Raw genomic sequence first — 41,484 nt, 5'->3', positions numbered from 1 at the left:
CAGCGGGGTCGGCCTGCACGACGAACAGCGGGTCGCCGCGCTTGACCGGCTGGCCCGTCTGCACGCGCAGCTGCGTGACCCGCACGACGTAGGGCAGGTTGATCGACGTGAGATTAGCCGCCGATGCCGCGACGATCCCGTATGCACGCACCGGCTGTGCGATCAGCGCCCGCTGGACCGGGGCGGTGCTGACAGCGACCACGGCGTCGTCGGCGAGAGCGTTGCCCGCTTCGAACAAGGCGCTGAGGCAAAAACACATGGCGATGCGGGCCTGCATCGAAGGCCGTTTATTTTGCATGGATGTCGGCATGGGTTTCGGTCACGTTCAGGTCGGAAGAAAATGCGTCGGGAATCGCACTGCCCAGCAACGCTTGCAAGCCGACGCGCTGTTCGGCCCGCGACTCCCGGAGCGTGGCGATATCCACGCGTTTGGTAAGCGCCGCCGACATGGCGTCCGTGTACGCGCCGAGCGTCAGGTTGTGCTCGGCAAAAGCTGCGCTCGCGTCGCGTGCCGCACGCTCCGTGCCGGGCAGTGCCGATTCGGTCTGCTCGAGCTGGCGCGAGAGGATGGCGTCGTCGGCACGCAGATGCGCGACATCGGCGAACGCCTGGTTCAGGCGGTTCTGGTACTCGTCGCGCAGGCGCTGGCGCGTGCTTTGCTCGATCGCGACATTGCCGCGGTTGCGATTGAAGATGGGCAGACTCATGTTGATCACAAAGCCCGTGCTGTAGATGTTCGAGTTGTCGCGTTGACGATCGAATCCCACGGTCAGCGACGGAAACTGGCTCATGATCGCCGCGCGATACTTCTGTTCCTGCGCCTCGTAACCCGCTTGCAGGGCCAGCAGGTCGGGACGCCGGCGCGGCAGCGCGGCGACCGCGTCATTCACCGTGGCTGCATCGAGCGGCGTGTCTTCGGGCTCCCCGACAAGTTGCAGATGCACGTCGGGCGACAGGCCCAGCAACTGGTTCAGGTCGTGATGCGTCTGCTCGGCCGCGCGTTCGGCATCGGTATAAAGCTTGCGTGCATCGTTATAGGAAGTCAGGGCGGCGGTGAGCGTGTCTTCGGTCAGGTTGCCCTCGCGGCGGGCCTCGGCCATGCGTTCATAGCGCGTGCGCAAGAGGTCGCGTTGCTGCTGCAGCAAGGGCAGCGTGTCCTCCTGAAAGCGCGCCTTGATAAACAGCTGTTTCGCCTGTGCAACGACCTGCCACTCCTGCCAGAGCAGGCCGAGATCCGTCTTCGCAACGGTTGCATCGGCCGACTGCTTGTTCGCGCCGCGCGTGAAAATGGCCAGCACGTCCATGGTCAAGCCATAATTGAACGCGCGCGTGGCCCCTTCCATGCCCGCGTAATCGCTGGAAACCCCCAGTTGCGGATCGGGCAGGAGCCCCGCTGAAAACGCTTGCGCCCGTGCAATACCGAGGTCGTCGCGGGCCAGCTTCAGATCGGGATTGTTCGCGACGGCCAGCATGGCGACCTCTTCCATGTCGAGGCCGTCGGAGGGGTCGAAACGATGCGCGGCAAGCTCGGGCAAGGGCATGGTCGCCGGGTCGATCTGCACGCGCGACAGGGTGGAGAGGGACGTGGAGGTGTCCTGCGGGGCAAGCGGCTCGCGGTGATACATGGTGCAGCCGGCGAGCAACGCGAAGCACGTGCTGGCGCAAACTAGCTTGCAGAAGTGCAAACTTGGGGTGGCAGTCGATGCAGGCAAGCCTGGCTCCTGGGCGAAGAAGGGGACGAATAATGTCCATCGAAGGAGCGATTGATTCTAGGAAGCGGGAGCTTAAGGAACGCTTAAGCTCCTTCTGCGGACAATGCACGCTCGATAATTGTTAGTAACAATGGGGGAGCGCTCGCGATGCGGCTGTTATTGGTGGAAGACGACGAGATGATTGCCGAGACCGTGCTCGAGTCCATGCGCCGCCTGGGTTACGCGATCGACTGGGCCGCGGACGGGCGTGCCGCGGAACTGTCGCTCGCCAACGGCGTGTACGACCTCGTATTGCTCGACCTTGGCCTGCCAAAGCGCGACGGCATCCAGGTATTGAATACTTACCGCAAAGCGGGTGGTGCGGCTTCCGTGATCATCCTGACCGCGCGCGACGCCGTGGACGACCGCGTTCGCGGGCTGGATGCGGGCGCCGACGACTACCTCATGAAGCCCTTCGATCTCGACGAGCTCGCCGCACGCGTGCGCGCCGCGCTCAGGCGGCGCACCGGGCAGAAGCAGCCTATCTATACGCATGGCGAACTGACGCTTGATCCCGCCTCGCACGAAGCACGCAAGGACGGTGTGCCATTGCCGCTGGTGCCGCGCGAGTTCGCATTGCTGCAAGTGCTGATAGAGGAGCCTGCGCGTGTGTTCAGGCGGGCGGAGCTCGAGGAAAAGCTGTACGGATGGGGTGAGGAAGTCGGCAGCAATACCATTGAAGTGCACGTCCATAGCCTTAGACGTAAGATTGGCGCAGAGCAGATATTGACGATCCGGGGCGTTGGCTACCGGCTCAAGGGCCTCGAATGACATCCATACGCCGCTGGCTGCTCGGCTGGCTGATCTTCGGGCTGGCCGCGACGTCGCTGGCGGCGGGTTATGGAATCTTCCACACGGCGCGCAGGGAAGCGAGCGAGTTGTTCGATTACGAGTTGCGCACCGTCGCGCTGTCGTTGCCGGCGAATATTGCTACCGCCGCTGCTGACGAGCGGAGCCGCCACAACTTCAACGGCCTCGCCGACGATCGTATTGCCATCGACATCTGGGACGAGCAAGGCCAGCTCGTCTATCACTCGCTTAAAGAGCCTGCGCTGCCGCGCTTTTCCGAAGGCTTTCGGTCGATTGAACGCGACGAATATCGATGGCGCGTGTTCGGGCTGCAGCAGCCCGACCGTTTCATTCAGGTCGCGCAACCGTTTTCCGTACGCGAGGACCTTGCGCTGCGGCTGGCGTGGCGCACGTTATGGCCGCTGGCCCTGCTCGTGCCCGTGACGATTGCGCTGGTGTTGTTTGTCGTGGCTCGTGGGCTTGCACCGATTGGCGGATTGTCGCGCGCGTTATCGCGTCGGTCGATCGACACGCTTGAGCCATTGCAGGCCGGCGCGCAGATACCGGTGGAGATCCGGCCGCTGGTGGATGCGCTGAACGACTTGCTGCGGCGTTTGAGTGACGCTTCACAGGCGCAGCGAATCTTCGTTGCCGATGCCGCGCACGAGCTGCGCACGCCGCTTACCGCGTTGAAGTTGCAGCTTCAGGCTGCCCGGCGCGACGGCACGTTGCAGGGCGAGAGCCAGACGCTGGAGCGCCTGGAGGGGCGGCTTAACCGGATCATTCATCTTGCGCATCAACTGCTGACCATGGCGCGGGAGGACGCAAACCGGGCGGCGTCGATTGCGCCGATGAGTCTGCGGCGGTTGGCGGAGAGATCGGTGGGCGATCTGTCGTTGCTGGCGGAAGCCAAGCGCATTGACCTGGGGCTTGAGGAACGGATCGGCAGTGCGTCCGATGACTATGTGGTTCTTGGCGATGAACAGGCGCTCGGGATCCTGCTGAATAATCTTATCGATAACGCTATCCGCCATACACCGGAGGGCGGCAAGGTCGACGTAATCCTTACGCGCGATGCGCAGGGCGTGGGCATTGAAGTGGTGGATACGGGCACGGGGATTGCGCCCGATGAACTGGAACGCGTGTTCGACCGGTTTTATCGCGGCGCGGGTGCGCAGGGGTCGGGCAGTGGGCTGGGGCTCGCGATTGCATCGAGTATCGCGGGGCGACATGGGGCTACGCTCGATGTGCGTAATCGCGGGGAAGGGAGTGGTCTGATCGTGCGAGTGGGGGCGCTAGCGCCGGCAGGGTAATGGACCGGCGCGTTACCGGCCCTTGGGCGTGCAAGGTCCTTAGTCGACCAACTCCCCATCGTCATCGAAAAACGGATACGGCCCGTCGAACTGCTCGACATATTCGTGATGCGACACAAGGCCCACACCCGCCGTCCAATAGTGCAGAGCGAACGCCCCCGGCTCAAGCACAAACGCCGACGGTGCATCAACATGCAAATCCAGCACCACCTGATGCGCAGTCGATGGCGCGATAGAAGCAATCGTCCCCGCGAACCTCTTATGCACCGGCCGATGCACGTGCCCGCACAAAACCCGCTCCACATTCGGATACCGGGAAATCAGCGCCTCCAGCTTCGACGCTGCCTCCGCCTCAAGCGCCATGTCGTCCATATGCCCGATACCGGTCGCAAACGGCGGGTGATGCAAAGCGACAATCACCGGCCTGCCCTCCGCGGCGTCCAGTTGCTGCTCAAGCCACCTAAGACGCACATCGCATAACGTACCCGCGCTCTCTTTCGGCTTCTGCGAATCCAATGCAATGATCCGCGTATCGTGCAGATCGAACGCGTACTGCACGAAGTCGCTACCCGTCCCACCTTCGTGCAAATAGTGAGCATCGAAAACCTCGCGCAAGGCCGCGCGGTCGTCATGATTCCCCACCATCAAATACACCGGCATCTCCAGCGGCTTCAAACATGCCGCGAGATGCCGGTACTCGTCAGCGGTTCCAAAATCCGTCAGATCGCCGGTCACCAGCACGGCATCGGGACGCGGACTCAGCGCGTTGAGACGTTCGACACAAGCCCGCAGGCAAGCAGCGGTGTCGACTTTTCTATAGGCAAGCACACCGGGAAGCTTGATATGTAAATCGGTGATTTGAGCGAGCAGCATGGCATCTCCTTGTTTGGCCTGAAGCGAACGCGACGGAACACTACCGGGATCAGCGCAGTGCGACCCAGCCCTCGTCGCGCACCGAGATCCCCACGGCCGTTCCCTGCGCCAGTTCGACACGGCCCGGCACGTCGACAATCAACGCATCCGGCGCGGCATCCCTGATCCTCAAGCGGGTACGTTCACCCAAAAACAGCGCCGACTCCACCGCGCCACGCAATTGCGCGGACTGCGGATCGACGAGTTCAGCATCTTCCGGGCGGAAGAAAACTTCCGTCCGCGCACCGTCCCGAACACACAATTGCGCGACCAGTCCCGCTACGCTAATCGTACCGCCAAGCGTCACGAACGCGTCATCGCGGCACTCGCCCGCCACCCGGTTCAATGTCCCGATGAATTGCGCAACCGCCCGGGTCGCCGGCTGATAGTAAATCTCGCGCGGCGTGCCACATTGTTCTATCCGCCCAGCGCTCATCACTACGATCCGGTCGGCAAGCGCCATCGCTTCAGCCTGGTCGTGCGTGACGTAGATGCTGGTCACGCGAAGTTCGCGCAGCAACGCGTTCATCTCGGCACGCAAGGTTTCGCGCAGGCGGGCATCGAGTGCGGTCAGGGGTTCATCGAGCAACAATACACGCGGCCTCGGCGCCAGCGCGCGAGCCAGCGCGACACGTTGCCGCTGACCGCCGGACAACTCGGTGATCGGCTTGTCCGCATGCGCGGTCAGCTCGGTCATCTCCAGCAATTCATCTACCCGGCGACGCGCCGCCGACGCGTCGACTTTCTGGATCCGCAAGCCATAACCCACATTGCCACGCACCGTAAGATTGGGAAACAGCGCGTAGTTCTGGAACACCATGCCGACCTGACGGCGCTCGATGGGCAATGCCGTGACATCGTCGGCGCCGAAACTCACACGGCCGCCAGCATCGGGTTTTTCCAGCCCCGCGATCAGCCGCAGCGTGGTCGTCTTGCCGCAGCCGGACGGTCCGAGCAGCACCAGTGTTTCACCAGGTTCGATGCTGAGATCGACGGGTTCGAGCACACGCTGCCCGCGAAATGTTTTCGCGCAACGGCTGAGGGTGACGGGAACAGCTTCGAGTCTCATCGTGCAGTCTCTACAGGTTGGGGCGGTGTAAGGGACTGTCCCGGCGTCCCGGATCGCAGCAACGTCCGCTTGCGTTTTGCTGCGGCGCGAGAACTCTGCGCACCGGCTGGATCAACGCCTAGCCACTGCATCGCGATCAGCAAGGGCAGCGTCATCAGCAGGAAAAGTATGGTGTAGGCGCTGCCGACTTCAAGGCGCATCGACGCATACGCATCGGCAAGTCCGACCGGCAGTGTCTTGGTATCGGGCGTATGCAGCATCCATGTCAGGTTGAATTCGCCTATCGACAAAGTCAACACCGCGAGCGCACCGGCAACAATACCCGGCCGCGCGTTAGGCAACACGATCGTCAGGAAACGCTGCGTGAATGACGCGCCGAGACTCGCCGCGCCCTCTTCCATGGTCCGCAGGTCGGTGCCCGCGCAAACGGCCGCGACCGAACGCACCATGAACGGCAAGGTGAAGACCACATGCCCGGCGACGATGAACCACATGCTCGAGCGAAACGCGCTCCAGCCGCCGTACACGGACAACAAAGCCAGTGCCGTAGCGAGCCCCGGCAATGCAATAGGCATCACCAGCAACTCTTCGACAAAACGCGCCCAGCGCGTAGTGCTGCGTGCCAGCGCATACGCTGCCGGCACGCCGATCGCGAGCGTGATGACAAGCGTTGCAAGCGCGATCTCGATCGATAACCAGACCGAACCCTGATACATCGCCCACACCTGCCCGAGCCATTTGAGCGTCAGCCCGCTCGACACGCCGCGGAAATAGTTGACGGTCAATCCAGCCATCACCGACATCACCACGGGCACCACCATGAACGCAACCAGCGCAAGCGTCAGGAGCAATTGCCCCGCAACCAGCAGACGACGCGACTTCAGGAACTCGGGCATCGGCGTCCTCATGCGGTGGCGGCGACAGTCGCGCCGGTGAGGCTTCGAGCGACTGCCAGCACTGCCCAGGTGACCAGGCCGAGCACGATCGACAACGCTGCCGCAGTCGCAAGATTCGCGTTCAGCGTGAACTCGGTGTAGATGGTCATCGGCAATACGTCGAGGTCGGTGGCCAGCGTGAACGCGGTGCCGAAAGCGCCCATCGCGGTGGCGAAACACACTGCGCCTGCTGCGATCAGCGCGGGCATCAAGGCTGGCATGACGACATCGACGAAGATGCGCCACGGCGATGCCCCCAGCGAGCGCGCCGCTTCTTCCAGCGACGCATCAAGCTTCGTTGCAGCCGCCATGACGGTAACGATCACGCGTGGAATCGAGAAATACAGATAGCCAAGGAACAAGCCGCTGAGCGAATAAGCGAACACCCAGCGGTCGCCCGTGAGCCGCGTAGAAATGGCGCCGATCAAGCCTTGGCGCCCTGCCAGCATGATCACCATGAACCCCACCACTACGCCGGGAAACGCAAGCGGAAATGTCAGCAGCGCAATGAGCACGCGCTTGCCCGGCAACTCGCGGCGGGCGAGAAACAAACCCGCGATCGTCGACAACACCAGCGTCGCCGCTGTCACCGCCAGCGACAACGCAACGGTCGCGAGCAAGCTATGCAGATAGCGCGCATTGGTCAGGACCTCGCGATACGCAGTGAACGCGTCCGGCACCGCACTGGCCTGCAGCAACGCGACCAGCGGCAACAGCCAGAACGCGCAAAACACAGCAAGTGCCGGCGCCAGTAAAACGATCCGCGCGCGCGTGGAGAAGGTGGAATCTTGCATCGTTGGAAAGTTGGAAGATCAGTGCATGACGCGCAAATACTCTTCGCCGAACGCGCTCTGCTTGGCGGCCATCTTTGCGAAGTCGACATCCTTGGCGCGCGCATATTCCGACGCGGGCAAGAACTTGGCCGCTACGTCAGGCGGCAAGGTGCCGCCGCGCACCGGCCGCAAGAATGCGTTCGCCCACAGACGCTGACCTTCGTCCGACAACACGAAATCCAGCACCTTCTCGCCGTTCGCCTGATGCGGTGCGCCCTTCACGAGGCTCATCACATACGGCACGACGATCGTGCCTTCCTTCGGAATCACGAACTCCACGTTCGCGTGATCCTTGTATTTCGCGCGATATGCGTCGAAGTCATAGTCGAGCAGGATAGGAATCTCGCCCGACATCACGCGCGCATACGCGGTCTGCTTCGGCACGATCGGCGCGTTGGCCTTCATCTTCGCGAACCAGTCGAGGCCGGGTTTGAAGTTATCGAGCGAGCCGCCCAGCGCCTGATTCACGGCCACTGCGCCCGCATAACCTACGAACGCCGACGACGGATCGAGGTAACCGACCATGCCCTTGTATTCCGGCTTCAGCAAGTCCGCCCACGAGCGCGGGACGGGCTTGCCGTCAAGTGCGTCCTTGTTCACGAAGAAGCCCAGCGTGCCGGAATGAATCGCGAACCAGTAGCCGTTGGGATCCTTCATGCCCGCAGGGATGTCGTTCCAGTGCGCGGGTTTGTAGGGTTGCACCAGATCCTTGTCCTTCGCCTGGAACGCCGATGAAACGCCGAGATACACCACGTCGGCAATCGGGCTCTTTTGCTCGGCCATCATCTGCGCGATAGCCTGCCCCGAGTTCTTGTTGTCGAACGGCACGCGGATGCCAGTCTGCTTCTGGATCGCTTCGATCTGGCTCGCCCAGTCCGCCCATTCCGGCGGGCAGTTATAGCAGATCGCCGTGCCATCGGCATACGCCGCGCCGGCCGCGCAAAAGGTGGCCGTCGCTGCGAGCAGCGTGGCGAGGACATGACGGATTTTCATGCAGGATTCTCCGATACGAGAGAGGCCGTTCTGGCCGCAGGATCGATAAGGGGCGCGATGGTCGCGCCGGTTCGTACGCTATGAGGCAACTTGAACGGGATCGGGCCGGCGCTTGTGTCGCCGGGCAACCCAAGCCGGGTTGCCAGATGACGCCACGCACATCGCCCGATCTCGCGGTTCGGCGTGGCGACGCTGGAAAGTGCCGTCGACAGCCATTCGCCAAGCGGAATACCGTCGAAGCCGAGCACCGAGATGTCATGAGGCACGGACAAGCCCACATGCCGCAGACCGCGCATCACGATCATCGCCAGGCGGTCGTTGCTGCAGAAGAGCGCAGTAGGCCGGTGGGTGGGATCGGAGAGATGGGCGAGTAGCGACGGCGGCAAATCTTCCGCGTTGAAATCGAGTTCGAGCGGCGCCTGGGGCATGAGGCCGGCGTCGAGCATGGCGTCTTCGTAGCCGCGATATCGCAGGCGTGCCCGGTCCGATTCCGCGAACGAACCCGCCAGCATCAGGATGCGCCGGTGCCCGCGCTGCAACAACGCACACACGCCGTCGCGCGCTGCCCGCCGGTTATCCACGGATACCGCCGCGCGATACGCCGTGTCGTTATGCGCGAGCACATAAGGCAAGCCGATGCGATCGAGTTCGTCCAGCAAGGGGTTGGATTCGGCGTCGGCCACCGTCGCGATCAGACCGTCCACGCGTTGCTCGCGCAAGGTCTCGATGGCGCGGCGCTCACGCGCGCTGTCATACGCGGTCGTCATCAGCATCAGGCGGTAATCGCTGGCGGAGGCGGCTTCATCGATACCTTGCAGCGACTCGGCGAAAACGGGATTGGCCAGTGTCGGCACGATCACGCCGACAAGCCGCGTCGCTACGCCGCGAAGCTGCCGGCCCCGCGCGCTTGGCATGAAGTCGAGCGCCTCGATCGACTCACGCACCTTGGCGAGCGTCTCTGCGTTCAGCAATTGCGGTGCATTGAGCGCACGCGACACGGTGGCGATCGACACACCTGAATGCGCGGCAACGTCCTTGATGGTGGAGTGCATGGGCAGTGGCAAGAGTGAACTGAAACTGAGCTTAGAACCGAGCTGAAAACGTTTACAGCCTCGATTATCGAAGGGCTGTATGACGTGCGCGTGAAAGCACGCGACTCATTACCTGAGTGCAGTGTTGTGTGATCGGCGCGACTCTTTTAGGACGCTTGAAAAACGCTTCGCCATTAAGCGATCGGGCAATCAACTAAGGCGAACCCCTGTCGCAGGGTTAATCGACACCCTTCCTTACCAACTCTTTCTGCTCGTTATTTCCACGTAACCCCAGCGAAAGCAGACCGCCTTTTAGGGTTCATACGTAAGTGTTCCAATGCGGACGGATCAAAAGAAGGTCTTCAATAGTCCGCACCCGTCCCCCAAAAGGCCACGCGGCCACACAAGCACTGCCACAACGACATCGGGAGCTTCACACATGTTTCGTCGAGCCTTAATGGTTGGCGTACCCACTGCAGCAATGGCTATCGGCCTATACGCCTGCGGCGGTGGCAACACCAGCAGCAGCAGTTCGTCGCAATCTATCCAGAACCGGGCCGCGACGGCCACTCCCATCAAGCACGTAGTCGTGATCTATAACGAGAACGTCTCGTTCGATCACTACTTCGCCACCTACCCGAACGCAGCGAACCCGGCAGGCGAGCCGGCTTTCACGCCCGCAGCGGGCACGCCGTCGGTGAACGGTCTTAGCGGCACGTTGCTGACCGCCAACCCCAACTTCACGAACACGGCCAACGGTACTGGAGCCGCCAATCCGTTCCGCCTGGACCGGACGCAAGCCGCGACCGCCGACCAGAACCACGCGTACACGGCCGAACAACAAGCCTACGATAACGGCGCAGCCGACCTCTTCCCGAAGTACACGGGTAAGGGCACGTCAGGCGGCGCAGGTGCATTCGGTACCGCAGGCCAGGTCATGGGTTACTTCGACGGCAACACGGTCGGCGCCCTGTGGAACTATGCACAGAAGTTCGCAATGAGCGACAACGCGTACACGGATACATACGGTCCGTCGACGCCGGGCGCACTTGAAGCCGTGTCGGGCCAGACCAACGGCATGCTGGTGGTCAAGGCCAGCAAGGGCCCGGTCAGCGCGACGAACACGGGGTCGTACTACGTCAACGACGGCCAGGGCGGCTTCACGATGATCAACGACGTCGATCCGGCCAACGATACCTGCTCGAGCACGACGGACACTGCGTTGATGGCTGGCAAGAACATCGGCGACCTGCTGAACATAAGCGGCATCACGTGGGGCGGCTTCATGGGCGGCTTCAACCTCTCGACCACCAACAGCAACGGCACCACGGGTTGCAAGCGCAGCACGTTGTCGCCAGTGGTCGGCCAGTCGACAGCCGACTACATCCCGCACCACAACTGGTTCCAGTACTTCGCATCGACGGCCAATCCGACGCATGCGCGCCCGAGCTCCATCGCAGCCATCGGCTCGTCGCTCGAGACGGACGGCAAGACGGCGGAACCGGCGAACCATCAGTACGACACCGACGACTTCTTCGCGAGCGTCAAGGCGGGCAACTATCCGTCCGTCAGCTTCATCAAGGCGCCGGCGTTCCAGGATGGACACGCAGGTTATTCGGATCCGCTCGACGAACAAGCCTTCACGTCGAAGATCGTCAACTTCCTGCAGCAACAGCCGGACTGGAGCAGCACCGCTGTGATCGTGGCATGGGATGACTCGGACGGCTGGTACGACCATGCGTATGCAGCGCCGACCTCCGCTTCGTTCGACGCCATCGCCGACCAGGTGAACGGTGCCGGCAAGTGCGGCACGGGTACCGCGCCGGTGGGCGTGAACGGTGCGCCGGTGAATGGACGCTGCGGTCCGGGTACGCGCCTTCCGTTCGTCGTGATCTCGCCGTGGGCGAAGGTCAACTACGTCGATCACACCGCCATCAGCCAGGCATCGATTGCGCGCTTCATTGAAGATAACTGGCTCGCCAGCCATCGCCTCGGCGGTGGTTCGTTCGATGCCACGGCAGGCAGCATCATGAACATGTTCAACTTCAGCGGCGCGGGTAACAACCCGACGTTGTTCATCGATCCGAATCTGGGTACGCCGGTCGCATCGGTTCCTACCATCTAATTGTTGCCTGAACGTTCGCGTCGGATCACTGACGCGAACGGAAGTGTTCTTGTCGCGTCGCCGCCAAGCAATTGGCCGGCGACGTTTTTTCAATATTGCTTCGTTCCCGGTCTCCATGTCGCACACCGTCACCCCCTCGGCACCGCCCACCGCCGGCCAGAAGCCGCGCCTCCCTCGCCCGAAAACCATCCTACTCGGATGCCTCGCCGCGCTGCTCATTGCCGCCGTGGCGTTTTGCCTATGGGCCGTGGCCTTTCCGTCGCAGGTGCCGGCCCGCGTGGGTGCAATCGTGGAAGACCTGACGGGTGCCAATCCGAATCCTGTGGTACTCAACCGTCCGCCGGTCGCGCCATTGAGCGCGGTCGCGCAACTCGGCCAGAAGATGTTCTTCGACAAGTCGCTGTCCGCATCCGGGCTTCAGTCGTGTGCGTCCTGCCACAGTCCTGACCATGCCTACGGGCCGCCGAACAAACTCTCCGTGCAGTTGGGCGGACCGCACATGACGCTGCAAGGCTACCGTCCGCCGCCTTCGCTGATGTACTTGTATCTTCAGCCTAACTTCAGCATCGGACCTGATGCTGGCGAAGCCGAAGCGCCGCCCGATTTCGCCGCATTAGCCGCGCAATCCGCCGGCACGGCCAAGGCGCAAAAGAACGCGGGTGTCGCGCCCGCTGCGCCGGCCATGGTGCCGCAAGGCGGATTCTTCTGGGACGGCCGCGCCGATACGCTGCAGGCGCAAGCGTCCGGCCCGATGCTCAATCCGGTGGAAATGGCCAACACGAGCGAGACGGACGTCGTGGCCAAATTGCAGCGTGCGGCTTATAAGACCGACTTTACGAAGCTGTTTGGCCCGCACGTTTTCGAGAGCACGAGCCTTACCATGTCCGAGGCCATGTTCGCGATTGCCCGCTACCAGGTCGAAGAACAATCGTTCCATCCTTACTCGAGCAAGTACGACAACTGGCTCGAAGGCAAGGCGCGTTTGTCGCAAGCGGAGCTGCACGGCTTGCGCCTTTTCAACGATCCCGACAAGGCCAACTGCGCCGGCTGCCACTTGTCCAAACCGACTTCCGACGGCGTGCCGCCGATGTTCACCGACTACCAGTACGAAGCGCTCGGCGTACCGCGTAACAACACGCTTGCAACCAACCGCGATCCGAAGTTCTACGACATGGGCGTGTGCGGCCCGTTCCGCAGCGACATAAAGGACCAGACGCAGTACTGCGGCATGTTCCTCACGCCGACGCTGCGCAACTCCGCCACGCGCCAGGTGTTTTTCCACAACGGCGTCTACCATTCGCTTGACGACGTCATGGCGTTCTACAACGACCGCAATACCGCGCCGGAAAAGTTCTATCCGAAGGGTGCCGACGGCAAGCTCAACAAGTACGACGATCTCCCGGCGCAGTTCCACGCGAACGTCGACGTGACCGATGCGCCGTTCGATCGCAAGTTCGGCGACAAGCCCGCGATGACAGATCAGGAGATGAAGGACATCATCGCGTTCCTGCACACCCTGACCGATGGTTATAACAAGGGGACGTGATCAGCTTTTTACAAGCTTGATGCTGGAGACGTCCGCGGTCAGGTAACCGACCGTGGCCCCGAAGCGGTCCTTGTAATTGGCCCGCACGAGCGGGTCCAGCACGGCCTTCACCTTGTCGTGGACCGGACTTTCCCAGTCGCCGGCGTGCTGGAAGTTGCTCATGATGTAAGTCCAGCCGTTGATCTCGTCCACCGCATGAAGGCCGGTAGATTCCGCGCCCACCGGACACGACAGCACCCGTGACAGGGTCTTCGTGTCCACGTTGTAGGCCCACAGGAAGTTGTTCACGTGCATGCTCGTATCCTCGCCGATAAAGAGCGTGCGCAACTTCTCCGAGAACTTCACGTTGTCCGGATTGGAGACCTTGGCCGGGTTGGCAGTATTGCCGAGCGTATCGGGCGTTGCCAGGTCTTCGCCCACCAGCGCTGCGGGTGCGGCCATGTCGACCGGCACCCAGTCGCTGTTGATCGCGGCACCGCTCGTATCCCTCTGCCCTGCTTTCAGGTTCAACGCGTACACCGCACCCGCGCTGATGGCTTTGTCGACAGCAACATCCGTCGACGCCGCGTTGCCCTTCACCATTGACTTTTCGACGCGTGACATGGCGGTGTAGACGATCTTGTCCTGTGCGTTGATCGTCGTGCCTTCGAGCTTCGTAAACCCCATGCTCCCGCCGATAAACGCCGCATAACGATGCGTCTCCAGGAAGGCCGCAGCCTTCTCCATGCCCGGCTTGATGCGGATCCAGTTGAACGTGCCGTTGAAATTGATCTTCGTGAAGCTGGTGTCGAGCGGGTCCTTGGTGAGCACGTCCATGATGTCCGACGCCTTGAGCTTCGCCGCCATGGCTTCGATCTCGGCGCTCGTCGCGCTGCCGATTTTTATCCACGTGAGGTTGGCCGAGCCCGCACCCGCCGACGATGTCTGCGCCCACTTCGCCACATATAGCGTCCCCGACGACAAGTCCTCCGCACGATCCGCGATGAACATGAAGAGGCCGCCGTTGGTCGCGTCGTCGCCCATCATCACCGTGCGCTTGTCAGGCATCACCTGAACGAGTTCGTGCGAGATGCGGCCGAGGCAGTAATGCTTCTTGATCGTGCCGGTGCCCTCGGGGTTCACGGTCACCTCGGGGAGGTGACCGTAGTTGTAGGGATTCGCGCGGCTCGCGTCGCCATAGAGACTGGTGCTGAACGCCTTGAACTGGCTGTTGGTCGAAATGGTCGTTGCGTCCGGCTCATACTCTTCGCTCGACAGGTGCGTATTCCACGGCGACAAGCTCGCGCCGCATGTGATCCACAACCCGTTCGCCTTCGACGTATCCACGTTGTGATACTTCACGAGCGTGAGCTTGCCGGTGGCCTGGTCCTGATCGAGCGTAAGCACCGCGATAGGCGAAGGCAACTGCCCATACGCCGACACAAGGCTCTGGTCACGCGTCGTGTATTCGAACTGCACGACTGCGAACACCGCACGGCCCTTGATACCGGCGACCGTGGGTTTATCGAGGGAAAGCAGCGACGTGCCGTCCGGGCAATCGGAGAAAAACTGGCGCTCTTTGCCGGCCACGGATTTGTCGATGATCGGCTGGTTGTTGATGTCGTAATAACCGCCGGCGAGCGTTGTGCCGCCGCTGCCGTTCGGAACCATGTCGCCCGTGACGAAGAACGGCTGGTAAGCGAGCTTGTAGGCTTGTGTGGTGCCGTCGCTGTAGGTGACGGTGAGCGTCGAGCCGACCGTGGTGGTCGCCATGGCGGCAGGGTCAGCGAGCGACGGCGCGGCCATCGAAGCAAAGTTGGCGGACTGGAACGATGCCGATGTTCCCGGTGCGGCCGTCGCGCTGTCGCCGCCGCAGCCTGCCAGAAGCGTCGAGACGGAGAACGCGCCCACGGGCAGCATGGGCGCGCCCACCAGCAGTTTGAGGGCTTTACGGCGCGATACGTTGGGCTGCTCTTGCATGTCGTCTGGTCCGATTTCTGTTGGGTGGGGGCCAGCGCACCCTGTCACTCAAACGCCTGAGCGCGTGAACCTGGGGTACGCGGTGCAGGCGAAGTGTAAGTTTCATTGATGAAAGCTATGTGACAGTTATTAGTAATGTATTTGGAGGATTTAGCGTCGTGGAGGACGCGAAGGTCCCTTGCCGCAGCGATGGGCCTGACTATTCCAAAACGATCTGGACCTTGATGTCGGTAGGGTTGCCGCTGGCGGCTTCCTCGAATGCCTTGATGCCGTCAGCGAATGCAAACGAGCGCGAGATGAACGGCTTGACGTCGAGCCGGCCCGATGCGATCAACTGGATCGCACGCGAGAACATGTTGGCGTAGCGGAACACCGACTCGATCCGCACTTCCTTGATCTGCACCGCGACTATGTCGATAGGCACCGCTTTCTGCGGCATCCCCACGAGGACGAGGCAACCGCCGGGACACAGCAAGTCGACAATGCCGTCGAACGCTTTTTCATTGCCACTGGCTTCGAACACGATGTTCGCGCCCCATCCGTCGGTGAGTTCGGACACCACGTCCTGCACGCGCCGATCGCGAATGTTGACCGCGGTCACGCCCTGCACGCCGCCGATCAACGCGAGCTTTTCCGGCACGAGATCGCACACGATCGCGCGGCTGCAACCGCCCGCGAGCGCTGCCAGCGCGCACATCATGCCGATCGTGCCAGCACCGAGAATAACGGCTACGTCCCCCGGTTTTATCGCTGCCTTCGTCGCCGCCTGCATGCCGATAGCCAGCGGCTCGACAATCGCGCCTTCCGCAAAACTCACGTTGTCGGGCAGCTTGAACGTGAACGCCGCCGGGTGCACCACGAACGGCGTCAGGCAACCATGCACGGGCGGCGTGGCCCAGAAGCGCACGCTGGGGTCAAGGTTGTACATGCCCTCGCGCGACGCGCGTGACTCCATGTCGGGCACGCCGGGCTCCATGCAGACGCGATCGCCGACTTTCAGATGCTTCACTTCATCGCCGATCTGGATCACTGTTCCCGCCGCTTCGTGTCCCAGGATCATCGGCTCGTTGACGACAAACGGTCCGATCCGGCCATGCTGGTAGTAGTGAATGTCACTGCCGCAAATACCGACCGTATTGATGCGAATGCGTACATCGCGCGCACCGACCACTTGCGGCAACGTGAACGGGCGCAAGCTGATGCGGCGCGCCTCTTCGAGAACCAGTGCTTCCATGATTGAAGCCCTCTGCTATGAGTAAGAGTAGTGAATTCAGCCGGCCTGGAAACCGCCGTCTACAGCAAGGCTTACACCGTTGACCATGCTCGAGTCGCGGCTGAGCAGGTAGGCGATCGCGCGCGCCACTTCGTCGGGCTGCACGAATCGTTGCAAGGGAATGCGGGCGAGCATTGGCCCGGATTTCGCGGGTTCGCTCCAGACTTTCTGCGCCATCGGCGTCATCGTGACGACGGGATTGACCGTGTTGACGCGAATGCCATGCACGCCGAGTTCAACCGCCATGACGCGGGTCATCGCGTCGAGCGCAGCCTTGGACGCGCAATACGCCGCGTGCAAGGGTGTACCGACCTGCGCGGCCATACTGGACACATTGACGATCGCACCACCCTCGCTGCGCGCAATCATGCACCGCGCACATTCCTGCGCGACGATCATCGCGGCACGCACATTGACGGCCATAGTGAGATCGAAGGAGTCGATGGAAGTATCGAGAAACGGCTCCAGCTCCACGATGCCCGCGCAGTTCACCAGCAGATCGACCGGCTGCGCCTGGAGTGCTTGCTGTGCCGCTGCGAGCGTGGCGGCGGCATCGGCGAGATCGACGGCGATCGTCGTGCAAGGGATCGTGTGGCTCAATGCATCCAGATCCGCTTGAGACCGGCTCAGCGCAATGACACGTGCGCCACGCTCGGCCATCAGGATCGCGCTCGCGTAGCCTATGCCCTTGCCCGCACCGGTGACGAGGACCGTCTTGTCGGCGAACTCGCGATTGCGGTCTACGTTCATCGTTGTCTCACGGTTCGTTGCAAAGACGTTGCGCGGTATCTTCGTCAGTGACCAGCACCGACGGGTAACGCCCGCGCAACGCCGCCCGCGTCACGACAAATTTCTTCGCACCGCCGCTCACTAGCACCACGCGGCGAATCTTGCGCAGGTCGTCGAGCGTGATCGCCACGGTGCGGCGGTTCAGCGGGTGATCGATCGCCTCGCCATCGGCGTCCATGAAGTGCCCGAGCATGTCGCCCACTGCTCCCGCTTTCTCGAGCGCCCGCACTTGCTCCGGGTCGTTGATGCCATAGGTCACCACCAGTGACTCGGTCAGATCTCCGCACGTCAACAACGCAAGATCGGACTGGCGCGCGCGTTCGTAGGTCTCGCGAACCGCGTCTTCCTGCAGCAGCATGTCGCGCACTTTCTGACTGCTCACGTAGATCGGCGCGGCGAACAGGAAACCGTCGGCCTGACACAGATTGGCGAAGTCGGACACGATGTCAAAGGTATTAATGCTCGGGCAATGCGACAGCCCGCCCTGCAACGACACCGCCGATACCGGTCCATACGCGCGCTGCGGCAGCGCCCGCAACACGGCGCGAATGGTGCGTCCCCAACCCAGCCCGATGGTCTGCCCTGCCTCGATCTGCCGTGACAGATAATTCGCCGCGCCAATGCCGAGCGCGGCCATGTTGGCGTCGGTGTCGGCGCCCGTCGGTACGACCACCGCGCCTTCCAGGCCGAAGCGTTTCGTCAGCGCTTCTTCCAGCGCTACGCACGGCGCAAGCCGGTTGTTGATGGTGATCTGCACCATCCCAGATTCACGGCTTGCTGCGAGCAGCCGGTTCACCCGCACCCGGTTGCTGCCAATACGTTCCGCGATCTCCTGCTGCGTGAGGTTGCCGACGTAGTAATGCCAGGCCACACGCGCCTGCAACTCCTCCTCGGGATCGACGGACGAATCCATTGAGGGTTCAGCAAGCGGAGCAACGGCGGGCGGCGCGGGTTTATTCATGATCTTCATCAGTGTCGGTTGGGACGCACGGATCTTAATTCACCCGTCATTTCACCGCGCCCATGGTGAGTCCCTGCACCAGCCGGCCCGATACCGCCAACGCGAACACGACCATCGGAAGCACGATCAGCGTACCTGTAGCCATGATTTCGCCCCACGGCAGTTCGTACCCGCTCATGTAGCTGGTCGCTGCAACGGGCGAGGTGATGGCGTCCGTGCGCGTAAGGACCAGTGCATACAGCAGGTCGTTCCACGAAAAGATGAACGCGAAGATGGCGGAGACGACAATGCCCGGCATCGCCAGCGGCAGATTGATACGCCAGAAAATGCGCCACGGCGATGCGCCGTCCAGACGCGCGGCTTCATCGAGTTCGACCGGGATGTTGCGGAACTGATCAGTGCAGATCCATACGACAATGGGCAGCGAGAACGTGAGATACAGCAGGATCAGCACGATATGCGTATCGACAATATCCAGCTTGGTGGCGATCAGGAAAAACGGCACCGCGAGCACGACCGGGCTCACCATCCGGTTCGAGATGAACCAGAACCAGAGGTCTTCCTTGCCGCGAAACTCGAAGCGCGCAAGCGCGTAAGCGGCGGGCGTGCCGAGCAGGATCGACAGGAAGGTCGCGCTGCTTGCCACGATCAGCGAGTTCAACAAGCTTTGCGCCACGTCGTGCTCGAACAGCGCGTCGGTGTAGTGAGCGAGCGTCGGCGTGAAGAACCACACGGGTGGCACAGCGAGCGCGTCGGCCTGGCTCTTGAGGCTGGTCGTGACCATCCAGTAGAACGGAAACACCGACGTGAGAAACACGATCAGCAGGCCGATGAAATGCCAGACCGTGGCACGCCGCCGCGCGTTCCTTGCACGACGGGCACGTGGCGATAACGACATGGCAGCAGCGCTGGTACCGGTTGATGTGCTCACACGGCCTCCCGATAAACAAAACGAATGTAGAGACGCGACAACACGATCGTAAGAATCAGCAGCAGGACCGCCTGAGCGGACGCCATGCCCTGATCGAAGAGACGGAACGCGACGCGCTGGATGTAGATGCTGATGAATTCAGTCGCCGTACCAGGGCCGCCGCGGGTCATGGTGAACACCGCGTCGAACATCTTGAGCATGTCGGCTGAACGCAGGATCAGGATGGCAGTGAGCCCCGGCAACAGATACGGCCGCTGCAGATGCCACAGGATCTTGCTCCACTTCGGCGTCTCCAGGCGCGCGGCTTCCTCGGCTTCCTTCGGCACCATCGCGAGGCCGGCCAGCAGGATCAGCGCGCAGAACGGCGTCCATTGCCAGATGTCCATGATCATCACGGAGACGAACGCAAGCGTGGGGTCCGCCAGCCAGTCGAGCGGCGGAATACCGAATAAGCTCAGCAGATAGTTGACCACCCCGAACTGGCGGTTGAAGATCAGCCGGCCGATCAGGCCGACCACGGCATAGGTCGTCGCCATGGGAATGACCAGGCCTACCCGGGCCGCGACACGAAGCCACGGCAACGCCATGCGATGCAGCATCAGCGCGGCGAATAAACCGAACGCGATCTCGATCGGCAAGGTCAGGCACAGGAACACCACGGTGCGGCCGAGGGCGCCCCAGAACGAGGGATCGGTGAGCGTGGCGATGTAGTTATCGAGTCCGACGAACGGCGTGCCCGCAGCGAGATCAGCCAGCTTGTACTGATGAAACGAGTTGTAGACCGCGAGCAGCAGCGGATAGATGCCAATGATCGCCAGTGCCGCGACAGCAGGGAATAGAAACCAGAACGCAGGCGAGCGCGGCATGAAGCGAAAGCGTGCGCGCGGTCGCGGCCGCATCGCACTAGTCGCTGGAGGAACCGTGGTCTTGAGCATGAACATCTCCGCGGGGTTGCCTTGTCTGTAAGCGCAGCGAGGCGCGTTTAGCGCCGGTCTCGCTGCGCCGGCCTTACTTCAGCAAAGGCTTCTTGCCGTCGTAATAACCCGCCTTCTTCAGGATCTCTTCCGTCTTGTCGCCGATCGTCTTGGCGCCGTCTTTCACGGTGACCTGCCCGAGCATGATCTTGCTGCCCCACTCGCCGATCACCTCCGACACCGCCGGCCATTCCGGGAAGCGCGGCCGGTAGTCAGGCACGCCGCCTTGCCACGATTGCACCATCGGCTTCACGAACGGATATTTGTCCTGGATCGCCGTGTCCTTGTACACCGCCATGCGGCCACTGACACCGCCCGCATCCAGATACGGCTTCGCCATCGCCTCGGACGTGATCCACTGGATAAAGAGCCACGACGCCGCCTGCTTCTTCGCGTTCGACTTCGCATTCACGGCCAGCGAGAAACCGCCGAGCGCAGGCTTCAGTCCTGCAGGACCCTTCGGTTCGGTCGTGATCGCGAGACAGTTGCCGATCTTCGACTTGCTCGGGTCCGTGAGCGTGGGATAGAACGCCGACCACTCGGTGATCATCGCGACCTGTCCTTGCGCGAGCGCATTCACAGCCTCCGCGTGGTCGTAGTCAACGATGCCCGGCGGCATGTATTTCATCAGCTTCTGCCGGTAGTCAAGGCCCGCCTGCGACTGCGGCGACATCAGGTTCGACTTGAATTTCGCATCGAGAAGCGAACCGCCGTGCGGCCAGAGCACACGCATGAAACTGTCGGCGGATTGGGTTTCTCCACGGCGTGACTGGAGCGCAAACGCAAACTGGTTCTTGTCGGGCTTGGTCAGTTTCGGCGCATAGACGTTGAGCAGTTCGTCCCAGGTCTTCGGCGGTTCGCTAAAACCCGCGTCCTTCAACATGCATTTGTTGTAGAACATCAGGCCCGAGTAGTTATCGAAGGGCAGGCCGTAGGTGGTCTTGTCCCAGGTGCCGAACGAGTCGAGCAGGATCGGGAAAAAGCCCGGCAGGTTGAGATTCGGATCGGCGAGCTTGGGGTTGTCGGTGAAGGTCTTGATCGGCACGAGCCACTTGTTGCTCGCAAATTCACCGATCCACACCACGTCTACCAGCACGACATCCTGATCGCCACCGCCCACGAAGTTGAGCACCTGCTTTTCACGGGTGTTCTCGTACGGAATCACTTCCGTACGCACCTTGATGCCGGTCTCTTTCTCGAATTGCGGAATCAGTGCCGAGGCCGCCTTGTAGCCGGGCCGGTCGAGGAAAATGGCCTTGATGGTGGTACCCGAATACGGCTCGGCCGCTTCTTTCAGCGTCCAGGCGGACGCATTCGATACCGCGAGCAAGGATGCCGTAACGCTCAGCACCGCGAACGCAGCGGCCTGCGTGTAACGCTTTTTCATTGCCTGTCTCCTGGGAAGTTCTTTTTAAAATTACCCAATCACGATCAAGGCCGGCTGAGCTGCTCAAGCGACTCTTTGCGGCCACGCTCACTCGTTTCCACCGACTCCGTTTCACTTGTAATTTCAGTTTTACAATTGTATATTTGGACGCGAACAGGTTGTCAAGAACAAATTCGCTAAGGCATTGCATGCTGCGTTGCAAGGCAAACGCGCATGCCAACGCCCGTTCCATTGCTCTCGCCACTTCACGGCGCGAGCATCTGCAGGAGACACGCATGAGTGCAGTTCAATTGCATCAGATCCGCAAAGCGTTTGCCGGTACGGAGGTGTTGAAGAGCGTGGACATCGCCGTGACCGACCGTGAATTCATGGTGTTTGTCGGGCCTTCGGGCTGCGGTAAGTCCACGTTGCTACGCACCATTGCCGGCCTGGAACGCAGCGATTCGGGACAAGTGCTGATCGGCGGTGAAGACGTGACGGACCTGGAGCCGTCGCAACGAGGCGTGGCCATGGTGTTCCAATCGTATGCGCTGTATCCGCACATGTCGGTCTACGAGAACATTGCGTTCGGACTGCGGATGATCAAACTGCCCGAAGCGCAGATCAAGGAACGCGTGCAACGCGCCGCGCAAATCCTGCAGATCGAACAGTTGCTTGAGCGCAAGCCGCGCGCGCTGTCCGGCGGACAGCGGCAGCGGGTTGCGATCGGACGGTCGATCGTGCGCGAACCGAAGGTGTTTCTCTTCGACGAACCCCTCTCCAATCTTGACGCCGCGTTACGCGTGCAGATGCGCCTCGAGCTCATCAAGCTGCACAAGCAGCTCAACGCGACCATGATCTACGTCACGCACGACCAGACGGAAGCCATGACCATGGCGGATCGTATTGTTGTGTTGAATCACGGCAAGGTCGAACAGATCGGCTCACCGCTCGAGCTTTACAGAACGCCGGTGAATCGCTTTGTCGCGGGTTTCATCGGCTCGCCCAAGATGAATTTCCTTCCTGTCACGGTACAGCGTGCGGATGCGTCCGGCGTGACAATCGGCTTGCCCGGCGGCGCACCGATCACGCTGCCGTTCAGCGCGGGTGGCGTAAAAGCCGGCGACACGCTGACCTTCGGCATTCGTCCCGAACATCTGGCAGAGTCGGCCGCGAACGGTGCAGACGGGAAGTTGTCGGGGAAGATCATGGTCGTCGAGCATCTCGGCGGCGAGACGCTGCTGCATGTGAATCTCGACGGGGATGCGCTGATCCAGGTGAAAGGGTCAGGGGAATCGACGGCGGTCGATGGGCAATCCATCGATGCTGGTTTTGGCGTGCGGCATACCCATCTGTTCCGTGAAAACGGGGAAGCGTTGAAACGCCTGCAAACGGTGGCGGCGAGCGCGGCGACGGCCTGAAGAGGGATACCGCTCGCGGGATTCAAGCTGACTGGCGCCACGTCATCGTCAATCTATTCGAGCAGCACAACCCCCTTACCGTGCATCGACGTCGAGCGAAGCCTGTCTGCGCAGGCTGATTCGTTCGACGTCGCCCATATGCTCGGTACCCCAGACACAAAGCGGACCCAACGCCTTTGCCAGAGAACGGCCGAACGGGTGAGCGCGTACTCGACCTTCGGCGGTTCTGTCGCAATAAGGCCATCTTGATGAGCAGACCAGAAATGACAAGGACTGCTCACATAACCATCGAATAAAACTGCTCTGCGGCGGACGGATGGGTTCCATTCTCGGTTTTCATCTGCCCCTTCCTGATCATATGCATTACTTCGATGCCGGACAGGATGATGCGAGCACAACGAAAATCCTTGAAGCCCAACATCGGGCGGGTGATGCGTTTGATGGCCCGATGGTCCTGCTCAACCACGTAGTTCAAATACTTGACCTGGCGAATCTTGATGGGTGTATCGCGCTCGGCGTTCACCGCGTGCAGCGCAGCCAGATTGGCTCCGCTTTTGTCGATTGTCACCGTCTCGGGTACGCCGTTTTGCCGGATCGATTTTTCGAAATACCGCTGGGCAGCAGCCTTGTTCCGCCTGGCTCGCAGAAGAAAGTCGACCGTGTTGCCTTCCTTGTCCACAGCCCGATAGAGGTACCTCCATTCGCCGCGAACCTTCACATAGGTTTCGTCCATCCTCCAGCTCTTGCCGACCGCCCGTTTGCACCGGCGGAAGGCCTTCTCAAGCACGGGTAGAAGCTTGATAGCCCAGCGGTGCACCGTGGAATGATCGACCGCAATCCCACGCTCGGCCATCATTTCCTCCAGATGACGCAAGCTAAGCGGATAGGCGACGTACCTACGCACGCAGGTCAGCATTACTTCCAGCGGATTGTGCAAACGTTTAAGCACGCGTGCCACACCCGGATCCAGCATCTTCATTCGTCACCCACACAACCGTTTCGATCCAGTCAGATTAACAGAGTGCCTGATTGCGACAAAACCGTATGTGGCACCTCGACGAGATGTTCGTCACGCTTCGTGGCGAACCTTACCTGCTGTGGCGTGCGGTGGACGAGCATGGCGCCGAACTCGACATCCTGGTACAAAAACGGCGCGACAAGGCCGCCGCCAAACGCTTCTTCAAGCGTGTGCTGCGCTCGAGCCCGGTGCCGCGCAAGATCGTCACCGATCAACTGCGCAGCTATCCGGCGGCAAAAGCCGAGATCCCGGAGTTGGTGAGCATGAAGCACGTCTTCGTCAAAGCTGTAGCCCGGCTGAACAATCGTGCAGAGAACAGCCACCAACCGACCCGCTAACGCGAGCGTCGCATGCGCGGCTTTCGCGACCCTACACGCACACAGAAATTTCTCTCGTGCTTCGGGCTGATCCGGCAACATTTCGCGCTCAAGCGGCATCTGCTGCGCGCTTCACTCTATCGCAAACAACTCGCCGCCCGGTTCGTCGCATGGCGCGAATTCGCCGAGCTTGCCCAAAATCCGTCGACCGCTTTCTGATAGTCGTCACACCTACCGTCATGCCGTCTCGCTCTCGGTAACTTGACAATGCCTTGGCGACCTGTATGGTCGCAGCGGCTGCTATCGGGGTGACTAATTAATCCGGTGCTGTCGCAGCAAGGCGGCATGTCGGCTGTCGGGGAACAGGTCACCTTGTCGCTCGACGACGGCAGTCAGGCACTTCTCAATACGGATACCGAAATCCGCTACGTGAGACGGCTGCGCTCACGCGAAGTTTTCCTGGAGCGGGGTGAGGCACACTTCACAGTGGTTCACAACGAATGGCATCCCTTCTACGTCCGTGCTGGACAGGCTGACGTTCAGGATATCGGTACAACGTTTAGCGTTCGCCGGCTCGATAACGGTGTCAATGTCACGGTACTGGAAGGTCGTGCGGCGGTCACGCCGAATAATGGATCCCAGGGCTATGACGTTTCCGCGAGCCAGGCAATCTCGACGAGCGGAGGTCGGGTAGTATGGCGCCCGGATGCCATAGCCCTGCTCGCATGGAAGGACCATCGTCTGGACTTTGACAAGACACCGGTCGCCGAGGTTGTGAATGAGCTTCGGCGCTATCGGAAGGCACCGATCGTACTGGCTGATGCGAAGGCTGGCCTTCCTCAGGTCAGTGGCGGATTCTCGAGCGCGGATCCCGATCGCCTGCTCAGGACGCTGCCCGCTGTCGCGCGGGTGACTGTTTCGTTCAAGGCGGACGGCACGGCAATCATCGTATCGCGGTAGCCTGTTCGATCTCAGCTTCTCCCATGATCGCATCGCCGGCACGGTGAGCGGCCTGCATGGTCTCAATGCATTTTCCCCGGACCTTAATAGAAGCAAATTTCTCGCAAGGAATCCACCGTTTTCGTGTGTCGCTCGCCTTTAGTAACTAGGCTGGTGCAATGGTGCGTCTATCTGGGAATACGCGGGTTTTATTGATGGCGTCTGCCGCACCCAGCGAGATGGGCTATATATGGTTTACATGAAAGCCAGGCCAAATTGCGATGCAATGTTGAGTAGCGTTTAGTTCGTGACTTGAGATCCAAAAACAATGAACCTTGAGAATAGCGAAATGGAACCAACACACTTCTAGTGCGAAAATGAAAGAAAAACGAAAATTTCTATCGTATGCTCTCCAATTAATCATGTTCTGCACTCTAGGAAATGCACAGCCTGGTTTTGCTCAAGCAGCCTATAAAATATATACTGATCGCATAACAAATCAAAATAAAGGCACATATCTTTCTGGAAAAATAAATTCAAAAGGAAAAATGATAAAGGTGGTCGGTTGTAGGGGAGGTAGAGTGCGAAGCTGAGTACGAAGCAAATATCGCCTTATGCCAGGCCACGGCAGCGTTCATGTTGAACTCTGCCTCGCTTGCCATATGCTATGCAAATGCGGCTGCAATATACTCCGCATGCTTATTAAAGGATACCTCAGAAGGATGAGAAGGAGTGCGAGCTAGTGCATAATAGACGTCAATTCATGTCCGGCCATGGCAAATTCATGTTAGAATTTTTATGTGCTACGGAAATACGGCTTCTAGGAGCTAAAAGCACCTAATTGCTACATTCACGTAATAATGGAGGGAAAAATATCACCACGAGGAATTGCTCTACTCTATTCGGAAGATGATCGCCAGTTAATAATTTCTTTTGTTGATGAGATGAAATTGACTGACGTCTCTCGCTCCGCACTAAAAATGCCAATATTCCTCGACGAATACGGGATGAATTTGAACGATGAGTTTGCTCATCAGCTTGGAGGCGCATTACTTAACGCCCTGGCCGAGTCTTACCCTAGGCTAAAGCAACATTTGCACGTCACCCCTCCAGCCCAAGCGGGGGGAGCAAGGCTTAATAAACGGAAACCCCCTGAATTTGAGGGCTACAGCAATAGTAGCGCTCTTATTGTTTGAATGAGAGCGCTTTAAATTTCCGACCATCCCGAAAGCATCGAGATTCTAGCGGATTCGTCCCGGATCGATAAAACGTGGACCTGCAAAGGCTTTCAGACAATTTCACGGACCGGAAAAACCTGCAACCAGTTGATGGCAATGTTCCGCACGCCCTGCAACGGATTGACGATCTGGAGATGCTGGAAGAGAACCTGGCAAACAAGAAGAAACTGGAGAAGGCAGTACGGGAATTCCGCACCTATATCGGGGCCAACCAGGCGTTCATTCCGAACTACGGTGACCGCTACCGGCACGATGAGACGATTTCCACGGCGTTTGTCGAGTCGACCGTGAACTATGTGGTCAGCAAGCGCTTTGTGAAAAAGCAGCAGATGCGTTGGACCCAGCGCGGCGCGCATCTGCTGCTGCAAACCCGCGTGCAGGTCCTGAACGACGATCTGCGGAAAACCTTCGTTCGCTGGTTTCCCGGAATGAGACCGGAGGAACCTGCGGCGCTAAAGGAGGCGGCATAGAAGCTTCAGCCCCCGGAATGGCGCGCTCTCAACTCCCAGCGATTCGCGCTCTTGGTACACCTGTGCCGTCCCGCACGACCGTGCTCCTCCCGGTAAGGGATTCCCTACGTAATTTTCAGCATTCTTTCAATCGAATCACCCTTCAGACTCCGTCAGGCCGTGCCGTAGATAAAGTGCGTAGACAACGTCCGCTTTAGCGTCATTCGCGCGGTTAGTCGTGTGCCCTCAGGATGCGACGGCTCCTAGCCGTCGGACGCAAATCGGCTCGCAAGTCATGTCAGGGCATACCCGCACAGACGCTAAATTAATTGTCCTATCAAGATAAAAGTGACAACCAATCTCACCGGCACTGAATCCACTTCCCCCAGGCTCGTTTATCAGCACTTCAGCACGCACAACGAAGCGCCGCAAAGCCAATTGCTCGCCTGGCGGGAGCGGACCAGCCACATCCTGGACGTGCCGATCACGCGCACGCAAATGGCCGATGGATTCCGAGGCACGATAGACAGTTATCGTGCCGACGACTTGATGTTCATGCACTGCCGCACCGATCCGCTGCTACAGATGCGTTCGGTGGCGAGAATTTCCACCGACAACGTGCGCGACTTCGTTTTCCATGTTGCCATGGAAGGAAGTATCGAAACCGTGACCGGCTTATACCCGCAACGCAAGGCGATGCAATCGGTGCCAGGCATTCTGGCCTTGGATATGAACCAGCCGATGCGCATGGAGCGCCCAGGTTGCCGTGTAGCGGCATTCTTCTTGCCGCGCGCGATGGTGGAGTCCATTCTTCCGGGAGCGGAATCGATTCATGGTCGAGTTGTCGAATACACGTCTCCGCTCGCACGCATGATCCCCGCTCAGTTGGCCACGCTCTGCCGGAGCCTGCACACCATGAGCCCGAGTGAGGGGCACAGTGCGCTACGCACCTGCGCCTACCTGATTGTGGCCGCTTTCGGCAAACAGACAGGTCTCAGCGGCAATGTGCGTGCGGCGGCCCGCGCAGCCATGTTCGACTCTGCACGACGCTATATCGAGGCTAATCTGCATGAGCCGGCACTCTCGCCCCAAAGCGTGCTCAATGCGTCGCAATTGCCTCGCCCGACCTTGTATCGTCTGTTTGAGCACGAGGGCGGCCTGGCGACCTATATTCGTAATCGCAGGCTTCGTGAGGCTGCCGATGAACTGCTCCGGTTTCCGCATAGGGCGGTAGTCGAGATTGCCTACGGGCTAGGGTTCAAGAGTCCGGCAGATTTCAACCACGCCTTTCGCCGTGCATACGACATGCCGCCGCGCGATTTTCGTGCGCGGGCGTCACCTCAAAAATGTTTTAAAACTTGAGACGCTCAATCAATCCCGCCGAAAGGGATCCCCTACACTGCACGTCATAGGTGCGTCGGAGGATTGCATCGGCATTCACACTCGCAGATGTTGACGGCGAGGACAGGGATCGACGCCGGGCAATGCGATCGCTCCGGCCATGATTCACCACCCTGCTTCAGACGGGATTCGATGCATCGAGTTTTATTGTTTCGTATTCCTATGCCACGTTTTAGCCCCGCTCTGTTTTCCGCCGCTCGCGAATAATGACGCATTAACCAGGATTGGCCGGAGCGCCATCTTGGGCAGCGTGACAGCGGCGGCATTACTTCCAAATCCCAAAACGCTTGTGAACATGGAGGGCCGCTATGCCGCTCAGCAAGCTGTCTACTAGCATCTTCCGGACTACATCAAAGGAAACACGGGATGTAAATGCCGCGATCGACCAGTTCAATGCAAGTCCGACCGGCATTGGTCTGGATAAAATCCAGGCGTTCATCAACGCACCTGGGCGGGTTCACTGGACATCGCAGGCCGGTGAAATCGTGAAACTTGAGCTTGCCATCAATCAGGCACGCCGTGCTCTTGCTGGATCAGGTCACGTGGGGTCGACTGGAATTCTGGGCGCCACCGCGGTAGTCAATCGCAACCCCACAACATGGATCGAGAAATTGTTTGACGACGCTCCGTCGCTTGACGGCGTGAGCTTTGCCGGCACCGGCAAGGAAGGAGCACAAGGGAACACTCACAAATTGTTGTTACCCAACGGCAAAAAGCTGTTCGCGAAAACCGATCACAAGGCAAGCAAGGAGAACGCGGAAACAGAGTGCGAACGCGAGTATCGCGTATACGAAAGATTCTATAAAACCATCGTAGGACATCCCAAAGGACATCCCAATCTGGTCAAGGTTTGGGGATGGGCCGACATCAAGGTCGGGATCCAGCATGACGTCGGTTTCGTCATGGATCATATCGAGGGGCCGGATGGCCGCACCATGCAGACGTGGCTGAAAGAGGCCTGGGATCTCGGAATCATATCCAGTGCCGAATATTGGAGTTCGATCCAATACATTGGGCGTTGTCACCTCGACGTCATTCAACATCTGAAGAACGCGGGTTGGGCGCACAACGACATCAAGTCCGAGAATTATGTGGTTGACTCCATAACCGGCGAGGTGATCGTCATTGACCTCGGAGGCGTGGGCTTGTTGGGCCAGAACTGGAACGCCGTGACGCCAGCGTACCTGGCCCCCGAAATGTTGATTGGCGACGAGCCGAATCGAGCGGCACCAGGAGCCGTGGCGTCTGACCTATTCAGTCTTGGTGCGACCATTGTCCATGCCACGGAAGCCGCTCACGCTTTTCACGACGTGGCAAGACCGAACAGGGGTCTTGCTTCGAACGTAGCCCCTTCCCGCGTGGTAGGCAGCGGAGTAGACGGTCTAGCGGCCGGCCGCTATAAAAATCCGTTCGAATACGGCGTGGAAACGGATTACACACGGCAGATAAAGAGATTGATGAACGACAATCCTTTGGAGCGTGAAAAGGCTCTCGATGAGCATTCATCCAATAGATTTTTGAACGACAGTATTTTGAATGACCAGCAAACCAGGGACGTGCTGAAAGGGGTGGCTTCCGGCTCCCGTAAAGCGGACTGGGAAGATAGATGGCGTAGAGCCGGAAAAATACCGCCGACTTTCACGGCGGTGGATCGGACCTCCCTGGCAAGCACCTTGAAAGACAAGATGCGCGCGTACGTGCCTGAAAGGGGTTATGGGGGCATAGATCTGCCGCCAGACATGACGAAGGAACGAGCCAGAATCGAGGAGCTTGATCTCAATCGAAAAAAGAGAGAGGTGGAGGAGATCGCAAGGTTAGTCAACCAGGCTAACGCATTTCGCATCGACACAAAACATCCGACGAAGGTCATGAAGGAGCTATTGAAACAAATTCAAAGGGCAGAGCTGATGATTAAAGCGGCGCTGAACCGGCCCACTCTTCCGGCTCCGCCGCCACGCCGTCGATGATCGCATCCTGGAGCCGGTTAATCCAGCTCTAGGGAAGGCCCCGAACGGTCCATCCGAAGCTGGCGGTAGTTCGAAGAACCAGGAATAAGAAGACCAGGCAAATTTACCGGAACACCACCCGAAAGGGCCTCAGGTAATCGGGTTGTGCGGGTCGTTCGTGAGCAACGACCATGTGCCGCCGCGGCCGAAGTGGGTACCCGACCTGTGATGCTTGGCGCCATAACACTTCTTGCCGCCGTGACGGCAGGCCTGATGCACTTCGTCGTCACGCACCCATTCGCCGACGCGCGCTTCCATGTCGCGCCACCTATCGTCCTCCTTCGAGGTCCAATCGAAACACTGGGCGCTCAACACATCCACCATGCCGACACACGGCCCGGCATAGCGGCTGACCTTCTCCATCTGCGACATGATTTCGGCCGCCTTGGTGCATAGCGCCATGGCGTCGTTGCACGAATTGATGGTAGGAGGCGCCGTGCCCAGCGCCTTCAATGCCTCGGCGGCCTTGCCGAAATGCAGCATCAGTTTCGGCAGCATTTTCTCCACGCCCGCGCCAGCCGCGCGGATCTCCTCGGTGGCGTGCGCCTCGACCAGTGCGTGACTGAGCAGGCTGGATTTGATGGCGATGCCGTCTACTCCCTTCAGGAGGTTGAGGCCCACCTTGTCGCCGGCCAGCACCGCGACCGTCGCGCTGAGCGAGACGGCGTTCTTGCCCAGCTTGGTCAGGGCGCTGGCATCTCCCATAAACGGCAGGAAGATCGAGCCAACCGAGGCCAGTTCGCTGACGACGGCGCCAACCTTCTCGCTGGTGGTGTGCCGGCTGTACCAGTGCTCGACGCGGCGCGCGCCGCGCCTGAAATAGCCAGGGCGGTCAACCTGCTTCCACACCGCATCCAGCATCGCGTCCAGACGCCTCTTGTGCATGTGGTCGCCCGCCGGCGCGTTCGCTGAAACACGCGCCGTGGCGGGCCGTTCAGCACTGTAGTTCCAAGTGGCGGCATCGGATTGATGCATGCCGGCGACAATTTTTTCTCGGGCGGCGATCATGCCCTTGAGTAGCTCGGCGATGTCCACGGCGTCCGGCGAGCCGGCCGCAGCCGCGTCGGTCGAAGGAAAGGTCGCAGGGATCGCGATCGTAGCGTCCGGATGGCGCTTGGCTGGCAGGGTGTGGGTGAGCCTGTTGAGCCGCAGACCGTTGAAGGGGGCATAACACACGTCCTCGGTAGCGCCACCGGGGCAGCAACTGTGTGCTCCATGCGCTTCGAACCAAGTCTGCAGCGCGGCCTTGAAATTGCCCTCCCAGGTGGCCCATACCGTCGCAAGCTCCTGATATTTCTCGAGATAGAAAATCAGCAGATCGAGCGCCGGCAGCGTGTAGTTGCGCACCTTGTCGCCGTGATGGATAAAGCGGGCCACCGCCTTGATATGGTTAAGCGCTTCCTCGCAGGTGACGAAGTCCGCGGCCTCGGCCGCTTTCACCTCCCTGCCGATGTCGCTCATCATGCGATAGTGATCGACCGCCCGCCGGAGCGCATCGCCGGCTTCGACCATCAGGAAGGTGCCGTGACTCGCGCTGGCGGCATTCGAAGCGCTCGGCAAGCGCTTGAGCCAGTTCCGGTTGGCGCGCTTCTGGTTCTGGCCAATCTCCTCGATGCCCTTGCTGATTGCCCAACTCGCCGTTGCAAGGCCGATCAACAGCGGAATCGCCAGCCCGCCCGTGGCTATTCCGGCAATGGCCACGCCCGCCGTGATGCTTACTCCGGTTACGAAGCTAACCTTGTTTTGCGTGCTCCACATGGCAAGGCCTGTCCTCACCTTGTTGGACAGGTAATGCTTGGTCAGCCCCGTGTGCGCCTTTGATACGGTGTGGAAAGCGTCGCCCATCATCATCTTGGCCGACCGGGTGGCTACCTCAGGTGTATGAGACATGACATCTCCAATAAGAGGATATAGAGCAATGAGCAATAGTGGATCGCCTGACCTGCGGCGCCGCGAAAACGGCGCTCACTCGAGGCCAAGCATCGAAAGGTAGGCCCCTAGGTCACCCTCTTTGCGCCCGATGTCCCGCATCAGCTCCGCCAGCGACATCCGCTCCCAGGACAAGGCCCGCTTGAGGAGGTACGGCGTGGGGCTATGCGGCTCGTGACGCGCCAGATAGTCAGCGATGTCGTGCAGCAGCCGGTACGCGTGGGTCCGGTCGGCAATCATGCCGGCGAGGCTCGCGACGGCTCCTGCGGAAACCACCTGGGCAATAGCGCGCGTGTGCGCTGGCGCGGCTGCCTCTTCGTCAATCTGAATAGACGTTTCAGCCGCCGCATTACTCGCGGGCAGCGCCGGCATCGCATGCTCGCCGATCAATCCCGTTGCGGCCCGGGAAAGGCGCGCCAACGCATCCGCGACAGGCGCAAAACTCGGCGCATTCGCATCCAGCCGGATATCGACCAGCCGCGCAAACCTGTCCCAGGCATCACGCGCCACGACGAGGCGATGCTGCAGCCGTGCGAGCGCGGCGAGATTGCCTGCTCTCACCACATGCTGGTCGAGCAACTCGCGCGTCAGCACACCGTCCTCCTCTGCTCCGGGCGTGGCAATAGCCCGCTGATACTCGTCGAGGCTGAGTGCCGCCGGCTCACGCCCGTCGATTGCCATAAGCGGAACATTCAACGACAGCACCAACGCAAGCGTTTGGTTGAGCCACACAAAAGGTGCGGCTCTCGCGTCGGTATCGCCGTCTTCCAGTTGCGGATATGCGGTATCCCAGTAGCGCTCGGCGAAGCCGGTCAGCAACTGCGTGCCGGCCACGAGGCCATCGATCCCATGCAGATGGGTCCACGCCTCGCAAAGCCATGCCGCGAGCTGGAAATCCTTGCTGCGAGTGTGCAGCGCCTCGCTGCACAAGGCGGCTACGGCCTTCCAGTCGGCCTTGACGAGCGGGCGCTCCCATTCCCCCATTGGCAGCGATGCGTCGTCCTGGCGCCGTGCGTCGCGGATCATCCGGTAGATCGGATCGCTGCGCAGGGAGTCGCCCACGCCGTCGTCTCCCGGCAGCGGTGCGAGCAAGGGATGTGCGTCGAGGCTCACGTCCATCTCGGTGTCCAGCGAGTAAGTTGAATTCATAGGGCGCTCCAGTCAGGCGCACGAGTTGGGAAGCTCCTTGGCCAGGACAAAGGAGTTTTCTTGCCGGCGGCAGTCAGCGTGAGGCGCAGATATACCTGTGCGCGCGTCTGTTTCGGCAGCAGTGCAAGGTCCGCGGCGCTCACCGTGCCCAGCGGGAAGTCGAACCTGAGCAGTTGCGCGGTGCTGCTTGCCTGCGCGCCCACGTCGGCAACGCGCTGCTGCGACACAAACGAAATCAGCGCCCAGGGATCGGCGAACTGCCAGGTCAGCGTGCGGCCATCGGTCGAGAACGCGCGCTGCGGCGAATCGTTGGTCGCGTTCAGTGGCGAGTCCTTTGCAAAACGCAGCACCAGCGAGACCGGCATGCCGTACTCCCAGTGCAGTGCGCGTGGCGCGTCGTGCAGCGACACGCTCTGGTCGCCAATCCTGAGCGTCCAGTCGATCACCTGGTTGGCCGCGATCTCGCCGATCCGGTTGGCGCGGAAATCGACGCTGACGTCATAGCCCGTCGCCGCCCCGTCGCCGGCCGGATAGAGCGGCGCGAGCAGTGCATCGACCTGCTCGAAGTTATCGATGAACTGGCGCAGCCGCACGTTGCCCCCGAGCACGCGGTCGCCCGGGCCGTTGCGGGCCTGCTGGAAGATCCGCGAGACGCGCCCATAGCGCTTGAGCGTCTGGCCGAGTTCGCCGAAATCGGCCGGGCCGGCCTCCGCACTGCCTGCACTGCCTGCTCGCGCCACGCCGCCAAACGGCTGGCGCCCCGCGATGCTCTGGTTGAACGCCTCGGCGAAACCGCCCCACTGCTGCTGGAGATCACTGACATAACCCTGGCCGCAGCGCGCCAGCAGGCTGTCGTACAGCCGCAGGTGCAACGCGCTGAAATAGTCGCCGATACCGGCTGCGGACGGCCGCGGCGGGAAGCGGCCAAGGCAGTCGCCTGCGCCCGGATCGGCTGCTACCGTACGCACGAATTGCTCCAGCATCAGCAGACTGCTGTTCGGGTTCTTCAACTGATAACGGTCGAGATCGCGTTCGATGGCCTGCCAGCGCTGCGCGAGCGGCGTGCCGGCATCGCTTGCACTGAGTGCGGACAAATACACGGCCGCTGGTTTGCCGAGCGCCGCCGCGCGCACGGCCTGCTGATCCAGATAGGCGCCGAGCCCCGCCGTATCGCCGATACCGAACGCCGCCAGCACCGATGTACGCGCACTGTCCGAAGACCTGCTGGCAGGCTGCGTCGCGTACAGATCCGAGCGCGTCAGTGCGTCGTCGACGAGGCGCAGATGCTCGATCGCATCGCGCGACACAAGCGCATCCAGCTCGTCGACCTGCGTTGCCGCGCCCATCTCGGCGAGCATCGCGCGAATCTTCGCGAGGCGGGTGCGCGAGGCATCGAAGGCGGCGCTGTCCGGCTCGCCCTGTATCGGCGTCACCACGGCCGCGGCTGCCACCTGATCGAGCATCAGGCGCGCGAACTGCGTGTCCAGCGCCTGCCCGACCACCGGGCGCAGAGCTCCCGGCAAGCCAGTCAGGCCATCGGCGAGGAAACGCTTGCGCACGTCGCCGAGCGCCGCCGCCTGATCGAGTTGCGCGCGGTCCCACGTCACGGCAGAACCGTCCGGTACCGGCGGCAGATCCAGATTGCGCGGCAACATCCAGAACGATTGATTCAGCAGCCGGGTCAGGCCGTCACGCATCGCAAGACGCGCGGGCGACACCGCATAGCGCGCGCCTTTGTCGCTCCACACGATGCCGCCGTCGGCGTCGCCCAAGCGCAGCGCGAGCTCGCTCCTGAACGCCCGGAACGCGGTGCCGGAGCGCTCGCGCAGGCGCACGGCAAGGTCCGGCCCGAGCAAGCCACTCTGTGCGACACGCGCGTACACGCGGTCATAGACCGGTCCGGGCGCGAATTGCGGCTGCCGCATCCAACCGCCCTTACCGGCCGCGAGCAGGTCCTGCTGCATGTCGATGCCCGCCACGACCGCACGGTAATCGCTGGTGAGCTGCGTGAAACCGGCAACGCTCGCGTCGGCGTCAGTCAGATTGCTCAGATGGCCGGTCACCGAGCGCTCGGCCGCGAGCAGTGGATTGGTGGTGAACATCGCGTTGTCGAGCTGCTGCGCGCCCTTGTCGAGCGTGCAGCGCAGCGCTTGTTGCACGGCGGGCAGGTTGATGCCGCCGACGCCGTCTGCAGCATACGCGCCAGCGTGATGCGCGTCGCGATAGAAGTACGGCAGGCTGCCCGCCACGTTGCCCTGCAGTTCCGCGCCGAACGCGTAGCGCACGGCGAGCCGCAGCGCGTCGGCGTTGTCCGCCGACGGCAGCTGTAGACGCTGCATCGCCTGCAATGCAGCGTCGAGCTGGTTCACCGAGCCCACGTAGCGCTGCAACGCCCGCATCGCAGCGAGGTCTTCGAGCGCGAGGCTATCCCCTCCGGACGCATCGCCGCTCATGCTCAGCGGCGCCGCGCAGTCGTCGCCGACGATCAGCTGGCCGGTACCCGGATCGCTCGCGACGCCGGTCAACCGGCCCACCTGCGCGAGCATCGCGCGCTCCAGAGCCGTCACCGCGATCTCGCCGAACTCGCGTTCGAAACGCGCCTGAACGCGGGTGTTGAGATCGTCCACGATGTCCCACGAGCCGGGCATGAACACGGTCCAGAACGTGCCTGTGCGCAGCCGGTCGTTCAGCCCGATCAGCGCCAGAGCCTTGCTGCGATACCAGTCCGCCGGCAGCTTCTGGCCACCCTGCTCCGCGGCAACGCGCTCCTGCGCGTCGCGGCTCAGGCCGTCGAGCGCGGCCACCAGGGGGCCGTTACGATGATTGAGCTGCGTGGTCGCGACAACGAGGCCGAGTCCCCAGCCGCCGAGCACGACGATGCCGCCCCAGCGCAGCGCGCGGTGCAGCGCCGGCCGTGCGAGATGCTGTGAGCGGGAGGGTCGCGTCAGGCCGTATTCGAGAAAGATCTTCTTGTCGAACAGATCGCGCAGGAAGGCAGGCTGAAGCATCAGGTCGTTGGCCGGCCGGCCGTCCTGCCCATGAACGACGATCTCCGTGCTTGCCGCTGCGTCGTCACCGCCGCCGAAGCCCGGCTCGCGGTCGTATGAACCGTAAGCGGCCTCCAGCACGGCGAGTTCAGCCGACGCGTCCTGCTCGACGCCGCGCTGCGCGAGTTCGCTGCTGTCGCCCGTCAGGTAGATGCCGCGGAAAAAGAACGGCTCGTGATAAGCGCTTGGCCGCAGCAGTTCGTCGACATAAAGCTGCAACTGCGGGCGGATGGCGTCGATCCGCGCAGGCAGCAACATGAACTCGCGCGCGTCGAGATGGCCCGAATCGAGCGCGAACAGTTCGGCGCTCGCGTCGGAGACCGCTCGCTCGATGCTGCCCATTGCCGTGTCGACCCAGTCGGCCTGATAGGTGACAGACAGGTCGTAAGGCGACGACCAGCCGAGCATGCTTGCGCGCAGCGGCTCGGGCAACGCACGCGCGAACGCGGCGAAGCCAGTCAGCGTCTCGCAGCCGGTCACGATGACGTATACGGCGAAGCGCATTGCAAAGCGGTTCTGCGCAAGCCACAGCCGGCGATGCGCGAGTTTCGCATGGCGGACGAGTTCGAGCCGCGCGTCGGTATGATCGGCAAGCAGCATGGCGGCCGGCACGGTGACCACGACCGAATCGAACGGACGCTGGGGCCGGTATTGGCGGCACAGGCTCAGGAATTCGTCCCAGGGTTTTTCGTCGCTGTCTTCATCGGGTGAACCCAGATAGGCCGCCTTGATGTCGATCACGATGCCGCGGTCGAAGAAGTGCCACGAGATCCCCTGGGTCGCAGCGGAACTCGCGGCTTCGGCGCTCAGCACGCTCGCGACGCCCGCCTGCGAGATCGGCAGCGGCCGCGGGTCGTCGCCTTCGCTCAGGACCATGACCCACGGAATGTTGTAGCGCTCCGAGCGCGACGCAATATTGCCTTCGATCAGCTCGACGGCCTGCCGGAACGCATTGCGCAGCGAATCGGCGCGCAGCCGCACGATCTTGCGCGCAGCCGTCGGCTTGCTCTGCGCGTTGTGCGCGGCGAAATACACCACCGCGCCGAGTACCGCGCACACGACCAGGATCAGCAGCGCCAGCGAAAGCAGGAACAGGTTACTTGTCAGCATGCGCGAACTCCCGCAGATTGCAGCTTGTACAGCCGGCTCATGACTTCACCCCCGCCACCGCATCGCCGCGCAGCGCTTCGCGCACCGGCCACGATTGCCACAGCCACAGTACTTCCGACACTGCCAGCAGCGCCACCATTGCGAGCAGACCGATCATTGTCCAGCGGCTTACCGTCGGCAGCTTGCGCGGCGCGATATGCGAAATCGTGTTTGCATAAGCGGTATCCGCCAGCACACGCTCGCGTCCGCCGAGATCGGCGCGCCGTTGATAGATGAACTCATACAACTCCTCGCGATAGCTGCGCAATTGCGCAGCCGCGTCCGCGCCGCGGAAGCGGCCCTGGAACCCCATCGCCAGCGAGAACAGGCATATCCGCGCGACGTCCCGGCGCGACGGCTCCCGATCCGACAGCAATTGCTCAATCTTGCGGAATACGAGATCACCCGCGACATTGGTACGAAACAGCGTCGATTCGAGCAGATACGCGGTCCAGCGTTCGCGGCCGGTCCACTGCGTGTTGAGCAGGATTTCGTCGGCGAGCACCGCCTTCAGATAGCGGGCGTCCGCCAGGTTCTCCATGTCGAAGCGCGTGCCTTCGCGGTGCGACTGCAACGTCTGGATTTCCAGCAGGTTCAGCAGATGCCGGCTCATCCCGTGCGCAGCCAGTTCCGGATCGGCGTCAGGCGACTCCGAAAAGCGCTTTTGCGCTCCCGTGAGTTCGTGGAGAAAGCTGCGAAACTGCGCCGTGATCAAGTCGTTTTCTTCGGATTCGAATCGATTGCGTGCCATGCCCGGTCTACCTTTTTATTGACTGTCAGCCCTTCACGAACAGCAGCATTTCCTGTGGCCGCTGTGCGCTTGCACTTTCATTAGGGTTACTGATAATAAGCGACTCGCTCGCAAGCACGAGCACCGGGTCGGCCTGGATTTCGAACAGCAGATAGCCGGACCCCGAACGGATACCCAGCTCCTCCGCGTACTCGACAACACGGCGCGACGCGCCGAGCACCCGGCGGCTGCGCAGCGACGCGTAGACGGATTGCGAGCCCACTACCGCGCCGTCCATCCACGCGAGCAGGTCGCGCTCGGACTGGCCGCGCAGGCCGATGACGAGCCGCGCGCCGAGCCACTCCCGCTGCAGCGCGATCTCGAAAGCGCCGTGGCGTAGTTCGAACTTGTGCTCCCGATAACCTTCGCTAACCTCGGACAGCGCGTCGCGCAACGCACGCAGCAGCGGCGTGAATACCGCGAGCGGATCGGCGTGGTCGTAGTCTGGCGGCACGGGCGGCAAGCCGCCGGGCATCAGCATGCTCAGCGAGCCGGAGAGTGAGGCAAGCGCGAAATACAGTGCAAGCGGATGCAAGTGCGGCGTACGCAGCACCGCTTCGGCAAGCGGCAGCGCGGCCAGCAGGCTGCGCAGCCGGTCCTTCAGTTCGAGCTGCGTCAGCCGGTCATCGATCTTCGACGATGGAATCGCCGTCTGCCGCGCGACGAACGCCGCTTTGCCGCGTAACTGTCCGAGCAGCGTGGCAACGGTCGTCCACAGCGGATTGCCGCGGTCAATTTCGATGAGCGGTGGAAGCCGTTCGCCAAGACGGACGACCTCGTTGTCCCGGTAGACCGAACCGAGCCGCAGCGCCACGTACATCGCTGAGGGCAGCTCGCCCGCCGCAAGCGCGAGATTCGGCACGAGACGCGACACGTCGGCGGGCGGTGCCGCCGAGACTTCGTCTTCGACCGGCACGCCGGCGCTCGAGTGAAAGCGCCGCACCTCGTTGTCGCGCCGCATTGACGCGGCAACGGGCAAAGTCAGGTAGAAATCGAGCGGCCCGTTCGCGAGCTGCTCCGCGAACGGCTCAAGCGAAAGTTCGAGCCTGCCGTGCCCGCTCGACTCCGCCGCATAGGACACTGCCGTGCCGTCGGGCATGATCGCATCGAGCGCGAGCACACGCACCACGCCGACAGGCAGCAAGCCGCTGTCGAATACGAGGCGGCGCACGCCCCAGCTGAACGGCGCGGCGGCGAGCGTCTGCCACGCGACGAGCGAATCGACTCGCGCGCTCATCAACTGAAAATGCTGTGGCGCGAGCAGCATGCCTTCGAACCATTCGACTCGGTCCACGACCGGGACGTTGCGCTCATGCATGGCGGCGCCCCTTTTTATGCATGAGAAAGCACGGCGCAGGAACGCGGCGATACATCGGTGCGGAATTCATCGGTTTCATGGAACGCTGATACGGTGTCATTTCACGGCCGATACGGAAAACGTGTTGTTGTCGAGCTGCACCGCGAGGCGGCCACTGAACTGTTCGATCCGCACGCGATGAGCGCCCGGGTCTGCATAGTTGGCAAAGACGAGGGCCGCCGCCACGCGCGGCCGGTCGAACGTGTCGCCGGGCACGTCGACACGCTGACCCGGAACGACTTCCCAACTCCAGTAGCGCAGCGCCTTCGGAAACGTGCTGGCAAGATCGGCGCGCGCAGAAAACCACTTTGAGGCAGGCAGTTCGGCAAGGCGCGCGAGCATCGCGTCGTCCGTCACGAACACGACGTCAACGGCGACCGGACTGTTGTTGTTGACGTCGTCGCTGGCCGAGAGCGTCAACTCGTCCCATTTCACCTTGTCGCCCTTGAAACTAAGGAACGACGGCGCCGCACACCCACTCAGCAAACCCGCGATGCAGGTCGTCAGCAACAGGCCAGCGAAGCGGCATAGGAGGCGCTGCACGCGGGTTGGCATACGCGCTGGTGTGATCAAGGCCATTCTGCAATTCTTCATTTCGCTCCTACCCCTATGCCTATTATTACGATCAGCGATGCCGCCATCAGGACGCAAGCGGCCGTGAGTGCGAGCTGCCCGCGCGTAAACGCAAAGCGCAAAACAGCGCGCGGCTCCTGCAGTGCGTGCAGGTCGAGCAGCGCCAGGCGATCGGCAGGCAAGCCCGCTGACACGAGCGCGACCACCGTGCAGACGCAGAGCAGACTCAGCAGATTGCGCGGTCCTTCGCAAATCAGGTCGATCGCGACCAGCAGCACCACAGCCGCTTCGACCGGCAAGCGCAGCATCGACAGCACAAAGCCCGCGTAACTGACGCCCGCCACGCCGCTCTGCCCCGCCGAGATAAATGCAGCAACCACGGAGGCCGCGCCGATCAGCACCATGTCGCCGACGCCGAGCGGGCAGTTGTAGAGATTGGCGACGAATACGGCGGCAAGCGCGAAGTACAGTGCAGAGCCGGCGCGCACGAAGACAACGCCGAACGGCACGACGAGCTCCGCGACGCCGCGGCTGAAGCCGAGCCGCGTGCTCATCGCTTCGATGGTGTGGGGAATCGGCGCCGTCGCGCTGCCGGAGGTCAGTCCGATCAGCATCGGCGCTTTCAGACACGCAACGACGCGCCCGAACGGCGCGCGTGCGCTCGCCGCGATCGCCGCAAGCGCCACGCCGCACAACAACAACGCGAACAGCACGAAGCACAGCAGGAAGCCGCCCATCGCGCTGAGCGTCGCGCGCTCCGTTTGCCCGACCACGTGGGCGGCCGTGCCGAATACGAGGACGGGCAACAGCAGGTTCGCATGCTCGATGATCGTTTCGAGCGTCCGGTAAATGCCTTCGAACACGCCGTTCAGCACGCTCGTCTGCTCGCTCGAGAGCGCGGCGAACGCCATGCCGAACAGGATCGTTCCCGTGAGGATGCCGAGTGCATGCCCGTCGGCGAGCACGCGGAAGAAGTTATCCGGCACGACGTCGCTCAACACCAGCGCACCCGGCGACGGCGCCGGCCTGCCATGCCCGAAAAGCGTCATGCGCATGTCTTCGGCATCGGTCGCGCTTTGCAGCACCAGTTGCCCAAGCTGCGCGTGAGCGCCGTTCGAAAGAGACTGCCCCGGCGCCACGGCCACGCCGGC

At 61.6% G+C, this 41,484-nt stretch carries 30 protein-coding genes and 3 pseudogenes; 10 read left to right on the top strand and 23 right to left on the bottom strand.

Annotation, left to right across the window (positions count from 1 at the left end; genetic code table 11):
* Positions 1-298: pseudogene (locus tag EOS_RS22715) on the bottom strand (efflux RND transporter periplasmic adaptor subunit); the annotation flags it as partial.
* A complete protein-coding gene (locus EOS_RS22710; RefSeq protein WP_235442923.1) occupies positions 288-1,712 on the bottom strand; it encodes a TolC family protein in 1,425 nt (474 codons plus the stop codon). The pseudogene EOS_RS22715 and the gene EOS_RS22710, both read right to left, overlap by 11 nt.
* A 147-nt stretch (positions 1,713-1,859) precedes the next feature.
* Here EOS_RS22710 and EOS_RS22705 point away from each other — a divergent pair, with 147 nt between their 5' ends.
* Both EOS_RS22705 and EOS_RS22700 read left to right on the top strand, forming a co-directional pair.
* Positions 1,860-2,522 carry a response regulator gene (locus tag EOS_RS22705; RefSeq protein WP_047848956.1) on the top strand — a complete coding sequence of 221 codons (663 nt, stop codon included), beginning with the start codon at positions 1,860-1,862 and terminating at the stop codon, positions 2,520-2,522.
* Entirely contained in the window at positions 2,519-3,853 is a 1,335-nt protein-coding gene (locus EOS_RS22700; protein WP_047848955.1) for an ATP-binding protein, read from the top strand. Before EOS_RS22705 ends, EOS_RS22700 begins: the two co-directional genes overlap by 4 nt.
* 39 nt (positions 3,854-3,892) lie before the next feature.
* On the opposite strand, the gene EOS_RS22695 is transcribed toward EOS_RS22700, so the two are convergent.
* From EOS_RS22695 to EOS_RS22670, 6 genes are read right to left on the bottom strand one after another with little or no spacing between them, the layout of a single operon-like run.
* On the bottom strand, positions 3,893-4,726 hold the full coding sequence (locus tag EOS_RS22695) for a phosphodiesterase (protein WP_047848954.1): 834 nt from the start codon (positions 4,724-4,726) through the stop codon (positions 3,893-3,895).
* 49 nt (positions 4,727-4,775) lie between these two features.
* Complete coding sequence (locus tag EOS_RS22690) at positions 4,776-5,834, bottom strand: ABC transporter ATP-binding protein (RefSeq protein ID WP_047848953.1); 1,059 nt, start codon at positions 5,832-5,834, stop codon at positions 4,776-4,778.
* Positions 5,831-6,742, bottom strand: a complete 912-nt coding sequence (locus EOS_RS22685) for an ABC transporter permease (RefSeq protein ID WP_047848952.1) — start codon at positions 6,740-6,742, stop codon at positions 5,831-5,833. Before EOS_RS22685 ends, EOS_RS22690 begins: the two co-directional genes overlap by 4 nt.
* The gene (locus EOS_RS22680) at positions 6,739-7,563 is read right to left on the bottom strand and encodes an ABC transporter permease (protein WP_047848951.1); all 825 of its coding nucleotides are present in this window, start codon (positions 7,561-7,563) and stop codon (positions 6,739-6,741) included. Before EOS_RS22680 ends, EOS_RS22685 begins: the two co-directional genes overlap by 4 nt.
* A gap of 18 nt (positions 7,564-7,581) precedes the next feature.
* Positions 7,582-8,595 (bottom strand): ABC transporter substrate-binding protein, encoded by a 1,014-nt coding sequence (locus EOS_RS22675; RefSeq protein ID WP_047848950.1) that lies wholly within the window; start codon positions 8,593-8,595, stop codon positions 7,582-7,584.
* Positions 8,592-9,647, bottom strand: a complete 1,056-nt coding sequence (locus tag EOS_RS22670) for a substrate-binding domain-containing protein (protein ID WP_047848949.1) — start codon at positions 9,645-9,647, stop codon at positions 8,592-8,594. Before EOS_RS22670 ends, EOS_RS22675 begins: the two co-directional genes overlap by 4 nt.
* A 418-nt stretch (positions 9,648-10,065) precedes the next feature.
* On the opposite strand from EOS_RS22670, the gene EOS_RS22665 reads away from it, so the two are divergent.
* Positions 10,066-11,751 (top strand): phospholipase C, encoded by a 1,686-nt coding sequence (locus tag EOS_RS22665; protein WP_047848948.1) that lies wholly within the window; start codon positions 10,066-10,068, stop codon positions 11,749-11,751.
* A gap of 115 nt (positions 11,752-11,866) precedes the next feature.
* Positions 11,867-13,297, top strand: a complete 1,431-nt coding sequence (locus tag EOS_RS22660; protein ID WP_047848966.1) for a cytochrome-c peroxidase — start codon at positions 11,867-11,869, stop codon at positions 13,295-13,297.
* On the opposite strand, the gene EOS_RS22655 is transcribed toward EOS_RS22660, so the two are convergent.
* The 7 genes from EOS_RS22655 to EOS_RS22625 form a co-directional block, all read right to left on the bottom strand.
* A complete protein-coding gene (locus EOS_RS22655; RefSeq protein ID WP_047848947.1) occupies positions 13,298-15,256 on the bottom strand; it encodes a PhoX family protein in 1,959 nt (652 codons plus the stop codon).
* Between the two features lie 199 nt (positions 15,257-15,455).
* On the bottom strand, positions 15,456-16,490 hold the full coding sequence (locus EOS_RS22650) for an NAD(P)-dependent alcohol dehydrogenase (RefSeq protein WP_047848946.1): 1,035 nt from the start codon (positions 16,488-16,490) through the stop codon (positions 15,456-15,458).
* A gap of 36 nt (positions 16,491-16,526) precedes the next feature.
* On the bottom strand, positions 16,527-17,279 hold the full coding sequence (locus EOS_RS22645; RefSeq protein WP_047848945.1) for an SDR family oxidoreductase: 753 nt from the start codon (positions 17,277-17,279) through the stop codon (positions 16,527-16,529).
* A 7-nt stretch (positions 17,280-17,286) separates the two neighbouring features.
* The gene (locus tag EOS_RS22640; protein ID WP_047848965.1) at positions 17,287-18,279 is read right to left on the bottom strand and encodes a sugar-binding transcriptional regulator; all 993 of its coding nucleotides are present in this window, start codon (positions 18,277-18,279) and stop codon (positions 17,287-17,289) included.
* 46 nt (positions 18,280-18,325) lie between these two features.
* On the bottom strand, positions 18,326-19,177 hold the full coding sequence (locus tag EOS_RS22635; RefSeq protein ID WP_047848944.1) for a carbohydrate ABC transporter permease: 852 nt from the start codon (positions 19,175-19,177) through the stop codon (positions 18,326-18,328).
* Between the two features lie 29 nt (positions 19,178-19,206).
* On the bottom strand, positions 19,207-20,145 hold the full coding sequence (locus tag EOS_RS22630; RefSeq protein WP_047848964.1) for a carbohydrate ABC transporter permease: 939 nt from the start codon (positions 20,143-20,145) through the stop codon (positions 19,207-19,209).
* A 73-nt stretch (positions 20,146-20,218) separates the two neighbouring features.
* Positions 20,219-21,571: an ABC transporter substrate-binding protein gene (locus EOS_RS22625; RefSeq protein WP_047848943.1), complete on the bottom strand. Its 1,353-nt coding sequence runs from the start codon at positions 21,569-21,571 to the stop codon at positions 20,219-20,221.
* A gap of 275 nt (positions 21,572-21,846) precedes the next feature.
* Here EOS_RS22625 and EOS_RS22620 point away from each other — a divergent pair, with 275 nt between their 5' ends.
* The gene (locus tag EOS_RS22620; RefSeq protein ID WP_047848963.1) at positions 21,847-22,971 is read left to right on the top strand and encodes an ABC transporter ATP-binding protein; all 1,125 of its coding nucleotides are present in this window, start codon (positions 21,847-21,849) and stop codon (positions 22,969-22,971) included.
* Positions 22,972-23,248: 277 nt separating this feature from the next.
* Here EOS_RS22620 and EOS_RS22615 read toward each other — a convergent pair whose 3' ends face one another.
* Positions 23,249-23,950 carry an IS6 family transposase gene (locus EOS_RS22615; RefSeq protein WP_047848942.1) on the bottom strand — a complete coding sequence of 234 codons (702 nt, stop codon included), beginning with the start codon at positions 23,948-23,950 and terminating at the stop codon, positions 23,249-23,251.
* A 68-nt stretch (positions 23,951-24,018) separates the two neighbouring features.
* On the opposite strand from EOS_RS22615, the pseudogene EOS_RS43925 reads away from it, so the two are divergent.
* The 5 genes and pseudogenes from EOS_RS43925 to EOS_RS22580 all read left to right on the top strand — a co-directional run.
* A pseudogene (locus tag EOS_RS43925) lies at positions 24,019-24,525 on the top strand (IS6 family transposase); the annotation flags it as partial.
* A gap of 126 nt (positions 24,526-24,651) precedes the next feature.
* Positions 24,652-25,266, top strand: coding sequence for a FecR family protein (locus EOS_RS22600; protein ID WP_152693163.1), 615 nt, complete (start codon positions 24,652-24,654; stop codon positions 25,264-25,266).
* A gap of 1,309 nt (positions 25,267-26,575) precedes the next feature.
* Positions 26,576-26,953, top strand: a pseudogene (locus EOS_RS22590) (ISKra4 family transposase); the annotation flags it as partial.
* A 327-nt stretch (positions 26,954-27,280) separates the two neighbouring features.
* A complete protein-coding gene (locus EOS_RS22585) occupies positions 27,281-28,294 on the top strand; it encodes a helix-turn-helix domain-containing protein (RefSeq protein ID WP_047848940.1) in 1,014 nt (337 codons plus the stop codon).
* A gap of 347 nt (positions 28,295-28,641) precedes the next feature.
* The gene (locus tag EOS_RS22580; protein ID WP_047848939.1) at positions 28,642-30,300 is read left to right on the top strand and encodes a protein kinase domain-containing protein; all 1,659 of its coding nucleotides are present in this window, start codon (positions 28,642-28,644) and stop codon (positions 30,298-30,300) included.
* A 129-nt stretch (positions 30,301-30,429) separates the two neighbouring features.
* Here the strand turns inward: EOS_RS22580 and EOS_RS22575 are convergent, their stop codons facing one another.
* The 7 genes from EOS_RS22575 to EOS_RS22545 all read right to left on the bottom strand — a co-directional run.
* Positions 30,430-32,229 carry a hypothetical protein gene (locus tag EOS_RS22575; RefSeq protein WP_047848938.1) on the bottom strand — a complete coding sequence of 600 codons (1,800 nt, stop codon included), beginning with the start codon at positions 32,227-32,229 and terminating at the stop codon, positions 30,430-30,432.
* Positions 32,230-32,304: 75 nt separating this feature from the next.
* On the bottom strand, positions 32,305-33,417 hold the full coding sequence (gene tssA, locus EOS_RS22570) for a type VI secretion system protein TssA (protein WP_047848937.1): 1,113 nt from the start codon (positions 33,415-33,417) through the stop codon (positions 32,305-32,307).
* Positions 33,414-37,574, bottom strand: a complete 4,161-nt coding sequence (locus EOS_RS22565) for a type VI secretion system protein (protein WP_047848936.1) — start codon at positions 37,572-37,574, stop codon at positions 33,414-33,416. Before EOS_RS22565 ends, tssA begins: the two co-directional genes overlap by 4 nt.
* A 37-nt stretch (positions 37,575-37,611) precedes the next feature.
* Positions 37,612-38,364 carry a DotU family type IV/VI secretion system protein gene (locus EOS_RS22560; protein ID WP_047848935.1) on the bottom strand — a complete coding sequence of 251 codons (753 nt, stop codon included), beginning with the start codon at positions 38,362-38,364 and terminating at the stop codon, positions 37,612-37,614.
* Positions 38,365-38,389: 25 nt separating this feature from the next.
* Positions 38,390-39,721 (bottom strand): type VI secretion system baseplate subunit TssK, encoded by a 1,332-nt coding sequence (tssK, locus tag EOS_RS22555; RefSeq protein ID WP_047848934.1) that lies wholly within the window; start codon positions 39,719-39,721, stop codon positions 38,390-38,392.
* A 96-nt stretch (positions 39,722-39,817) separates the two neighbouring features.
* Positions 39,818-40,354, bottom strand: coding sequence for a hypothetical protein (locus EOS_RS22550; protein ID WP_047848933.1), 537 nt, complete (start codon positions 40,352-40,354; stop codon positions 39,818-39,820).
* The coding region (locus EOS_RS22545) for a dicarboxylate/amino acid:cation symporter (RefSeq protein ID WP_047848932.1) at positions 40,351-41,484 on the bottom strand (1,134 nt) is incomplete at its 5' end. The genes EOS_RS22545 and EOS_RS22550, both read right to left, overlap by 4 nt.

The sequence above is a fragment of the Caballeronia mineralivorans PML1(12) genome, assembly GCF_001028175.1.
In the GTDB taxonomy this organism is placed as follows: Bacteria; Pseudomonadota; Gammaproteobacteria; order Burkholderiales; family Burkholderiaceae; genus Caballeronia; species Caballeronia mineralivorans.
The sequence above is the reverse complement of the archived record's forward strand: the minus strand, read 5'-3'. Positions and strand labels throughout refer to the sequence as shown.

Bases quoted from the DNA above. Each gene is read 5' to 3' on its own strand.
- EOS_RS22705 (WP_047848956.1), top strand. From the start codon at position 1,860: ATGCGGCTGTTATTGGTGGAAGACGACGAGATGATTGCCGAGACCGTG.
- EOS_RS22700 (WP_047848955.1), top strand. From the start codon at position 2,519: ATGACATCCATACGCCGCTGGCTGCTCGGCTGGCTGATCTTCGGGCTG.
- EOS_RS22695 (WP_047848954.1), bottom strand. From the start codon at position 4,726: ATGCTGCTCGCTCAAATCACCGATTTACATATCAAGCTTCCCGGTGTG.
- EOS_RS22690 (WP_047848953.1), bottom strand. From the start codon at position 5,834: ATGAGACTCGAAGCTGTTCCCGTCACCCTCAGCCGTTGCGCGAAAACA.
- EOS_RS22685 (WP_047848952.1), bottom strand. From the start codon at position 6,742: ATGAGGACGCCGATGCCCGAGTTCCTGAAGTCGCGTCGTCTGCTGGTT.
- EOS_RS22680 (WP_047848951.1), bottom strand. From the start codon at position 7,563: ATGCAAGATTCCACCTTCTCCACGCGCGCGCGGATCGTTTTACTGGCG.
- EOS_RS22675 (WP_047848950.1), bottom strand. From the start codon at position 8,595: ATGAAAATCCGTCATGTCCTCGCCACGCTGCTCGCAGCGACGGCCACC.
- EOS_RS22670 (WP_047848949.1), bottom strand. From the start codon at position 9,647: ATGCACTCCACCATCAAGGACGTTGCCGCGCATTCAGGTGTGTCGATC.
- EOS_RS22665 (WP_047848948.1), top strand. From the start codon at position 10,066: ATGTTTCGTCGAGCCTTAATGGTTGGCGTACCCACTGCAGCAATGGCT.
- EOS_RS22660 (WP_047848966.1), top strand. From the start codon at position 11,867: ATGTCGCACACCGTCACCCCCTCGGCACCGCCCACCGCCGGCCAGAAG.
- EOS_RS22655 (WP_047848947.1), bottom strand. From the start codon at position 15,256: ATGCAAGAGCAGCCCAACGTATCGCGCCGTAAAGCCCTCAAACTGCTG.
- EOS_RS22650 (WP_047848946.1), bottom strand. From the start codon at position 16,490: ATGGAAGCACTGGTTCTCGAAGAGGCGCGCCGCATCAGCTTGCGCCCG.
- EOS_RS22645 (WP_047848945.1), bottom strand. From the start codon at position 17,279: ATGAACGTAGACCGCAATCGCGAGTTCGCCGACAAGACGGTCCTCGTC.
- EOS_RS22640 (WP_047848965.1), bottom strand. From the start codon at position 18,279: ATGAATAAACCCGCGCCGCCCGCCGTTGCTCCGCTTGCTGAACCCTCA.
- EOS_RS22635 (WP_047848944.1), bottom strand. From the start codon at position 19,177: ATGTCGTTATCGCCACGTGCCCGTCGTGCAAGGAACGCGCGGCGGCGT.
- EOS_RS22630 (WP_047848964.1), bottom strand. From the start codon at position 20,145: ATGCTCAAGACCACGGTTCCTCCAGCGACTAGTGCGATGCGGCCGCGA.
- EOS_RS22625 (WP_047848943.1), bottom strand. From the start codon at position 21,571: ATGAAAAAGCGTTACACGCAGGCCGCTGCGTTCGCGGTGCTGAGCGTT.
- EOS_RS22620 (WP_047848963.1), top strand. From the start codon at position 21,847: ATGAGTGCAGTTCAATTGCATCAGATCCGCAAAGCGTTTGCCGGTACG.
- EOS_RS22615 (WP_047848942.1), bottom strand. From the start codon at position 23,950: ATGAAGATGCTGGATCCGGGTGTGGCACGCGTGCTTAAACGTTTGCAC.
- EOS_RS22600 (WP_152693163.1), top strand. From the start codon at position 24,652: ATGTCGGCTGTCGGGGAACAGGTCACCTTGTCGCTCGACGACGGCAGT.
- EOS_RS22580 (WP_047848939.1), top strand. From the start codon at position 28,642: ATGCCGCTCAGCAAGCTGTCTACTAGCATCTTCCGGACTACATCAAAG.
- EOS_RS22575 (WP_047848938.1), bottom strand. From the start codon at position 32,229: ATGTCTCATACACCTGAGGTAGCCACCCGGTCGGCCAAGATGATGATG.
- tssA (WP_047848937.1), bottom strand. From the start codon at position 33,417: ATGAATTCAACTTACTCGCTGGACACCGAGATGGACGTGAGCCTCGAC.
- EOS_RS22565 (WP_047848936.1), bottom strand. From the start codon at position 37,574: ATGCTGACAAGTAACCTGTTCCTGCTTTCGCTGGCGCTGCTGATCCTG.
- EOS_RS22560 (WP_047848935.1), bottom strand. From the start codon at position 38,364: ATGGCACGCAATCGATTCGAATCCGAAGAAAACGACTTGATCACGGCG.
- tssK (WP_047848934.1), bottom strand. From the start codon at position 39,721: ATGCATGAGCGCAACGTCCCGGTCGTGGACCGAGTCGAATGGTTCGAA.
- EOS_RS22550 (WP_047848933.1), bottom strand. From the start codon at position 40,354: ATGAAGAATTGCAGAATGGCCTTGATCACACCAGCGCGTATGCCAACC.